This is a genomic window from Rhizobium sp. PvP014, assembly GCF_017876855.1.
In the GTDB taxonomy this organism is placed as follows: domain Bacteria; phylum Pseudomonadota; class Alphaproteobacteria; order Rhizobiales; family Rhizobiaceae; genus Neorhizobium; species Neorhizobium soli.
Window position 1 is genome coordinate 173,015 of sequence record NZ_JAGIOT010000003.1, and the last position, 57,671, is coordinate 230,685.

A 57,671-nucleotide genomic window follows, 5' to 3' on the forward strand; every position below is an offset into this window, starting at 1 on the left:
AAATTGACACAGCGAGCGGCGAGTTGCCGGCTTCCGCAAACACAGACGAAAGTTCCTACACAACCAAAACTACCTTGAATGGTTATCTTGGTTATAGCGGCTCATCCAGTCTCGATGTCTACCTGACGAAGACTGGGCCCTACACATGGGACGTTGCCGCCTATAACACCGCTGACTCCACAGCAGGCGGGTTTCCATACGGTCTCTCGGGTTCGGCACCGCTCGCCACCACAACATTCGAGTTTGATCCGTCAACTGGGGCGATGACGAGCGCGGGCTTGCTAGAAATCCCGCTGATGTCCGGAGATACTTATCCAATCGACTTCACTGGATCGGTTTCTTTGCCAGACGGGACGGCAGGTTGGGTAGACACTTCATCGGTCTCTTTCAATTTCAATCCGGCAGAGCCAGTCGTCGAGAAACAAATTGTCGGCGCGACCACGCCGGCTCAGAATCTCGCAACAAGCACTTTTACCAACAAGTCTTCTCTTACAACATACGACACACTTGGAAACCGCATTCAACTCGACATTTACTATACGAAGGGTAAGGACAGCACGTGGGAAATGGCGGTCTTCAACCACGCTGATGCTTCTAGCAGTGGCTTTCCTTATGGGGCTGACGGCTCATCCCCACTGGTCACCAAAATCTTGACCTTCAATTCTGACACTGGTGCCCTTGAGGGCGAGGAACAACTCGAAATCCCTTTCGGAAGCGGTGCGCCACTGACCTTGTCGCTGGATGGGACAACCCAGCTCGCCGCGAACTTCGTGGTAGCAGCAGCTAACGTCAACGGAAGTGGGGCCAGCCCCGCTATCGGTTACGAGATCTCAGACGACGGAATTCTTTCCATGCGCTACGCCGACGGCTCCCTCCTACCGACATATCGTATCCCGCTCGCGTCCGTGGAAAGCCCTGACAACCTTACAGTATCAGGAGGTAACGCATTCTCGGCTAACGGAAGCTCAGGGGTTACTACCCTCGGTTTCCCCGGATCATCCGGCTTTGGATCGATCACGTCGGGAGCGCTTGAGACCTCTAATGTCGATATGGCGTCAGAATTGACCGAAATGATCGAGAGTCAAAGAAGCTACTCGGCCAACTCCAAGGTGTTTCAGACAGGATCTGAGCTCCTCGATATGTTGGTTCAGCTACGATAGCGGTGCACGAACACTAATGGGCAATAAAGCTTGGACGGGGTCCGCCGCTTAGAAACTCACCTGCAGCAACGCAAAAGACAAGTGCTGACATCCACGTAAGCTTTTTGCTGCGTGGTTAAACCCGAGGCGGCTTCAATTGAGGCGGTCTCAGTCGTTTGCAGTTAAGGGCCTGCACGGGAAACCGGCAGAACTGCTGCTGTTCAAAAAGAAAAGGTGGAGAGAACCGAAATCAACCGGGTGGAGAAGATGCTGAAGTTTTGGGCTCAAAACGGAGTGAATTCTCCCTGCTGATACTGTGCTCCAAGCCGGGATCCAGGTTTCGCGCTGTTCGGAAAAGCGGCACCCCTCGCGTAGCGTGTCATTTCGCTTCCCCAACCGGAACCGACCCACGTAGCGATTGGACTTTGTGATATGCTGCCTTGTCGATCCTGGATGCCAGCCAGGCATTTAGCGCATCGATGGGGCGGCCGTTGAGATAAACGACCTCGTCATCTTTTGTACGGCCGAGACGGACCGACAGCTACGGGAGAGTAAAGCCGTCGGGAACCTGGATCAATGGTTCGACTATCGACTAATTGATGCGAAGGGCCGTGATCTCACCGCAGCGCCTGCGAGACAAGAGGCGCCTGATTGGGGACCTACTCAGCTAATTATGTGTCGTGGTCTTCGGAACATCGCTATCAATGTCGAATCAGAGAGGGTTAGCATGGATAGCAGCAAACGACGCGCGATGTTCGAAGCGGTCCGAGACAGGGCCATTAGTCTCGGCCTCAAGTTCGAAGACGACCCTGTTTTCCTAGCAGCTGTCGAAGATTGGATTATCGGAAGGGTTGATGCAGCAGACTTCCGCGAGGTTTACCTAACCCTGCTTGCTCAGCGCGAGCAGTCGCGGCGCGTTGAACACTTCGTTAAACACTGCCTCAGATGAATATTAGCATCTAGCCGAAACTAAGTGCGTATGAGTCGCGGCGAAACGACACCGCCGAGGCATTTGTCGTACACTCCGGCCTTAGACCCAGTATACGCCCCCGGCTTCAGGGGGGTTGTCGCGTTGCGCATTGGCGACAATCAGTTCTCACTGCCAGACAGCGCACCCTTTCCGCATGTCGCGTGTCCATAACGAGTACTCTCAAAGCATTCGTGCCGCTCGCCCGCTACGCCGTGTGGCATTGTTGTAATAGCTCGACGCTTGCTGCACCGAACGGTGGCGCGACTGCTCCATCGCTTCGGGCAGCGGAATGCCGCGATTGGCGGCTTCCGTCAGATATCCTGATCGCAGCCCGTGTGCGGAAAACTCCCCAGGCTCAAGCCCAGCCATTTCAGCCCGCTGCTTGACGATCGCATTGACCGCGCCGGGCTCGAGCGGCCGCTTGGAGAGATTGCCCCAGCGATCAACTTTTCGGAATATGCTGCCCTTGTCGATCCTGGCTACCGCAAGCCAGGCATTCAGCGCATTGACGGGTCGGCCGGTGAGATAAACGACCTCATCATGATCGGCGCCAGATGTCTTCGTGCGGCCAAGATGGATCGAAAGCGAGGGGAGGGGAGAGCCATCGGGAACGTCGATCGATGGCTCGACGGTCAACTGTTCGACGCGCATGGCGGCAATCTCGCTGCGGCGCCGACCGCCCGAGGCGAAAGCGACCATCAAGACTGCTCGATCCCGGATGTCGCGCAAGCTCTCGGTGCCGCAGGTTGCCAGCATCTTGCCAAGGATATCGCCGGTAACAGCCTTGTTGCTCTTTCGACGACGTTGTCGCGGCGCGGCCCGCACAGCGAGCCGTATCGCGGACTTGAGGGCAGGGGAGGCGAAGACTCCGGTTAGTCCGCGCCACTTCGTGAGCGTCGACCACGTGGCGAGGCGCCGGCGCACGGTATCGGGTGCATGCGGGCCTTCCGACCTTAGAAAGCCTTGGCTTCGGAGGTTCTGCGCCACCTCTGCCGGCATCCCGTGATCCGGATCGGTTTCGCGCTTCTGTGGGTCCCACAGATGATGAGCGACGAATTTGAGGAGCAGGGCTTCGGGCGCCGGCCAGGGCAGAGATTTGCCAATCGCTGCCAGGGACCAGGCCTGCAGATAGGCAAGATCAGACGTCAGGGCTCGAAGGGTATTTTCGCCCATGCCCTCGTTGACCAGATGGCGCAGCGTTGCGACGTCCTGATCGGTGAGCAACTCGGCCAGCTCGTCGCGACGTTCCAGAGGCAGAACTGCTGCAATCGTGTCCAACTCTTGGGCGCGGCGATCAACCGGGTCTGAGCCAGTGTATGTCATGCCATCGACGACGCGGGATGCAGTTTGAGATCAGTGTGGCCGAAGTCATGCCCTTTGAACAGGAGCGGCGCCTTGGCAACAGCGGCAACAGCGTACGAGAAACAGTCGCCCATATTGAGCGCAGCTGGATGACGACCCCGGCCAAAACGCTCGAAAGCCTCTTCTGCCGCTCGGTAGTGTCTCTCATCGAAAGCGACAGTCGTGACATTCGCAGTTTCGGCAAGCCGCCCGATCATTTTGGCGGCACTGACGAATCCTTTACCCGACAGGACCATCCGTGCCTCAAGCAAGGTCGGCCAACCGATGATGACCGGCTCGCGTCCCATCAGGGGTCTGAACACATCTGCTTCCGGCTCTTTCATCGATATCGCGATAATAACAGACGTATCGACGGCAATCATATAGGCAGACCGTTTTCATCGTAGAAGTCATCGTGATTGGACGTCGTGCCGGGTGCGACATTGCGTAGATCCTCGGCTGCCAGATCCCATACTGCGTCCATGGGATAGCGGATGTTGTCAGCGCGCAGCTCCTGGTCGTAACGCTCGAGTGCCAGTTCGACCAGCCGGTTGATCGGCTGGCCCGTGCGGCGGGAAAGAGAATGGGCCAGATCTCGGGCCTTGCTGCTGCGAATGGAGAGCTGCGGTTCGGACATGGTGTGCCTCGTGAATCGTGGCTTCAATATAGAGATTACACCTCAGATGGCAAGAAAATTACCATAGATGGCTAACCTTCGATAAGGGGTACTTATCGATGGTTAGGAGCGCAACTGCCAGTCATACGATGTGAGGAATACTATTTTACAGATAGAGTTCCTTTAAGAAATCATATACCATGATTTCAATGGCTTACGATCGAACGAAAATCAGCATGGCAGCCCTGATGCGGCCGGCTTTTGACGCTGGTATCGCTCTGACGCGTTTGGACGAGCGCATCGCCCGCTCACCGGTCGGCCAGGGATGGATCGAACGATCGCATTTCGCCGATGCCTGCGCCTCGCTGTGGATCGACGGCGAACTCGTCCATCTTGAGGACCTCGTCCTTCACGACGCCACGAAGGATATTCGCACACCGACCCATGAGCTGACAATCGCCCGCGACGTGCTGCGCACCCGCCGGCGCATTGCCGCGCAGCTGCCCGGTTGGGCACTTTCGGCCGACGGCATTCGATCACTGAGGAAGACGTCAGAAGTCATGGCGGCCACAGCAGACTCGGAGGAGGTGCTAGGCTCCACCAGACGTGTGAGTGCGACCGATCCAGAAGGGGATGGGGAAGATGTCGATGACATCGAGAACCTTCCTGGCGTCGACTATACCGCAATCGATGCGGTGCTCGCCCGATCGGAGGCTGCAATCGAAAACGCAACACGGCCCGGCCGTGGCGGCGCGGCAGACAGAGACGAACTGGTCTATGATCTCGACTGGGACGAGGATGCCCGGCTGGAGGAATGGCGCGGCGTGCTGCGCCAGGTCGAAAACTTGCCGGCGGTGCTGCAGGCCATTGTCGCCCTCGACGCCTGGAACGAGCTGGCCGTCCTGCAGCACGCGCCGTGGCTCGGCCGGCTGTTGTGCGCCTCCATCCTGCGTCAGGACGGCGCCACGTCAGGCGCGCATCTTGCGGCCATCAATCTTGGCCTGAAAACCATTCCCGTCGATCGGCGCCGTCATCGCGATCGCGAGACGCGATTGCTCGCCATTGTTCACGGCCTGATCGCGGCCGCCGAGCTCGGTCTGAAAGATCATGACCGGCTGACGTTGGCGCGCAGGATGTTCGAGCGAAGGCTGGAAGGACGCCGGACGTCTTCAAAGCTGCCGGAGCTGGTCGAGCTGGTCATGGCAAAGCCGTTGGTGTCGGCCGGGATGGTGGCGAAGACCCTTGAGATGACGCCGCAGGCGGCGCGGCGGATCGTTTTGGAGCTCGGCCTTAGAGAGATGACGGGGAGGGGGAGGTTTCGGGCATGGGGGGTGCTGTAGCAACGGTCTCAGGCATTGCTCACTCGAAACAAGGAGAAGCTTGTGCCGATGTGGCTATTTTGAGTTGTGCCAGTGACTGGGCCTTTGTAGGCTTTTCCGAAATCACACTATGGCTGCAGCCGTGTCCGCAAAGGAAATTTGATTGTGACGATAGACGGAGGAGAGAACACCGGAGGCAGCGAAAGTTCCTCGAATAGTTTGGAAGCGTTTTACAAGCAAAATGGCATCGATTTTGGTGCAGGAGATCTGTTTTGTATCGGCGGCGGTAATTTGCTTCCGAGGCTCAAAGAATACGTAGGAGTATTGGGTCGCTTCTTCAACGATGACGGCCATACTGCGTTCAGCCGAATTTTTGTCGTGGCGCCGCCTGGTTCCGCTTCCGCGCTTACGGACTATGAAGCAGTAGTAAATCATAAAGTGTCTGAGAGCTCTATACGATCCCAGGACGAGAAAGAAAAAAGCCCCTGGCTGCATGTCAGAGAGACGGTTGACTTGCGGGTTGGCTCGATATGGTCGGCTTTGGCCGATATCGACTCCAGGTGTGGCATCGTGATCCTTGACGCTGCTCGCTATCGTGAAAGCGGTTCTTTTCCGGAGGTTGCAGACTTTAATCTCAAAGAGGATGCTTGGGTACCCAGTACTCACGCGATATGCTGCGACCTGGTGAAGCTTGCAGACGATACGCAATCCTATTTCGTTGTCGATACAGGCGAATTGAAACCGGGCCGGGAGAGAAATCTAGACCTCTTAATGTCCCTGGAAAAGGTAGGCTTTGTATCCGCCGAAGGAGCCGACAATGGAGAGGCACTTCTGGCTGCAAGATTGCAGGCTTGGGATCAATATTTGGCTGCGGGCACACTGGGGCCTGTCTTGAATGAAATCGAGGCTCTTCCACTTAAACCGGAAGAGAAAGCATTCTTTCGTATCCAGATGCTCCACCGAGCAGGTCTTCACGGGCAGGCGCTGGGGGAGATCGATCAATTCGCCACTGATCCCGATCTCTCTCCTCTCGTCCATTGCAAATTGGCGAGAATAGCTACAGATGCCGGGGCCACATTTTTAGCTGCGCATTTATTGAGGGCAGCGTTAGAGGGGCAGCCTTCGGTGGAAGGGCTTGCCATGGCGATCGACATCGCCACCGAAATCTCGGAACGTTATCTCGAGGAAAGAGCTGCGTTACAGCTGGAGAGGCTGTTTCCGGAGCATCCGGCTCTGATAAACCGGCTTCTAAAGCAATTCGACGACGCTGATGACTACACAGGGCTATCGAACCTGTGGGAGCGACTTGGAAACGCTGAAGCGCGTGACCTCTGCTTAACTCTCGCGGGACTCATGCCAGCCGAAGGTCTCGCTGATTACAGGGGTATCAGAAAGACCTTAGTTCAGCGGTTCAATAGTTTTCACGTGGACTCTTTGCTAGTCCGTCATGCCAGGCGGAGAAAGCTCTACATGCATGCGCTCGACATAGCCACAACAGGTACAGTCGAACGTCCAACTGCCGCCCATGCCATTTTGAACATTGTTGAAGATTTGACGCTAAGCCGAGATGAGCAAGGGCGTCTCGTAATCTCTGGCGACCAGCTCAAAGACGCGATTGAAAAGGTCATTTCCTATCTCGCTGAGAATCCCACTGACACTTATATCCGTAGCCGTCTCGCTAAGATCCTATCTCTTGAAATAACAGGGACAATGGGGGTGGCTTTGATTGCCGTGCTCTCACTGGATTTCATGCGGCGACCTCTAACGCCGATTGCGATTGACCGTCCCAAGGGACTATCGGCGGATCAGCTTTCCACCAGGCTCGATCTTATTGGCAATGCGTGGAAGTGGCTGGATAGCCAGTCGCCGGTAATGCTCGGGAAAGTCGTTCTTCCCGAACACCTCCTGACCGTGCCCGCTGATGATCTCGCACCTGCCATCATCACCATGATGAAGTACCTTATCGGTAGGGTTCAGGACGACGATGACCTCAAACAGCTCAGGCTGTGGATGATGCTCGGGGTGTCTATAAACCCGCATACGACTGCGAAAGACTACGACCTAGATGTACTTAGACTCGGTGCCGCGGCGTTCGCCATGACTGGGCAGGTTCAGTTCGCCAGGGATATAGCAGAGCAGATTCTGAATCTTAGTGACAATTCGCCGCGAAGAAGACGTACCGGTTGGTTCTCGGTTGCGGACATCTATCAGCGGCTGGGCAATAAAATGGAAAGCCTAATTGCTTTTGCTTGCGCTGCGGCTGGCGATACGGAAGTTGAAGGCGATAAGATATGGGACGAAACTAATGGCCTCGTCCGGCTTCTGAGAGATACCGGCCTGTTTGACGCGGCACGCGAGATTCATGAGTCTGCTTGGAATATCCTTGGCCGACTTGGCCTCGCCGAAGCGAACGCCTATCGGCATCGATTCATGTTGCTGACGATCGATTTAGGACAGGCAAGGCTCAAGGATGACTTCACGTCTGATCTTCCTGCCTTCTTGCACCGCGCCACCGAATGTGCTGAGGAAGAGCTTCAGTCAGCCAGGAATGTCGAACCACAAGCTATCCTACTTGCTCAATTAATTCTCTGGGCACAGCTGGCGGAAGTAGAAGTCCCGGTCAGAACAATTGAAGCATTCGAGCTGCTGCTTGACCAAGCAAGTGGTATGGTCGCTCGGTTAGCTAGATCATTGTCGTCGGCAGAACCGGAACCTGAAGCGCTTTTAAACCTTCATCAGACTACAGAAGCGGCTCGGTACGCTGATGATGTAGCTCACGACGCACGCTTCGTAGCGTTGCTGTCGCAGCGTTTACTAGCATCCGACAGAGCACAATCCGACGCGGTAACCTCAACCTTCGCCATCGAAATGATTTCCGACAGGGCCGTCCCCGCCCCTGGTTGGAAGGTGACATCCAAGCCGCTCTGCATGGTTACAGGTATTGACGAGCCTGCCGCTATTGCAAAGTCTCTATCGCTCGAAGGGTTTTCGGTAATTCTGCTCGGCGCTGACGCCAAGAAACATCTCACGCACGTTCAATGGCGTGGGGGCGAGGGCAGTATAGAGCCAGTGGACGCCTTTTCCGTGACAGATTTCCGCGCCTGGAGCGAAAACCTCCCCTACGAATACGGTATAGACGACGAGACGCCGAACCTCTTTTACACAACTACCGAAAGTCTGCGCCTCACCTGTCTGCCGGCCGGGCCGATTGTCGTTGTTGCGGATACTGAGCTGCAGCAGCTACCTTGCAACATCCTGCGCGTCGGTGACGGATTTGCGGGTGAAAGCCATCCGATGGCTTCAGCTCCGTCTTTGTCTTGGCTCAAGGCCGCGCGAGAAAATCCCGCTGAGACCGACGGCCGTAAGATTGCGTGGATCTCACAGGAAGAGAAGCTTGGGCAGACATTTGTAGCCATCAAAACACGTCTTGCTGATACATTTGAAGAGTATGGGATCGAGCTAGATATCGGGCCGGAAATCCCCGACGGGCTAGCGGGATCTGAACTCGTAATCGTGACAGCTCATGGCGGTCTCGGCTCCGATCAGAAATACTTCCAGAGGGTTAGTGACGAGGGTAGTCTCGTGATGAGCGGCGGCGCTCTTGCCGCTCATCTGCGAAATGTTGGAGTGGTTGTATTGTTTGTTTGCAGCGGTGGACGCACCGACAAGGTACCCGATGCTGTGACCACTATCGGTCTAGCGAAGTCATTGCTCGACCAAGGGTGCACGGCAGTCCTGGCCTCGCCGTGGCCGCTGGACTCACGCGTCACGTATCATTGGCTACCAGCATTTCTAGATTCGTGGACGCAAGGAAGCTCGCTTGCGGAAGCAAACTTTCAGGCGAACCAAGCTGTTGCGAGAGGTTTGGGCGGAGAACCGGCAAAATGTCTCGCGATGACTCTGTATGGCGATCCCTTAAGGACGTGCTTGCAAGCCGATATCGTCTTGGATTGAGTTCCCCCACTACCGGCTCGACATCACTCCCGCTCTTGGCCGATGCGCTCTCCCGCTTTGTCTGCGACGGGGCGTCAAGCTACTCAAGTACCGCCAGGTGGCTGAATACGGCCTAGAAGAAGCGGCAGCTTACTATTTTTGAAGTCCCAAGTCGCTAAAGGCGCAAACCAGTCCGGGCGTCGGTTCGCCATCGAGCTGTATCACCTGGGTCACCATCAATTGTCTGGTTGGAGTAAAAGCTACTGAAAATTCTGCTAGCCGTTCCTATGCCCTCCCAACCCTGATCGGTCGGCTCGACCGGATTTGCGACGAGTTCCACGCCGACGATCTGATCGCCGTCCATGAGCGCAAAAGGTCCCTCCACCGCCCATTCGCCGTGGACGAGCAACACTTGTGCGAGTTTTCGGTCCTTCGGGTCGGTCAGCTCGACGTCGCGGCTGTAGAGCTTCGCCGATTCGATCATGAAGTCGGCGAGGCCGTCGTCGTTAAGAGACCGCGGCATATCCTTCGCCGCGCCGAGCACAAGGCGTAGGGGCGGCTTGGTCATGATCAGCACTTCGCCAAGGCGCTCGAATTCGCTGGCAAGCATGGCCTCCTGCATCGAAACGCGCAGCGCGCCATTGCGGGTTCGGAAGCGCTCCGGTGAGATCACCGACCAGAACCTCCATAGAGACCAATAGATCGCCAGCTTCAAAGGCGTGCCGACAGCGTCGGCATAGGATTGAAGCGACGAGAGATACGCCCGCGACATGCGCAGCTCCTGCGTAGAGGGCTCCTCGCTACGGACGTTCTTAACCTCAACTAGCCATTGCTCGCCGTCATCGAGCACAATGCGAAAGTCCGGCGCACGAAAGTTCTCTGCGGCATGGACGCGTCCGATATCTTGGGTCTTCAGGAGCCTGAAGCGCCCTAAGCTCAGTACCGTCGCCTCGAACAGGCGCTCGACCCGGGAACCGTGGATCAGCGCCAGATCGGCTAATGCTTCCCGCAAACGCGGCTCGGCATCAGCCATGAAGCGCTCGACCAGCGTTTTGTCGGTGAGCGCGATGCCGTTCTTGCACGCAAAAACTGCGACCGAAGCCAGCAAATCGAAGGCCTTCTGCCTCTTGGCCGGTTCGGGCCTCTTCTCTTCACTCACAATTAACCCCTCGCAGATGGATCGATGTCGGGCGGATTCATGTAAGCCCGGAAGCCGGCCAGCGCTTCATCGCTCGGGTTCTCAGTCTCCGGAATGAACCTGATCGTCTCGGCTATGTCGCGGCGCGTGACAGTCCGGATGATTGTGCCGCCATTGCTCATCTCATACTCCATGGAGCCACAATACTGGTTTCGGCGCGCCATGCCGGGAGCGAAAGCGGTCGGCGGCTTCTTGCTGCCCTTCTTGCTCACCTCATGCTTGGCGAGGGCGACCCGGATGAATTCCAGCGTGGTGAAGCCAATTTCCGTCCGCCGCAAATCAATGCGCATTTGTGCCACCAGCTCTGGCCGCTGCTGCGCATCGCGGAGCTGGTCGGCCCTGAGTTCGCGATCATAGTGCCGATAGCCGAGATCGCGCTCGAGATGACCGGCCTTGAAATCCAGCCCGCCGCTGTCGGCGAGTTTGATCACCTCTTCGCAGCGCTGGCGCCAAGTTCGTTGAAGCTCATAGGCGGCGTAGATCCACATCGGCGACAACGCGCCGAGCAAGGCCATCTTCTCGCGCGGGCGATCGTCATCAGCCTGATGACGCATGACCTCGTCTTCGAGAGCGTTCAAGAGATTGTCCACCATGCAGAGTTGACCGGCCTGCATCATTAGAAACGGGTTCTCGGAAAAGCCGGCGAGGCTCTTGAGTGCCTCGACGAGATCGCCCGGACCGATTTCGGCGACCGATCGATAGCGAGGCTGGTCATCGTAGTCTTCGTTGATATGGTCGTCGTCCAAGCTTTCGCCCTCTGCTCATTCAAGCCAGCCAGTACGGCGGATCGGGCACTGCCATCGGCAAAGGATCCGCCCGTCCCCAGAAGCACGTCGTCGCCCCGATGTAGCGAATGAGGTCGCTTTTTCTAATCCTCAGATGCTCACTCGCCAGGCGGGGTCCGGGCACCAGGTCGACGTAGTCGATAGCCGTGTCGGACCACAGCTGCGGTGCCATGACGCGAAGCCGTTCGCAGGAAGGTCCTTCGCCATGGCGCACGACATTGGCGACCGTGAACATCTCGGTTAGCTCTGCGCCGAGATCGTCGATCGCCAGATCGATGCTCGCCACGCCCGCGCAAAAAAGTAATTGTTCCTGGAACACCCGGAGTTTGGCAGCGTCGGTCAGCCCCTTTGCCTTAGCCCAGATGCTGAGCTGCCGCTCGAAAACGGCGGCTAGCGTCAAGACGAAGGATTTTGCAGCCTCGTTTGCCGTGTAGTTGTCGACCTGGGTCGCTGCGCGGTCCAGAAACTCGTCCATCGAGCCGGCGTCGCCATGTTCGAGGACGGGATGGAGCGCCAGCGCATCCATCGTGGGCTGGATGACGCGCACGAACAGTCGGTCGAGATTCGCCTGAAATATTCGAGGGAGCTGTTCGTTTTGCGCCGCCATGCTCACCATTACCGAGGACGTAGTCGTGTTGTCGTCCGAACATCATGCGCGCGGGCATTGCTAGCTTGCAGCGCTTGACGCATTTCTTGAAACACCGGCTTCTTGCCGTCCGGATCCTCCAACGTAAGCAGCACGGCGAAAGGTACTCCTTCCGCAGGAAATTGCGCCTCTGCCCGTACGAGACTGGTTACTTCCAGTCGCCACTGAGATGAGGCGCCATTTTCATTGAAAGTCGTTTCATACTGTTTCGCGGGCCACCATTTCAGACCGTGATCAATCAGCGCTTTCTCAGGAATGGCAAGATTGGTCGATTTCGGCATGTACCGGGCCGAGATCTGGTTTGTGTGGCGGATGCTACCATCCTTTGCCGGCTCAAGCTGCCGCTGCTTGAGTGATGCCTCCAGGTTGACTCGTACAAATTCTGCTCCAAACGCCGGATCGAGCGGCGGAGAGTAAACCAACGTGATACGCGCGCGTCCCGAACAACGTCCATTATCGACGAGGCTTTGCGGCCAGGCGAACGGGAATCGAAGGATAACCGGCTTGCGTTCGCCGATACTCAATCGGCTCTGAAAAAGTAGCGTGATCTGATGGTCGTCTGTTTCGAGCATCTCGCTTACTCGATCAGGCTTGCCAAATCCGGCAAACTGTCGGCCGAGATCCTTGAGGCCTCGTTTCGTTAGAGGTTCAGGCATCGCCGTATGGTGAAACATCATCGCACGCAGCGCTTCTGTAGAAAGACCGCCTTCGGTTGCCACGTCCAGTCCAGCCAGTGTTCGGGCCACAAGGGGTGCGGCGAAGCTTGTGCCAACTACGCTTTGTTGCTTGCCATCTGCCCCGACCGAAAAGAGACCGGTCGATTTTGTCGGATGGCTAACGCCAGCCCCACCATATGTCGCCACATCAGGCTTGACGCCAACCTGCAAGCCTGGGCCACGCGTCGTATAAACTGTTGGTGCGTCAACGATCTGGTCGGTCCCCGGTGGATTAAGAGCGCCGACAGATACCGAGCGGACGCTTTCTGCAGGTTTATTGATAGTGTCCGGGGAAGTTCTGGTTGCAAAATAGTTTACGACATCAATCGGCCGCTTCGGCCATGCCGAGCGGGATTGCGCTTTCGGCAAATTACCAGCCGAGTTCACAAAGATCACACCATAAGTATCGGCGATCTGATCGAGGCGTGAGGCATAAATGCTGTAGCGATGACGTTCGACGGCGGCCACTGCATTGATCGAGAGGTTGAAAATCCTAACTCCGTGCTGTTCCTTCGCTTCGGCAACCGCTTGCTCGATCTCCTCGAGAAAATCGGAGAAACCTTTCGGATATTTCGCCATAAACGGCCCATTCGGGTAGAGCGGGATGTCATAGAGATGACAGCCATTGGCTTCTGCCACGACCGCCGGACCGTTGACGAGCTGACCGACGGAAATCAGGCCAGCGACATTCGTCCCGTGCAGCAAATCGTATTCGCCCTGTGACAGATAGTCGAAACGGCCGATGATCCAATCATCCAACACGTTTGAAACGCCTGAATCAATCACACCCACCACCGGATATGTCGAACGCTCTTCCGGCTGCGGAATCACCAACGCCTGAGCTTCGGTGTCTTGGGAAAGGCCGACAAGGGTCTGGTCGTCCGTGAGTTCAAGCAGCACGGGCGGTAAGATGGCCCTGACAAGAGGGTGCTGTTGAAGAGCGTTCAGAACCGCTTCGTGGCGATCGGGGTCGCGATCGACAACAGGAACTGCGGTTTGCGGGATCTCTGTTCGCGCCAAACTCGCACGGCTGTCGATCAATGCCTCTGCGCCGCCCACAGTCAACTGAACCTCGAGAACCGGTGTGCGGCCAAGCTCGAATGCCAGATAGCTGCGAGCGCCGCGACCCAATGAGAGAAGAAGTTGCTCCAGCGAGCGCCGAAGTGCGATCCGCCCGGTCGGATCATCTGCGATCACTCGCGCGACAGGGGTTTCAAACAGCTCCACCTGGTAGCCGGAGACGACACGCGGATCATCGAGTGCTGCGATCGCAGCGGCAGTGGAGAACGACCGTTTCTGTTCAGGAGAGGCGACCTCAAGCGATTCTACCGCTCCGACCTCGGCCCGAGCAGCTGATGGTGACTTATAGGCTTCACCGTCTGACTGCCGGTACTTCGTCTCCACGGTCAGTTCCGCAGCTTGTATACGGTCACGCAGACCCCTCATGTAAATTAACGGCGCCCGGAAATAGAGCGTTCCTACCGCATCTGCTCCCACGCACGGAAACTGATCGTGTTTGAAGAGCCAGTGAACCGGGCGGTAGGATTTAGCCAGCGCCTCATTGCGCATTTGTACTTTCAAATACGCCGCCGGCCCGTTCGGGCTTTTTGTAAGATGCTCAATGATCCGATCTACCGACGCCAGCAATGTGGCTTTATGCGCAGCGAATTCCCGATCAGCCCCCTCGAAAAAATCTTTGTTGCGCGGCGGTTGTCCCGGATCAGGAGCTTGATGGAAGTCGCGGTCATTCAAAATGATCTGGACGGGATTATTAGGCATTGGCACCCTCCATCAAGCCAAGGTGGCGCTTTGTTTTCTTGAGGTCGCTAACCCGAGATTGTCCGTAGCCTGTCGCCTCGCCGATTTCTGTCTGCTTCATCGGAAATTCGCTGTCATTTGCGATCAAGCTCACGAAGGCTTCCTGGTCGGCGGCGAGAATCCGCGCGGGTAGATGATCATGATGTGGTGTACGACCTAAAACGGTGCTGAGCGCATGGAAAAGCGCAGGTCCGTCATGCTCGGCCCCACTCACTGCGATTGTGCGCTTTACTGCTGTACATACGCGCTCAATGTCGGAGCCAGATCTGCCGGCTAAACAGTAAGAGAACACTCGAAGAGTGCCAGTGGGAGCCTCGATAGGGCGAAGAAACCGGCTGATCAAAAATTCGCGCGCTTGCCCTGCGGGTTCCCCTATTTGGATCTGGGTCTCGAACCGACGCCACACGGCAGGATCCAAAAGCCTGTCATGGTTTGTGATCGCAATCGTGATACCGTGCCCGCGACGCAGATCGAGGTTTTGCAGCAGCGTATTGACCACGCGCTTTATCTCACCAATCTCCTGAGGGTCATCGCGGAGTTTTGCCAGCGCGTCGAATTCGTCAAGCAAAAGAACGCACGCATATCTGTTCGCGAAATCGAAAAGATTGGCAATATTGCGGGCAGTTGTTCCGAGAAACGAGGAAATCAGCCCGTCTATGCGCGCCGTTATCAGCGGCAGCCCCAGCCGCGCTGCGATGTGATGCGCGGTTAGGGTTTTTCCAGAACCCGGAGGGCCGTAGATCAACAACGACCGTGTAGGCTCAACGCCCACGGATTTCAGTGCCGCAATGCTGCTCCACTCCTTGAGAAGTTCTTCGATTGTCTCTCTAACCGCGTCGCCATAGACAGGAGACTCGTTTGAGCTGGCGGGGAAGTCGATCGAGCACAGTTTTGCGCCGGTTTCTTTGTCGATCGGTGGGTTTATGCCCTGCGCTAGAACCTCTCCGACAATCTGAGCGCGGGACACCTCGACCCGGCTGGGAGCCAGATCATGTGCCTCCTGGGCCGAAGCGCGCAACCGATCAATCGTGGCAGCCTCTTTCACCTGACCGGCCTTTTCGAGGCGGTCACGCAACCGGAGGATCTGTTTGTCCAGCGCATCTCGATCGCCGGTCAGTGCCGCTCGAATGACGCTTTGTATCGCTGGGAAGTGTTCCATACCACGTGCCTGACATAAAAATCTGTTCTTATAAGATTCATATGTAAGAGCGCCCGATTTGGCAACAGAAATGACGAGGCCGAATCATCCATTTGGGCGTTTGAACCGAAAAAGGCGCATTTCAATCGAGATTTCCGAACTTTGAATCGGCCCGAATGCGCTCCCTATTCCGAGCAACTTCAGGGCGGATAGGAATAGGAATCTCGCTTGAGCGACCCTTGGGTCCGACGTACGCTCCCAAAAGGTGATTCCTTCCCGACTTGTGCCAGGTCAAATTGGAAAAAAATCAATCATGGTGAAGCGTTCCTTGGGGTCGCCTTGTAATTGGCGGCAGGCGGTCCAGTGAGGAAACCACCATGACTCCCGTACTGCTTTCCGAAGACAATCTTGACGTTCTGAAGGTCATTGCCAAGCGGGCATGCTTGGCACAAGCGGTCCGGTCAGCGCATATTACTGAGGCACTCGCGTACGGTCTCGGCTTCGCAACGCAGGCTGCCTTGCTTGCGAAACCCGCAGTGTGCCAGAACTCAGGCCCTTCCTGGCCGATTTCAATCAGGATAGGTTTGTCATAAGACTTCGACAGCTTGGCTATCCGCTGACAGAAATGCGGTCCTTTTCGATGACGACGGTTTCAGAAATTTGCCCGACCGCACGTGGATCGACATTGAGGCGAATGACACGAAGATGCAGAATTTCTGGTTTGACCAGTGCAAGCTACGGGATATTCCCTACATTTATGTCGTGCGCAGGAGAAAATATGCTGAGCTACAGTGGGACTGCGTTTCGGTCGATCCTGCTCACGAAGCACACGTTCAGGGAGATCAGGGCGCTGATCTTGTCCGTGGCATGTTTGGTACCTTTCAAGCCGTAGCGCGGAAGCTGCCAAGCAAGGCGCTATTTGAAGGTAAGAGCATGGTCGGATCTGTTAAGGGACTTCCCATTGAGCTCGTGCCCGAGCTTGCTGATGCATTCTTCTCTGCTCTGTATAAGCCAATGCAAGATCATGGGGCTCCAGCGTAGATATGGACCGGACAGTTCAACCCGCGCAAAGGCCGATACCATTCAATACACCGATCGTCGGCAATCCTTGGCATAATCGTCTGATTGTTTGGAAGGATCCAACGACTTGGCATGAGCCGCTTTCCTCGTGGCTCATGCCAAGGGTTGCTCCGCGCCGAAAACTCAGGCTCAAGCAGCGCAAGTCGCTCGATCTATTCTGGGACGACCCCGAATGGATGGAGCGGCTGGACGGCGCATTGACGGATCCTATCGAGGAAGTCGTAGAGAAACTTGCAGAGGATCTCGGATCTGCGACGCTTGAAACGTATCACGGTTGCCGCGTTCACGACGCAGGCGTGTTTCATCGTGAAGGATTGCGGATCAACGATCCGGAAAAACTGGAAGCGGAAATTCGACGCATGGTTCGGGACGAACCTTCTTTGCACCGCTTTTCGGATACAGTCGAAAGTATGATTGCCGAGTTCGATGCGCGCGACCGCGACGTGGGGCGTATCTGGCTTTGCGCGGATGATCGTACCCAGCTTGATCGTATTGGGCACTATGCGCTTTATGGTTCTGAGTGGATTTTATGCGTGTTCGACACCAGAGCGCGTCCTGCGCTGCGAGAGATTGGCGTCTCAACGATTTTGAAAGTTCATATTCCATTTGAACAAATGAGGACTGTGTTCCGAAAGGCGATTGCAGAAAGGCTTCTTCAGGAATGGACCCGCACGACGATCAATCCGACAGGCTGGACACCAAAGATCGACTTCTCGATAAGCCTCTTGGAAAATGTTCCTGCATCTATGATTGTGGGTCATACGCATCCGGCTGCACTCAAGGATCCTTTTTCAGGTTACGCGCTTCGTCGATCCACCCGTGAAGATTGTCCGCATTGTAGCAGTGATCGTATTACAGCATCCTCCGCCCTTGGCGACGACGCGGCTATCGTTCAAAGCCCGATGCCAAAATCTTCAGAGGGTGGTCATGGCGGAATTTTGTGCGTGTAAATGCGCCCTGACCGATCAACTTTAACCTGAGCAATCTGCTCCCCGAGCTAATTCAATTCCAGGAGGAATCGCAACCGTGGCTCAAAAGAAAATCAGCGCTCGATTACGAGCAGAGTTTAAAGAGGTCGCTCGTCAGATTATCAGCGTTGACCGTATGGCTCTCAAGCACGGAACGTCGCAGAACACAATTGGCGCAATAGAACGGGCGATGGTGGATGCATTCCAGCTGGGTCAGGAATTGGGATTAAGCGAGGAGCCGTATTTTAAAACGACCGATGCGTTTGTCGATTGGATTGAAATCCCGCCTCGGGCTCGCGACACGCTATCTGAAATCAGTTTCCGTCTTGGCTACGGGGAAAACAGACCGGATACGATATCGGTTAGGCTGCTACGGTTGCTCACTCCCAAGGGTATTCGATGGGTTGAGGAGACCAAGGCGGACCGGGAAGACCCGCGTAGCTTTTCCGCTGGCGGGATAAATCCATTGATTAAATTGGCTTTGCTAGCATCCGTGGACGGGAATGAAGACGTCATCCAGCTTACCGAGAAAGGCGTCTTAACATGCAAGGAATATTGGAGGCGATCGAATGAGAGAGATCCAACCCTTCCTAAGATGAACGTGCGCGCTTGGTGAGCCGACTTAACCAGAAGGTCTGAATTATCAGAGATTTGGCGGCTTGTATCGAGATGGCCAAGCTAGGGGCAATGGTTCGAATCTTTTTAAACGCTAGAAGCGTAAAGCTGCGGCTTTGCGCTCCCGTTGCGGTCGTGCAGTCCGACATTGCGATCTTTTTCAAGAGGCGCTGGTCTCCTCACAGCGCTGGAAGTTCAGTCACAAACTAGGGCAATTAGGCGGGTTTCGGGGTTGCCACATCGTCGACGCCATACGGGTTTGGTGAAAGAACGTAGGGGAGAATGGTAGAAAGAAGCTCCGGCAGTTCCTTTGGATAAGAGGCGACGCGCTTCAAGTCGATAGTCGCCAATGTCATTCGCCGTGTCGCCAGCGCCATCAGGAATTCGAGAACTGCCTCACCTTGGTTTTCTGCGTGACGCTCCAGCATTTTCAGTACCAAATGGCCAATCTTGGCGCTGTGGCTGGCCATTTGGGGGTCGGCGTAACTTAACTCGTGCGGAAACGCTGCCCGTAATAGGCTGGCCTGGATTATGCCGTCGTTGAAGCGCGCGAAGTTTTCGCTCGATAAAACGGTTAGGTGGAACGGCGATTGCGAGAGAGGCGCTGCCTGCCCGGTCTTGGAGGGGGTCCGACGGTTTTCGAGGATTCCGGCAATAGTGGTGAACACGTCGCCTTGCCGTATCTTTTCAGTTTCATAACCAGGATCCCAGAAGGCGAAGCTCGGCCTCAACTCAAGCGATTGGCCACCGGTGTTGGGAAGGAAGAAATCGTCTTCGACAATGGTTTTGGACAGGGTGCCCCGTCGGCGCTCCGCAAACTCGAGTACGTCAGCGTCGGCCTTATTCTGTGACTGATCAAGCTGCACTTTCGTCCAGAATTCCAGCTCTCGCTTCCAAGCTAGGTAGCGGTTTTGGTGAGGCAGGGTCATCGCATCGACCGCGCAAAAGGTATGCTTGTACTCTTTGTTGTTGTGTTCGAGGTCCTTCAGCAAACTCACTTGATGTTCCGCCGCGCTGTGCTTGCTCAAGCCGGCTAGGTATGTTCGTGGCAAATTTCTGAAAGGGGTGCGAAGGTCTCGACTTGCGTCTTGAAACGATTGGCCGGAGCTCACGGTGGCTGCGACGATAACCACGCCCTTCTGGTCTCGCGTCGCATCATCGGGCTTTGAAGTATCCAAGACAACGGGCCTCTTAAGACCGAGGGCCTGGACTTCGTCCGCGACAATTGCGGCCAGTAGTTTGCTGTCCTCACCTGCCGTTGGCAGGATGTGTGATGTAGAGGCCGGAACGTTGCGCTGAACGAGTTTGCTGATGGCCGACCGGTTTCCTGGAGCCAGCAATGTGTGCCCCAGGTCTACAAAAAGACCATGACCCGTGTGTTCCCTGTCCAGTCGCAGGCTGAACGCGTTCTGCCCGCGATACTTCTTCATTACTGCCTTGAAAGCTGACGTCGCTGCCGCCTCCACGAGCGTGTAAGGGGTGATGGTAGCGGCGTCCCTCAGGAACTGGTCGCCGACAAAAGTGATCAGCCTGGAGCCGTCTTGGCACCAGGGGCATGTGGTATCGTCGAAGGTCTCCAGCATCAGCGGCTCAAGTCTTGTTGTCGTTTCACGCGCGTCGAAAACGACCGTTCCCGAGAAACTCCTTGCCGTCGAGAAAAGCGTGATAATGCGTTGAGCTGGAAGCTTGGTCCGTCCCGCAACGAGCTCGGGAAGAGATCCGCTAGCGGTTGCAGATATTAGTATCAACTCCTTCGTATGGTCCTGAATCCAGAGCTGGTCGAGGCCCTCGTATGACAGAAAGCTCTGAATCTGGATGCTGGAGGTCGCGTCTTGCGATAGGCGGCTTTTCAACGCGTAGGCCGCGTACACGAGAGATGCGATGGAGGATGAGTCGATCCAAACCTTCTCGGTGTGTACAGTAAGGTAAGGTAGCAAAGCCAAGGCAAGAAAACCGATTTCTTCGCCCTGTATCAGTGCATTCGCGGCCCTGAAGAACGCGCGCGAGTGTTTGCGACGTGGATGAATGAAATGATGGGCATGAGGTGCGACCAACACGGCCCCACGCGACGAAACAAGGTGATGCGTACCGGAATGAATGATCTCTTTGAAGTCGCTAGCGGTAAGCTTCATAATCCCTTGCAAAACCGAGGACGCGGGTGCGGTCACTTTCCCTTGGTCATCGAATGAAGCCACGACAATAGCGGTATCGGCCGGCAATCGTATGAGATCTCGGGCTTGGATCATCGCCTTCAGGGCCTTCGCCATGCTTTTCGCTAGATCTGCCGGAGCGATTATGATCAGGGCTTCAGGATAGGGATTTCCACTCAGAATGTCCTTGTCAACGACCTCGATCACGTCCTGCTCTCGAAAGCTTGCGAGAGTTGTCACCAGCACGAGGCAGTCAGCGTGTTCCTCACGAGACCAATGAAAATGGTAGAAGGAGCTCATTAGTTACCCAGCCCAATTGGAATGAGGATAGTAAAGACCGCGCCGACGACGTGGGCGTGCTGTTTTGGCGTTCCTCCATCGACATCGAGGAACGCCAGGTCCTCGTCGAGCACCCGCGGCTGCGTTATTTTGGGCGGAAACCATTTGCAGAGGGACAATCTGCCGGTCCTCAATCTCATGAAACCGCCGGCCGATTTTAAACCCAACATTACGCGGGGAAGCCCCCATCCATGGGCTGAGTTTGGAACTGACGTGATACTCTTTAAAAAGCATTGATGAACGAGGCCGTATTCCTGAGCAATCGACATCTGCTCGGGTACTGGACTGCCGTAGGCCCGTGCGGCAAGCCCGGGACCACTGTCGAAGACCGACACCTCCAAAAACTCCACCCGGGGCCTTGCGGCATGCCGCTCCATACTTTCGATGTATTCGCGGAGTGTCGGGAGCCCTCCGGAGAACGCTTCAATAGGAATATCAACGGGTCTTAGGGCAAATACGATGCCGCGCGCCGAGCGTCGGTAGAGCGCTCCGTCAAGGTCAGTTCGAGCGTGGAGATGCGTGTTCGAAAAGAGTTCCCGAAACAAGGTGGCCAGAAGCTCGGTATCGATACCGTCCTTGTTCAGTCGCTTCCGAGCGATCAGCCTCGCCAACGCTTGCTGTACAAGACCGGTGAAGTCGCTCCGCACCTCGCCTGTCCTTGGATGATAAAGAAACGGATTTGGGCCGTCTCGCTCCAAGTGATCCACCGAGATTAACGGGAGCGATTGCCCATGGATTATTTGACCAAAGCTGCCGCCATAGAGTTCGTCCAACCGCTGACTGACCAATCGCAGCATTCCGCCCGTGACGTCACGCTCGCCGTCGCGTCCGATGATGCGGTCGGCGAAAGCCGCGGCGATGAGCCCGTAGGTACGGTCAAGCAAGGTTTCCGCGGCGTGTTCGGGAGGGACATCACTACTGAGTTGGAGCGTGGCCGAGGGCTCATTGCGGCGGGACCATGTCATCGCGAGCTGCGCGCTGCTGACGGAGCCGCCCGGCCTTGCCTCGAACCCCCACTTATTTGGCACCGTTAGCCTGCTTCCGCGTTCATTGACGAGATCAAGCACCGCCTCAAGTTTCTCGTATCCCGCGCTTAGGCCGAGACGATCGCGTGTATCAGCTCCGTTTGCCATATCGACGGACTTACTGATTAGCCAAGACGGCTTGGAACTCGTCCCACTCGCGCTTCGACATTGCGGTGTCGGACTGTTCGAGCGTCTCGCCAGCCAACATTCTGCGCAGTGCCTTGACAGCTTCGCCTGAGAAACTCGCCGCTTCGAGGCGGTGCTCGCGGAAAGCGTCGAAGGTCAGTGGAACCCATTTTTGCAGGATTTCGAGAATGACATCCGCATAGACCCTGATCTCATACTGAGCATGTTTGTCGGCCCGCAATCGTAGGAAATTCATCAGATTATGGAGGTCGATCTTCCAGTACCATTGCGTATAGAAGTTCAGCGATAGGTTCATTCGCGCTAGTTCGCGCGCCAATCCCTGTCTACCCTCATCAATAGGTTTTCCGGTCTCGTCGTGGTTCAACATGTCGAGATAATGATCGTAAGACCGTTGCGAGTCCTCGGTCAGGAGATCGAGAATACGCTTGGCCTCGTCGGTGCCGACAACTTCACCACGGCCCTGACGGTTCTGGACCGATTGAGCGGCGAGCTGGGCCGGTTCCGGTATGTAGAACTCACGGTCGAGGATGGAGTAGCGGGCAGAATACTCATTGACGTTGGCCATGCGGTGCCGGATCCATTGACGAGCAACGAAGATCGGCATCTTCACATGTAATTTTATCTCGGCCATTTCAAAGGGTGTCGTATGCCAATGGCGCAGCAGATAGTTGATTAAGCCGCGATCTTCGCTCACTTGGCGTGTTCCGCGCCCATAGGATACGCGCGCCGCCTGGACCACGGCACTATCGTCGCCCATATAGTCGACAACGCGGACGAAGCCGTGGTCGAGGACGGGAAACGCTTCGTAAAGGATTTCTTCGAGGCCGGGGGATACTGCTCTCCGGGTAGACGCGGAGGTGCCTCGCGACTGTTGGATCTGGAGCTTTTGTTCGTCAGAGAGAGTGCTCATCGTGATCCTCATATTCCTATTTACTGCTTGACTCGGCAGGCTACCAAGTAAGGCCCAACCGTTCTACATATGTGTCGCAAACAAATGGTTGACGAGCAAGGATTACAACGAGTCTGCTGATGCAATGGAACCGCGAAATGGTTCGATTTTTGGGAAGGGCGCGCACTACTCACTGGGTTCGTGCCGCTCAGCGCACCTTGCTGCTGTTGCTTGCGCCTGGAGACCACTTACGGCGCAGCGCCAGAACCATTTGGCGCAGCCCCTCGCGAGTCACCCCTTATCGGCGTTCCAGAGAGCAAGTAGTTGGCCGGATTAGAGGATTTGATGCAAATATAACCTGCTGAACGACGGGGTCGGCAGTTCGAGTCCCTTCAAGGCGAAGGCGCGGCTAGCATTTTTGCTCGAAACCATGCCGCCCACTTGCAGTGACAGCATTGCGCCTCAACGCCGCCGTTCGGACATCTGGTGCATCTACGAAAGCAGTCCGAACGCGGTCCTAGACATACCGGCCGCGTCGTCATTTTGCTTACTGGCTGCTCAAGATCATCCTTGATGTTTCGGACACACCGGCGTTCAGAATGGCAACGAAGTTCCTGAGCATCTGAACCCGGCGCGGACGAAAGCTCTCCTCCGTCATCTGGATGCCGGCGATGCGGTCGACGCGGAACTTGCGGAAATCCTGGCGCAGGCAACACCAGGCAAGCAACACCAGCGTCCTCTCCAGATAGACGATCGCCAGCGGCAGCACTTGCCGGTCGGTCCGTTGCTGCTCCGCGTCCACATAACTTATCACCACCCCGCGTTCTTGCCAGCAAGCCTCGCGCAGAACGCCGACATCGACGACCGGCGGATCGCGGCGCTCGAAGTGATAGACCTGGGAGGCGGCATGCAGTGCCTGGCGTTGTAGTCGGTCGGGCAGCGTTGCTGTGACCTTCGAAAGCACGGCACGTGCGGCGGCCGCGAGAGCAGGTTCACCCATATGGCGCACCTCAGCGAGGCCGAGCACCAGGGCTTCGATTTCAAGCCGTGTGAACGTCTGTGGCGGCAAGGCGATGTCTTCCGTCAGCCTGTAGCCGAAGCCGCGCTCGCCATCGATGACGGCGCCCGCGGCGCGCAGGCTCTCGATGTCCCTGTAGAGCGAACGCAACGACACGCCAGTCTCCTGTGCAAGGCGCGCGGCCGTGACCGGGGAGGGGAGATTGCGAAGCGCCTGGAGCAGGCGAAACAGACGATCACTACGAGCCATGACTTTGGACGATAAATGAAGCCTACTGCCGGAAATTGGCAGTTGGCGGAGTGTATAAGATCTGCATTGCCAAAACGCAACCAAGGATCCAGACTATGCTGACGCTCTTTCACGCCCCCCGCTCGCGCTCGACGCGTATCATCACCCTCCTTCGCGAACTAGACGCCATCGACAAGGTCGCGATCGAGATCGTCGATATCACCCGCAGTGATGGCAGCGGCCGCAGAGATTCGAAGAACCCGCATCCGGAAGGCAAGGTGCCGCTGCTCGAGCATGACGGCGTCTTCATCTGGGAGAGCATCGCGATCATTCAGTACCTGACGGATCTTTTCCCGCAAAAGAAGATGGCGCCTGCTCCCGGCGATCCGCAGCGTGGTCGGTATCTCAGCTGGCTCGCGTGGTATGCCGGCGTGGTCGAACCTGTGTTGATCTTGCAGGCAGCCGGGGTCTCCCATCCTTTTGTGGATGCTACCTTCCGCAGCCCTGCGGAACTTGCGGCACGCCTCGAAACCGCACTCAAGAATAGGCCCTATCTGATGGGAGAGCGATACACAGCCGTCGATCTGCTGCTGCATTCGCCCTTTGCCTGGTACCCTGCAGCGACGCCGGACAGCGACGTGGTCAAGGCATGGATTGAGCGTTGCCGCGAGCGGCCATCGCTGCAATGGACCGCCGACTATGACGGCCGCACCGTTGTTGCGGTTTGATCACCTGCACCGGCCGCTCCAGGGCGGCCACTCGACCCGGATCCATCCCGCTCGTTACTCCGTTAGGCCAAGTGGCCACGGAAGGATCTCGAGCACCATGATTCCGGTTTAGATAGCAAGCGCCTAGTCTATCCGGACAGGGCGTCGCTGGTTCATCTCCGGTTCAAGGGCACTGACGCCGCAAAGTCTTCAAACGGCATACGAACTTTCAGACGGTCACTCGCGAAGGGTGTCTGCGACAAGGGCATTGGCGTGACCGTGGCCCAAGCCGTGCTCTTGCTTGAGCCAAGCAACCAGCTCCATGTGCTTCTTCCCGCTCTGACTACGAATGAGGCTTTTCCACTCAGAAATCGGGCGCCCATATTTGGCTTCGATAGACGGAAAGTAGGAAGCAGGACCCTTCGCTGAGTCTGTTGTCATAGTGCCTCTCAAATCGCAGCCAGCTCGCGTCAAAGGTGCAGTATGACATCATTCGGTGCTACGATCTAGGACCGCTATTAGTGCTGTGGCAAACCAGGCGGTCGGGGCCTTGGATCGGTTGCCCTTCTCTCGCATTCGCCTTCCGAACCGCTCCCGATAGAGCGCTTTTCAGCCAGCTTCATCTTCACTATTTTAGGTGTTCAACCCCGTCCACGTTGAGGATGTCGATTTTAGAACCCGCTACGACACCTCTTCCAACCGCAGACCTGGCTCGCGGAGAACGACGATCGATTGGTGAAGATCTAACGCAACTCCCTTGCCGTCTACAAACTGTCTTCGTGGATCAGATCGATGAATGCCCGCAGACCGGCAGGCACATGACGATGACCGGAATAGTAGAGGCAGAGACCGTCGATTTTCGGGCACCAGTCGTCTAAAACCAACAGAAGTCGCCCGCTCTCTAGGAAGTCGTCCGCCGCCAGCCGTGGCACATAGGCGATACCGAGCCCAGCAGCCGCAACCTCTACCATCAAGTCGATGTTGTCTAGGATCAGGGAGCCCGGCACCTCGACAGCCATTTCTTCCCCGTTCTTCTCGAACTCCCATCGATAAAGCTTGCCGCTCGGCAGTCGCAACCTGATGCATCTATGTTTCGCAAGGTCGTCCGGCACCTGCGGGCGACCTTCCTTATTCACATAGGCAGGAGATACCACCGCCACGAACTGCGCGGCTCCTCCGAACGGAACGGCGATCATGTCCTGTGGCACCGCTTCTCGCAGTCGCACGCCCGCGTCGAAACCCTCCGCGACGATGTCGATCAACCGTCCTTCGCTCACCAGATCAACAGTCATCTCTGGATAGCGGGCGAGGTAGGTCGGAACGATTGACTTCAGGAGCAGGCGCGACGCGGAGATGTTGGAGTTGATGCGCAAGCTTCCTCTGGGACCGCTGCGAAACGTATCCACTGCTTCTAGTGCGGCATCCACGTCCTTAAGCGCAGGGCCAAGTCGAGCCGCCAATCGTTCGCCCGCCTCCGTCGGCGCGACGCTGCGGGTCGTTCGGTGAAGAAGCCGGACGCCCATCTTTTTCTCCATTGTCCGCATCAGGTGGCTCAGGGTCGAAGGGGCAAGTCCAAGCTCATCCGCCGCTTTGCGGAAGCTGCGATGCGCAACAATTGCCATGAAGGCATCGAGATCTCCGAGAGCAGGTCTATTCATGGGAAATTTTCACCAGCCTATGCGGGATTAGTCGGATTATCATCTCTCTTAGTCCGGCTTATGTTTCCCTGCAACAACCGGGGCACCCGCTCCGTTTCTCGAGAGGACAGATCATGACTAGCACCTGGTTCATCACCGGCACATCCTCCGGCTTCGGTCGGCTGCTTACCGAAAAACTACTGGCTCGCGGCGATCGCGTCGCTGCCACGCTACGGCGCATGGATGCGCTGGACGATCTCAAGACACGCTACGGCGACAGCCTATGGATGGATTCGCTCGATCTGACCGACGGAGACGCCATCCGTCAGACAGTGGATCGCGCCTTTGATGAGCTCGGCCGCATCGACGTCGTCGTCAACAATGCGGGATACGGGCTGTTCGGCGCCGCGGAGGAGTTGAACGACGAGCAGATCCGCCATCAAATCGATACCAATCTTCTCGGGTCCATCCAGGTCATCCGCGCAGCACTTCCTCATCTCCGCGCGCAGGGCGGCGGGCGTGTGCTGCAAGTCTCGTCCGAAGGCGGGCAGGTCACCTACCCGAACTTCTCGCTCTACCACGCAACGAAGTGGGGTATCGAAGGCTTCGTGGAGACGGTCGCCAAGGAAGTCACGAACTTCGGCATCACCTTCACCATCTTCGAGCCTGGCCCAACAGGAACCAATTTCGGCGCGGGTCTAGTGCGAGCGCCCGAGCTTGGCGTCTACGATGCAACAGCGGTCGGGGATGTTCGCCGCGCCCTCGCCAGCGGTGATTTCGCTCTTACCGGCGATGCGGCAAAGATGGCCGACGCTATGCTGGCTTGCGCAAATGACGAGCTCCCGCCGCTGAGGCTAGCCATGGGATCCACCGCCTATAGCGGCATTCGATCAGCACTGGAAGCACGGCTTGTCGAACTCGAAGCTCGAAAAGACCTCACGCTGTCCATGGACGTGGACGGCTAGAGCAGATGGCAGCGCATTACGCGCGAAGCAAGACCTGCAGTCATCGAATAGAAATGAGACGAACGCGGTAAGCGCACAGCGAGAGACGCTTTCGGCGGTGGGCATGGGGAGAACGCAACACACTATTCTTTTGGCAAAGAGGAGTGTGATATGAAGCGCAGACCACGCATGCATATTTCTGCTGCACAGCGATCGGAGATTTGGGACCGATGGCAGGCTGGCGAGTCAATGAAATCGATCGGACGCCTTCTTGATCGAGGCTCTTCGTCCGTATTTTCCGTGACTCCGCCCACCGGTGGCATACGTCCAGCCGAGCGGCGATGAGCGCGGAAGGCACTCAGCCTGCATGAGCGTTAGGAAATCTTCCGGGGGCTGATTACCGGATGCTCCTTACGATCTGTCGCCTGCGCATTAGTCGATCGCCTTCTACGATCAGCCGTGAAGTCTGTCGCAACGGCGGGCTTGATTGCTATCGGGCAGCACTTCCCGATCAAGCAGCCTGGGATCGGTCCTTGCGTCCTAAGCCGTGCAAGCTGGCTTGCTATGCGTCGCCGGCCCGCACAGTATCCGCCAAGCTGCAGCGGAAGTGGTCGCCGGAGCAGATAGCTGGCTGGCTCAAACGCACTTGCCCAGGAGAGCCACTCAGACAGGTGTCGCACGAAACGATCTATCGCAGCCTGTACATTCAGACGCGCGGGGTGCTGGAAAAGAAGCTGCTAGAACACCTTAGGGCAAGCCGTACCATCCGCCGTTCCTGTCACGCCACCATGAAGCGAAGTGGGTTGGGCCAGATAACTGATGCGGTTTCCATAAGCGAAAGACCTGCGTCTGTCGAAGACCGCGCAGTTCCCGGTCATTGGGAGGGCGATCTTATCGGTGGGTCCAAGAACAGCTACATAGCGACGCTATGCCCAAGACCCACAAAATGTGATTTCCTGCCAATCGTATGTCTGCCATTTTTCACCTCTCACTTACGTTTGAACGAAACGAATATCTGATCAATAGTCCCATTTTCTAGAGAGAGGACACTGAACGTCACCGAGTGAACGGGCATAAGCACATCCCAAGCGGGGCTGATTTCTGGCCACGGTAGCGGGCAGTTGGGATCTCGGCGGATACACACAAATCCGGTATGGCGAGATCGTGGTTCGAATTGACGGCGAGTACTGGCAGTCAGCTCCAGGCCAAACTGGGCACCCCATAGACGAAGCTCATCTTCAGTTTTAAGGGCCGCCGCTAAATGATAGAAGCACACCCAAAGGTCAGGCTGGCGATATAGGTCTCGCCACCGAAGATCATTCTTCCAAGGTGAACTTGGGTCTCGACATGCTGCGAAGTCTGGATAACGAGCAAGACTACGATCTACGCTTGTATGATCGCTTCTTTTAGCCACTTCATGAATGTCGGACGTTTGGGCGTTGGAGAATGCAGGAGTTGCAAGCAGCAAAACCGCCAATAGTAGAGATCTCACTTATGAAGCCTCCACGCTAGTGCTGACACTTTATCAATTACATGGTGCTGACACTTTATCAATTACATGAGGTTTGACCAATCACAAAATTGAGAATGACAACCAGCTGTTCGAGGGTTGAGGCGGGGTTATGTTGAAGGCGACTGGGTATGACAAGGCATCTGGGGACCGCTGCGGATGTCGTCGAGGAATTGATCTTGCCAAGTCGTTGCAATATCGGGAGGTTCCGCGAAGCGATGACTATTCGGCCCCGACAACCGTGGCGACAGCTTTTCTCGTCATCCGCGCTGTCGCCCTTGCAACCAGCTGAGTAGCCGAGGTCGCTCGGATTGAGCTTCGAGCCGCGGCTGGCAAGACCACGAACAAGTTTTCACCTGAAGTCCGTAGCCGTGCCATACGTATGGTGCTGGACCCCGAGGCCGAGCATCCATCACGCTGGGCTGCCGTTTCATCTATCGCTGCCAAGATTGGCTGCTCACTAGCCACCCTGCAGGGATGGGACAAGAGGACCGAGGTCGACAGTGGTAAACGAGCATGCCTGCCGAGCGATCTCGCCGAGAAGAAGAAGGATCTTGAAGAGGAGAGTTACGCTAAGCTGGACGCACCAGCCATGGCTGCATAACATAAACAAAAATGGCCTGCAGCAAACCCGGTGCGGATCACCCAGACGCGCAGCTCTTGCATGTCAACTCATAGTTAAGAGGCATCTAATATTTTAGCGCAGGAAGGTAGAGAAAAGATCCTCTACCTCGAATACCGGTAGCCAAAAGGAGGGAGGCCACGGCTTTGGCCTCCCTCCGCGAGGCAGCAAGCGTTGGTTGAAACCAAACGAAGGGACTGCTGCCTCGGTACAGGAAGGCGCTCACCACGCTCCCTATTGTCACCGAAAAGAGGGGGTGTCTGCCGGCAACGCGCAAATATTAGCACAATCTACTATACAAGCAAGCAAGTGGTACCACCGCTTTCATGGTGCTATTGAGGCAGAATGGTTTTCACATGGAGCAAGTAATGGCCCGGCGCGTGGTCCCGCCGAAACTCGCTGCCGAATTCACGTAATCCTGCTAAATGGGCAAATTGCGAACAACTAGCAAGTTACGACGATAAGGCCCCTTTAGACTGTTGCTTCGCTTAGATACCTTCTGAGACATAGCGTAGACGTCATACGTATAATAGCACCGTCCCAAATACGATGATTATGGCTGGCACTAACGCAATCAGGTTAGCCTTGACCGCATAGCCGGGATCGGCAGTGATAGCCTTGGCAACGAACAACTGACCAACACCACAGCCGACAATCAACCCAGCCATTATCGGAAGTTTTTCAAGCCCGAAAGCAGCAAGACCAAAACCGGCAAAGAGAAGGCCAAGCCATATCCACGCTGTTACCTTCAGAAAACGCATTCTCACACTCCAAGAGATCTGAAGTGATTATGCCGCCTTCGCCTTTCAGTTGCGTGAATGGGTCGATCGCGTCTACAGGAACCAGTCGCAGCCGTCCGCGTTCCGTCCTTGGACGGCGGCGCTACCGGCGACATCGGTCGCAAGGCCAAAGCCGTCCGACTCCACCAGGGCAACGCACCACGGCCCTACCCCATTGGGTATCCAGTCTACTGATTAGTACCTTCAAGCAATTTTACATTTCTACGAAAACTTGGTCAACGAGACCTTCGAGACGCGCAACGCTGTCCTGTCGCTCCAGCACAAGAACAAGCTTATCGAATTTTCGTGAAGCTTTTCCCAATACTCGCGACGACGCAACCGCCAGGTCTATGACGCGCTCAAGCGATTGGAGAACATCGTTCGCAGCAGCTTTAAGCTCAGGTGACGACCTATCACTACCTTCGATTTCAGTTGCTAAGGTGTACATGCTTCGATGGCTGGAAACCCCCAAAGACGCTACCAGCCATATGAGTCGTTTATCTGTCATTCCGCACGTAGCGCCTCAATAAGCGATAAGTCACACACAGATTAGTCGGACTTCGTTAATTCGGTCACAAAAGCTTTTGGGGCGCTCTATAATACCACTGTTCCTCAACATTGTAGGGTTAGGTTGTGCATTCAGGGCTTCGTCTCTTAGTGTACTGGCGGTCCCCGGCACTTGGTGCCGATCCATCCCGGTTTGCGATACTGCCGAAATTCCCGATCGTTCTAGTCACAAGCGGCAGCTTGTAGGCCTTCTAAATATCCCGATGGCTTATCTTTACCGGCGAGATCCGCACGAAAACCGTTAACAATGAAACGAAGATCGCCCGCAACTTTGACGGTAAAGTTTTTAGCCTCGCCTACGACACTATTGTCGCAAACGGTGTTCTCTTCAGGTGCGCCCCCATTAATGAGGAAGCTGCTTTCCATGTAGAAGTGCGTCAGTGGCTGATCTCCTACGCGGTTCGGACACGATCGAACCGTTTGTCGATATCCTTATGAAGCGTTAACTAAAGGCACCATGCGAGGCTCTTCGGATCGCAAGCTGGTCATTGCCGAATAGAAGCCATTACATTCGATCGGGTAACGGGAGTTGTCGAAAGCATGGCAATGCTGGACATCGCTGACGATGAAGTCGATGCTCTGTAAAGTTGCGCAAGGTTCCAGCTGCGATTAACTACATTAGGAATATGTAATATATTCGAGCTCAATTTCGTGTAAACAGCCGATGTTGGTTAGGAGATTTCCATGTGGGCCATGTACGTCGCGTTGTTGTTGATCATTGTCGTACACGTTGTAGGGTTTGTCGGGTTGTTGATCTGAAACAAAACTCTACTGAACGTCAGGTACGATTGTTTCATAAAGATTGGCTTTCACAGCTACGAATCCGACCGCAAGCAGTGTCGGGCGAAGTACCTTATGCGGCGTTCCATTTTTCGCTTATCGAGCCGACGCTCCCTAAGGTCCGCCGCGCTGAATTTTCCATCGACCCATCGTTCGACAGCGCTGAGATACGATTGGTCGTCTTCGAATTTGAGACCCAGGGCTTCCGCCTTGCGCGCACTGAATGAAAGACCTCCTTCCGTCGATGCTTATCGCTCATCATCGCCCTCCGCGTTGCTTTCGAAAGGACGACAAAGGGACAGGTAAAAATGTGTTGGGTCTCGAGTCCTCTTTGTGCGGAAACGTACAGTTCCATCACTTACGACCTCGGACTCTCATATCATTTTCGCTGAATGTTAGAATAAGATTCCGCTGGGGAAGGCGAAAGGCTGAGAATGAGTGATAACGATTACGAATTCCGCTCGGAATTTTCGTGGCATCTCGACAAACAGGTGATCCTGAGTGCTGATCAGCTCCTCCCCGGAAGCGTTGGCATAGCGTTTGACCAAGGCCGCGCTGCCGCAATCCAGGGCCTGAACGAAGCTGAGTGCCCCTATACGTTAAAGTATGAACCCAAGCGTTTCAGGGCTTGGAACAAGGGTTTTCGGAGCTACTGTCGAACTACCGAAACGACCCAATAGCGCTTCGCTTCAAGGCCGGGTATAATACTGGTTTGCCGTCCGAAATGGTGTGATACGCTCTGCATGGATGAGAAAGTCACCGAGGCGATCACGAACGACGATAACACGGTAAGCTTCAGGTGTGTAAGTTAGGCCAAATACGCGGCGCGAGCCGGGCGCTGTATTTACCCCATCTGTTTCAACAAATAGGCTGAGGCTGAAAAAAACGCTGCCATTGAGAGTAGCACTGCGGGCAACAAGATGTGCTCGAAAAATGCAAACTTGCCTAGACGACCCCGCGCGAGACGCCTGTGGATCTTTACCGCAGCAACAGATGTAAAGATGCCTGCAATCAACGAGAGAACTAGGTATGTCGCCAATCCACTGTTCACCTCTTTGACAAGCGAAACGCTAGTCCGTTTCGAATGCCTACGACAACTCACTAAGCGTACTCGAAGCACGTCCACTGACTACGTTCGCTTGTGGCGTATAATTGGCGCTGCGCATCTGAAACATGTCGAGCGTTACGCCTTGGTGCCGCCGCTGTCGTCCCCGTCTTGTCCAGGTTGAAGTACGAGTAGGAGCGATAGGATCTTCGACCTCGTTGAACGCGGAAGCTTACTCATTGCATCGATGACGTCGTATCCCTCTTTGCTCGATCTGTAAGACTGTTGACGTTCGAGGTTCGCTATGGATTCTCCAGCCAACTCGTCGCTGAGATCCAGATCCTCGAAGAAGTAAGTTATTGGCGTCCCTAGAGCGATCGCTATCTCGTAGAGCTTCGACGTGCTTATGCGGTTCGTCCCTCGCTCATATTTCTGTACTTGCTGGAATGTAATTGCTAACCCCTCTGCGAGGTTTGACTGTGACATTCCTACCTCGTTTCGTCGCATCCTGACGCGCCGGCCCACGTGAATATCGACAGGGTGCGGCCCCCCAGTGTTCATTTTGCCTCGGCTCATCAGTCCCTCGTGTTTCGATCGCGGCTCAACGATAGCAAGCAGCCCATAGCACAGGCGGCCATCGATTACATTCAGCAGAGACAGCGATGATAGCGGTCTGATTGGTCTCCGATGTCGCTAAGGGACCCGGCGCTGAGTTCAGTTTGCCGCATCTGGAGGAGCCTTTCATTGAGTTCCGCTGAAAAAATAACGCGGCCTAACGCAGTGCAGCAATGACATCAAAACGAGCTTCGAACCGAGGAGCTTCGTTTGTTTTATTAAATGTAACCCCTTGCTAATCTAACTGAAATAACGATATCTGCAGACTTTATAGAATTAACAATTACCGTGGTGCAGCATCTTTGCTTTTGTGGTAGTTTGTGCGGCGCACACAGGTTGAACGGAAAGCCATTGACTAAATTACCCGCACTTGAATTCGAACAAGCAGCTGATCTCCTTTCGGTTATGGCAAACGGCGCTCGGCTCCGGGTCTTCAATTTGATTGTTGCACGGGAATGGGACGTTTCATCCCTGGCTAAAGAAGTCGGGCTGAGTCAATCAGCCTTGTCGCAACATCTCAAGAAAATGCGGGATCTAAAAATCGTAACTGCACGCAGGGACGCTCAGACGATTTATTACTCTTGTCAATCTGACGCTGTCGCTCAGGTTCTCACAACCTTGCACACGATTTTCATGCCATCGAAAGAACACTCCAAAGCTGCATAGGCTGGAGCGAACTTTATGCTCCTTGAAGTGGCTCATAACCTCTGAGCCATTTCCTCTTACTCGTCCATCCAGCGAGCACCGCAACTGTATCGTGTGATTGACGTATAGCCGTCCAAGTCAAGTTGCGTCAATAATGCAACGGTCACGACGGAGGTTATTCCTATTGGCCCGCGAATCCAAACGCCTACGATCAGTGCCTTTCCTAATTCGCACGGCCCGACTATCGCCTTAAACTCTGTCTCAGCCTCCGTCGTTTGAAGAGGCGTTCTGTTGCGCTAGGGCGGTTTATTCCAGTGCTGATGCCTGCACCTCTGCTTTCTCTGTTGGCGGACGGCGCGTTGCTAGCATGATTTCTCGCATGCGCGTGCGCTATGAGTTGGAGGCATACCTCACCTGCTTGCTTACCCATGGAGCAACGATAAGTGGTATGGTAAACGGCTGCGCCTGTTAAAATTTAGTTAGAGAGTGCTAACAGCTATCATCCCCCACACAGGATTTATTGCCTTGCTACCAGGACTGACGCAGGAAGAGAGCATTACGCTGTTTGAAAGAATCGGCGCGACGGCTATCGCTAACCAAGCCATACTGAAATGCTCGATAGCTGGTGCCCCGTTGACAGTTGATAACGTGATCATGTTCGTTGGAGACTTTGTTAATCCAGAAAGACCGGCTACGCTCGGCCTGATTGAGCGAATTAACTCAGCCATCGAAGAAGTCATAGACTGTAGAGGTTTGTTTCACGCTATAGTGGAAGAGCAGGGCTGCGCTTAAAAAGGCATCCGCCGTAAATGGCTCGCTGAACCGCACCGGGTTTGCCGGAGGCTCCAACTTCTGAGAAAGTGGAGTCATCATGAGCAAGACAACGAACAAGTTTTCACCTGAAGTCCGTCAACGTGCCATTCGTATGGTGCTGGATCACGAAGCCGAGCATCCATCCCGCTGGGCTGCCGTTTCATCTATTGCGGCCAAGATCGGCTGCTCGCCAGCCACGCTGCATGAATGGGTGAAGAAGTCCGAGGTCGACAGCGGTAAACGAGCAGGCCTGCCGAGCGATGTGGCCGAGAAGATGAAGGCTCTTGAGCGGGAGAACCGGGAGCTTCGTCAGGCCAACGAGATTTTGCGCAAAGCTTCTGCATATTTCGCCATGGCGGAGCTCGACCGCCCCTTCAAGCGATGATCTCGTTCATCGACGAACACCGTAGCGTGTTCGGGGTCGAGCCGATCTGCAAGCTGCTGCCGATTGCCCCATCAACCTACCATGAGAATGTCGCCAAACGACTGGACGTGGATCGCCTGTCGGTCCGCGCCCGCAGCGATATCAGCCTGAAGATCGAGATCCGTCGCGTCTTCGAGCAGAACTTTCGGGTCTATGGCGTTCGTAAAGTCTGGCGGCAGTTGAAGCGTGAAGGCTTCGACGCCGCCCGCTGCACCGTTGCTCGGCTTATGAGGTCGATGAGCCTGCAAGGTGTTATTCGGGGAAAGCCGATCCGCACGACGTTCTCGGACAAGACGGCTCCAAGCCCGCTTGACCGGGTGAACCGCCAGTTTAAAGCCCCTGCGCCAAACAGGCTGTGGGTTTCGGATTTCACCTATGTCGCTACTTGGCAGGGTTTCGTCTACGTGGCCTTTGTCATCGACGTCTTTGCTCGTCGCATCGTCGGCTGGCGGGCGAGCCGGACAGCACATGCAAGCTTCGTCCTCGATGCGCTGGAGCAGGCACTTCATGATCGGCGTCCTGCGCATGGCGGCGGCCTTGTGCATCATTCGGATCGCGGTGTTCAATACGTTTCGATCAGGTATTCCGAACGCCTGGCAGAGGCAGGCATCGAGCCGTCCGTCGGGAGTGTCGGTGACAGCTACGATAACGCCCTCGCAGAAACGATCAACGGTCTCTACAAGGCCGAGGTCATCCATCGGCGTGGACCATGGAGGAGCTTCGAGACGGTAGAATTCGCCACCTTGGAATGGGTCGACTGGTTCAACCATCGACGGCTTTTGGAGCCCATCGGGAACATACCGCCAGCCGAAGCTGAAGAGCGGTATTACGCCATGCTGGACGAACCAGCTATGGCTGCATAACTTAAACGAAATGGCCTCCGGCAAACCCGGTGCGGTTCACGCCCTCAGTCGGCGAGCCTCTTAGCCGGAGCACTATAGCTTTGGAAATCGGTCCAGGAAGTTCGACCGCGGGGTATGTTCTCGAACTCGTTTGCCACGATGGCAGACCTTCCGGCGAAGGAACAGACGGCACGGCGGCAAAATTCTTCGAGAAGCATAGTGATTGGCGGCTGCGTTAGTCAAAATTCCGACTGCAGTAGGCCACGGAGGCCAAAGCCGCATAGCCGAGGCCGACGATGCGTGCACGTCGTATCCGATAAACGAATACCCACGCGATCTGTCATGCTATCTCGTACCGCGGAATAATATTCGAAGGTTCAGTGCGTCGCAGAAAGCAAGTAAGCGTTCCAAACGACATCCCGTAGATGTCCGTCTGGATCACGGAAGTAGCCAGCGTATCTTCCGTAAACTTAGAGGCCTGCGCTTTCACAATCTCGGCTCCCGCTCGCTCTGTGGCATTTACAACCACATTGACCTTTCCTTGGTCGAGCCAATAAGCCCGATCGTGAACACCGTCGAGCTAGGAGGCTTAAGCGGCAGGCCAGTGTACGAGCGACGTCTATCTGCGGCCAAAGCTCAAGCTTCAAACCACCAGGAAAACCAAAGAAAGCTAATCCGCTAGGCTTGAACTCGCATCCATGATGGCTGCCGCTGGCACGGCGATGCCGGGAGATAGAGGGTTTGAGACAATCTCGGATGCGGGTCTAACTCCAGTTCTGCTCTAAGCCCGGAAATGCCGTTAACTTTTGATTAAGATCATATATGAGAGTATTCAAATATACAAATCACTGATTGTAAGCGAGCTGGTGTGCTCGTCTTCATCGTCAGCGAGAAACAGCTCAAAGAGCAGCAGGAAGGATCAGAAATGCCGCCACTCAAAAAGCCGCTGTCGGCGCTGGCTGTCGCCGTAACTATGATGCCGACGCCTGGCCTTTCACAGACCTCCACCGCCAACTTCAACGTCCAGATCACTATCCAGGCCGAATGCCAAATCAACTCGGCTACTAACATGAACTTTGGCACAAATGGCGTCATCGACGCAGCAATTGATGCCACCAGTGCCATCGCGGTCCAATGCACCGACGGCGTACCGTATGACATCAGCCTTAATGCCGGTGCGACGACCGGTGGCACAACGGCGGTGCGGCTGATGGAAGGCCCTGGCGGCACCATCTCTTATTCTTTGTACTCCGATGCCCAGCGAACGATCCTCTGGGGCGATACGCCGGACGCAAATACGGTCCCCGGCACAGGTACCGGCGGTCAGCAGACATTTACCGTTTACGGCAGGGTACCCCCACAAGATACACCAGGCGCTGGCCTATACGACGACACTGTCACCGCAACCTTGACCTATTGAGAGGGGGACCAAGCATGCGTGCCTTTCTTCTCGTAGCAGCACTTCTGGCCGGACTGCCGATCGCCGGCGCCAATGGCGCATCGCTGCGTGTCTCTCCGGTCCTTGTCGACCTAAGCGCGCCAGCCTCCGCTAGCACCTTAAGGATCTGGAACGATGCGCAACGCGTCATCAACGTGCAGGTTCGCATTTTCCGCTGGAGCCAGATTAACGGCCAGGACGTCTATACGCCCACGCGGGACGTGGTCGTCAGCCCGCCCATGACGCAGTTGCGCGGGGGCGCCGAGAACATGATTCGTGTCGTTAGGACGTCTAAAGTGGCAATCCTCGCAGAGGAACGCTATCGGGTGATCGTCGACGAGTTGCCGCAGGGTGTCCAACGACAGACCGGCACAGTGAGCCTGGTGGTTCGCCACTCGATTCCAGTGTTTTTCTCTCCCGGGGCCATTTCTCCCCCTAAGCCGGCCTGGTCGATCCGCCGTATGCGGGGAGGCTACGAAGTCAACGTCACCAATACGGGCGGCAAGCGGATTCGCATCGCCAACCTTCAGCTGCTCAGCGGCGGCACGGCGATCGCCAAGCACAACGGGCTAGTCGGCTATGTTCTTGGCGGATCGAAAGCCACATGGTTTATTCCCGCTTCCGGTGGCAAGGCTGGTGGCAGTTCCCTGACGATTGCCGCCGACAGCGATACCGGCCGGGTCCATGCGACGTCGAGCGTCCAGGGCGGCTAGCCGCCTCGAACTGACGATACTGGTCTTTGCGGTCATGGCAACATTCAGCTTCGACAGCACGGCGCAGGGCTTGCCCCCTGCGTCGGACGGGGAGGCCTTGCCCTCCGCCGGAGCCGAACTGCAGCTCGAGGTCTATGTCAACGACGTGTCGTCGGAACTGATCGCGACCCTTCGTCAGGATCCCGCTGGCAACCTGTCAATCGAGCCAGCCCAGCTGCGCAATGTCGGCATCCTCCCAGCCGAACAGGCAAAGCGCCCAGACGGCTGGATCGACATTGCCCGACTGCCCAATATCGGGTGGGAATACGATCGCGGCAACCAGGTTCTGCGGCTTTCGGCCGCTGCGGACGCGCTTGCACCGAAGGTTATAGATGCCACAGCGGACGGCGCGTCACCATTCCTCGCTGTGGAGGTGAAGGAGGAAGAGCAGCAAAACAGTGCCGGAACCGGGGCCCTTATCAACTATACCTTTTATGGTTCGGCCGGCGGCGATACCTGGTCGCAGATCCACGACTTCCAAGGTGCCTCCGCCTTGCTCGAGGCCCGCACCTTCAGCCCGTACGGCGTACTATCCTCATCGCAGATCGTCGGCAGTACGGTGACCGACACGTTTGACATGACACGGCTTGATACCACCTGGTCCTATTCCGACGAGGCGCGCATGATCACGTACCGAGCTGGCGACTTCATCACCGGAGGGCTCGCCTGGTCGCGACCGACCCGGCTCGGCGGCCTGCAGATCCAGCGCAACTTCGCGCTGCGGCCGGATCTCGTTACCATGCCGCTGCCGGTGTTTTCGGGATCCGCGGCGGTTCCATCGACCGTGGACATCTACGTCGACAATGCTCGCCGGCTTTCCCAGCAGGTACCGGCCGGCCCCTTCGCCGTCACTAACATCCCGATCGTCACCGGCAACGGCAACGCGCGGGTCGTAGTGCGCGATAGTCTCGGCCGCGAAACGGTAACCGAACAGCCGTTCTTTGCTTCCGCCGACCTGCTAGCTGCAGGCCTTTTCGATTTCTCCGCCGAGATCGGCTATGCGCGCCGCTCGTTCGGGATAAACTCGTTCGACTACGACGAGGCGCTGCTCGGATCGCTGACCGCCCGCTACGGGCTGACCCCCAGCCTCACCGTCGAAAGCCACATGGAAGCTGGCGACGATTTCTACAATGTCGGGATTGGCGGCATCTTTACGCTTGCCAACCATGCGCTCGGCACGCTTTCGGCTTCCACCAGCCGGTTCGGCGCCGAGAGCGGCTTCCAAGTGTCCGCGAGTATCGAGGCGGACCTGTTAGGAGCGCAGGTTTATGCGCGGACCCAGCGCACCTTCGGCGACTATGACGACCTTGCTTCGGTTGGCGCGGAAGACCGTCGGGCGCGCCTACCAGGCGACGGCATCAGCGGCCAACCGCCGCGGGCGCTGGACCAGGTGTCAATCTCATCGCCGCTCTCTTTCGACGAGACGACGCTGAACCTGTCCCTCACACAGATCGAGAATTTTGATGACAGCCGTACGCGGATCGTTGGGATGACCGCTAATCGGCCCATCGGCGAGCGTGCCAACGTGTTTCTTACCGCTTACAAGGATCTCGGAAGCGATCAATCCTACGGTATCTTCGCCGGGCTTTCCTGGTCTTTCGGGGAAAACCTGTCGGCGTCGGTCGGCGGTTCGTACGGCAATGAGGGCTATGCCGTCACCGCCGATGTTTCGAAAGCGGAAAAGCCGGAAATAGGCAGCTACGGCTGGCGCCTACGTGGCGCGATGGGCAAGACCAAGATAGCCGCCGCCAGCGGAAGCTACCGCACGCCAGTCGCGCGTCTGGAAGCGGGCGTCGAACAGATCGACCGCAGTACCCGCGCCTATGGCCAAGCTGAGGGATCGATCGTGGTGGCAGACGGCGACATGTTTTTCGCGGGTCGCGTGGACGATGCATTCGGTGTCGTTGACGCTGGCGCGCCGGATGTCGCGGTGCTCAGTGAGAACCGGCCGATCGGCAGAACCAACCGCCGCGGCAAGATCCTGCTGCCCAACCTCCGCTCCTACGACGACAACCGGATTTCCATTGATCCGACGAACCTGCCGCTCGATGCTAGGATCGATACGACGCACCAGGTGGTCAGGCCGACCGATCGCGCCGGCGCAGTCGTCGATTTCAACGTCGAGACCGGCTTGCAGTCGGCGCTGATCATCGTGAGGGACGAGACCGGCGCCCATCTCGCCGCAGGTGCCGCCGGCACGACCGCCGGCGGCGCCGACCTTTTGGTCGGCTATGACGGGCAGCTTTTCCTAAACGACGTTAGTGGCGTACAAACCATCGACCTTGCCTTGCCGACAGGTGGGACGTGCCGTGTGGTCATCCCCGCCGTCACCGTGGCCGCCGATAGCATGGGAGAAGGAGAGGTCGTATGCATACCTGTACCCTAAGGGGGCTCATTCGCTGGTGCCTGGTGGCCGGCTTTCTGATGCTGTCTGCGCCGATCAGCCAGGCCGCCTGCAGTTTCTCGGTGACCAACCTTGATTTCGGAGCCGTCAACCTGCTTGGCGCTGGCAACCGCGACAGTGCTGCAACCGTTAACATCTCCTGCACCAACACTGACATCTTATCGCTGACCTACCGGATCTGCCTCAACCTTAATGCCGGCGGCGGCGGTCCGGCCGTGAGCTCGGCAAGAACATTGTCGAACGGAACCAGCACCATCACCTACGGGCTGTTTCAGGATGCCGCCCGCACGACGCCTTGGGGCTCCGCGACTGCAACGGCGCTTGGGACCCCGCCGCAGGTGAACTTGCTGGTGCTGCCCGGTGCCACGCTGACGGCAACCCGGACGATCTATGGGCGGATCAGCGGGCCGCAACCGTCGTCACTTGGCGGTTTACATACCTCGTTGTTCTCAGGTGTACTCGGTGCCAACTTTACCTACGCGCCGCTAGCGCTCGCGACCGCCTGTAGCGCAATAACGCAGAACCCCACACGGCCTCAATTCACCGTGCAGGCAACCGTAGACCGCACCTGCAACGTGCTGGCGCAGGCTCTGAACTTTGGCAGCCACGGGGTCCTGAAATCGGTCGTTGATGCTTCAAGTTCAATTTCGGTCATCTGCTCAACGGGCCTTCCCTATTCTGTCGCGCTGAACAATGGCCAGACCGGCACGTCACCCGAGCAACGGCGAATGACGCGGCTGGACCGTTTCATTACGTATGGCCTCTATCGCAACGCGGAGAGGACACTGCCATGGGGGACGTCCGCTGCACAGACGATCGGTTCCATCGGGACCGGTACGGCGCAGCCGTACCCGGTATTCGGCCGCATCCAAGCGCAGAACACGCCACCTGCCGGAATCTACAACGATACGGTCGTTGTGACGGTCACCTACTGAATGGTGTTTCGAACGGCAACGACCAAACGCAGGCCTTCTACAAACCTCGGGATATCCAACCCGGAATGAGGAGGGATTCCCTTCTCCAGAAGTCACGAACCAGTAGCTTCAGGACGATGACAGTCTCAAGAAGGAGGGGCAGGCTCAGCGAAGCGTTCCGAGAAATTTCGTAGCGAGAATGCACACTGACCCGAAGATTAGTTAAGGATTTCAATGTAGCGTCACCGATAGAGTTGTGAGGCTCGACATGTCTTCCGTCCGAATTGGTTCAAGGCGAGCGCGTGTGAGCGGGACCGTTTAAGCGGAAACAATTTCCGCTTAAACGAGATGCCGCAGGTTCGATTCCATTCAAGGCGTTGGAGCGGTCTTCGAGAGTTTGTCAGGCCCTTGATCCACCCGGCCTCCGCCTAGAGGCAGTTTCCCAAGTTCTCTTACTTGTCCAATCGTCTGCTCGACTACGAGCCCCACCCACTTGAGTAAGTCGCGTCTCTTGCATGTCTTGCTGAACACTGCATACCTTCCACGCCTAAATTGAACTCATGCGGAGCCAGGATCTTGGCTGAAGTTGCTTGTATCTGACTGATCATGTTCAAGACGGCGGGAGAAGTTTCATTCGATCGAAAAACTGCAGCGACCTCCGAGACGATGGGTTCTCCGCCAATCGCTTGAAACGACACGCCCGGCAGGTGCACAACATTGCGAACGGCGCTTGGAACGACCGCAATGCCGGCACCGATAGACACCTGCGCTAGCACTGCCAACAAGCTCCCAGGGGTGGATACGATATTCGGTGTGAAGCTACCGCGTCTGGCAAGTTCGAACGTCCCAGCCTCCTGCTCAGGCGCGATGAACGAAGCCTGGGCAAGCTCGATGCCCGTCACGGGAGATTGAATATTCGAAGGAACCGCGAGACAGAAGACGTCTCTCAACAGGACATGGATTCGAAGCTCACTTGGGATTGTCAGTGGCAGTCGCACAAATCCTATATCGACAGACCCCTCGGCAACATTTTGAGGAAGGGCATCCATCGCAAGCTCGCGCGCGACGAGATCCACTTCTTCCCAAGTCGAGGTAAACTTTGTCACCTGTTCCTGAAGAACGCCGGCATAGGCAGCCGAGGCAACATAGCCAAGCTCGACCCTCCCGACCTCGCCCCGCCCCGCCCGGCGACCGATACTCTCAGCGTGTTGATATTGCGCCAGGACCTTTTGCGCCTCAGCCAGAAAGATAGTCCCTGCAGATGTCAGTGCCACAGAGCGTTTTGTCCGAACGAACAGGCGCGCTGACAGACTGCGCTCGATCTCCTGGATCTGGACTGTCAAAGTGGGTGGCGCGATGTTGAGCCGCTCAGCGGCTCTAGCAAAATGGAGTTCTTCGGCCAGAGTTACGAAGTAGCGCAGATGTCGCAGTTCCAAAACTTGCTCCTCAATAATTAGGCAGAGCCTAATAAATATAACAAACGGCATGAATGAAACAAATTATGTTTCCGGCGATAACCAATTTGGAAACAAAGGAGAGAAATCGATGCCGAATAGTAATTTCAACAGAGCTATCTTCGCTGCTGTCGCCCTGACCCTGATCTCAAGCGCAGGACTTGCTGCCGAGCTTCCGACACGACCCTATCTCAATCTGGACGCTGCACGCTTGGTCCTGACCGCGGCGCAAAAGAAAGCGACGGCCGAGGGTTGGCCTTGCGTGATCGCCGTTGTCGACTCTGAAGGCCTGCCCCTGATACTTGAACGCATGGATAAGGCTTCGGTGCTTGCAGGTGTGGACTTAGCGCCGGGCAAGGCACGGACAGCGGCCATGTTCCGCAAGGAGACCGGAGTTCTCGAAGATGCGATCAATGGTACGCGCCCGGCGGCTATCACAGCGGATGGCTACGTCATGATGAGGGGCGGCGTCCCGATTATGGTCGATGGAACCATTGTCGGTGCGATCGGAGTCTCTGCAGACACTCCGGATCATGACGAACAGATCGCCAGGACAGGGGCAGCCGCGCTCCTTAAATGACAAATCGCATATTAGGCACTCGGGGCGCTGGCACGACAGCGTCTTCGACGAGATGCATGATATACGCAAAGTAGACGGAATATAGACTTGCCTGGGATCTTCGGCGCTTCGCAATCCAGCAGACGATCGCCATAGGAGGGGATACGACGCAGTGTCCCTTCCTGTGCAGCGTCCAATAGGGGCGCCCTGATACCAGCTGCATTCGTTCGATCATGAGCCCAGCAGCGACTTTTGAAACGGTATAATATCTCTTTCCTCAGTCAGCCCCCATCTTTGTCTGACAGCATTTCCATGAACAGCCGGGCTATTGTCCGACCGTCAGGCCGATCCTGCAAGCCATGGTTGCTTTCGCAGGATCGACAGTCGCTAACTCGATTCGCAGCTGTCATCCCTTGCGACATTTTCCGAAAGGAAACGTCGCGCGCGTGTAGGTATGCGGCTCATTGGCAAACCAGCTTTTAACAGAGTGGCAAAGTAGAGCACACCCGCCCCGTTGAAGTCCTGGGACGTGCTTGCGGGAAGCGGAAAATTGCGCGGCGACCGTGTTCTGTCGACTGGCATTTTCCGGTAGCTGCTTATTCCGTCTGCAAATTACCGATGAATATTGAAGCTTTGTGAATGAAATGCGTGCGCTCAATATGCATTCATTGTAGCGTCCGTCGGACACCGCGCGAAATTCTGCACGAGGCAATGGCCCTATCAAATCAATGCTGCGTGACAAACCTATAGCGCAACAATATACGATCATTGATCAAACCTTGGATGCGACATGAAGACTTGGCTCCCCGACCTCACACCCAGCAACAGCCCGAGATACATGGCAATTGCCGATGTCATCGAGAGCGACATCCGCAGCGGAAGACTGGTGCCTGGCGACCGGCTTCCACCGCAGCGTGACCTGGCCAAGAGATTGGATATCGACTTTACGACCGTCGCTCGCGGATATGCGGAAGCCTCCAAACGCGGCCTTGTCGGATCGCATGTCGGCCGGGGAACCTTCATTCTACCGTCCACCAATGACCGAGAATGGATGAGCGCGGATACGCCCGATCCGCGTCGGGCAGCCGCCATTGACCTGTCCATGAACATGCCGCCGGAGCCGGACGATCTCGAGCTGATTGGACGCATGCGCGACGGTCTGAAGGTCGTCGCCGCCAGTATGGTCCCTTTGCTGCGCTACCAGGGTTTTGGCGGGTCTGCGATGGACAAGGAGGCGGCGTCCGCGTGGCTCAGTCGCCGCGGGCTTGTGCCGTCGCAGGAACGGATTTTTGTAACGCCGGGGGCGCATCCGGCACTTCTGGCCATCTTCGGCATCCTGGCTAAACCCGGGGAAATCATACTTTCGGAAAGTATCACCTATCCGGGTATCCGCTCCATCGCAGCGCAACTTCGCCTCAATCTGGTCGGTTTGCCGATGGATGAATCCGGCGTTCTGCCGGATGCGTTTGCCGATGCGTGTGAGCGACTGAAGCCGAAAGCGCTGTACCTGAACCCGACGATTCAGAATCCGACGACGCTGACGATCCCGCAGGCCCGGCGAGAAGAGATCTGCGCCGTTGCCCGGAAATATCACGTTCCGATCGTTGAAGACGATGCCTACGGTTTTATTCCCGCGCATTCCCCTGCGCCCCTGGCAGCCATGGCGCCGGACCTTGCCTGGCATATCGGAGGGCTGGCCAAATGCATCGGGGCAGGGCTCAGGCTTGCATATGTCGTTGCCCCCGACACCAAAGCAATCTGGCCGTTCATCAGCGCGATGAAAACCAACAATGTCATGGCATCGCCGCTGATGTTGGCGCTGGCGACCCGCTGGATCGAGGATGGCACAGCCGATACGATCCTCCGGTTCATCCGCAAGGAGGCTGCAGCCCGGCAGGACATGGTTGCGGCGATTCTGCCGAAAGGCAGTTTTCAAGCGGATCCGCTCGCGTTCAATATCTGGTTGCCGTTGCCGAACGGGTGGACGCGGTCAACCTTTGGCAGTCACATGCGTTCAGCGGGGATCGGTGTCGTCGCCAGTGACGCGTTCACCGTCGAAGGGCCTGCACCGGAAGCCGTGCGGGTTTGCCTTGGCGGCCCGATTGCCCGTCGCAACCTGCAAAATGCGCTGGAGTTCATGGGGCATGCCCTGGAAGGCAGCCCCGAACTCTCGGCGTCATTTTTCTAGGACCTGTAAATATCCGTTCTGATTAGCAGCTGGTCTCGATTCGCGTGATTGATGAGCGACGTGCCGCACGTGCATGGTCACATCAAAAAAGTACGGATCACGAGACCGACCAGAGCGACGGCCGCAACTCCGGCAACCCACAGGCCGATGAACCATGCGGTCTTTTGAACGAGGTCCTTGTTCAATGGTAATGCTCCTCCGGATCGATCTTGCCGCGGAAAACCCAGTAGGCGTAGCCCGTATAGGCTAAGATGGTCGGAACGAGTACGACGGTGCCCACAAGAAGGAACTTCAGCGAACTTTCAGGCGCTGCGGCAGCCTTGATCGTCAACACGCCGGGAAGGATATACGGATAGAAGCTGATACCAAGTCCGGTAAAACTGATCACAAACAGGCCCAGCGTTGCCAGGAACGGCCGCAGGTGTTTGTCGTGGGTCAACCCCTGCCAAAGCAAGACCGCGCAGATCGCCAGTAGCAATGGAACTAGGGATGAGAAAAATGCGGTCGGCCAGCCAAACCAGCGATGAAAATAGATCTCATTGATGAAGGGTGTCCACAGCGAGACGATCCCTATCAGCACAAGCAGCGCGATCGTCAAAGGACGCGCCAACCCGGCAGCCTGTCTTTGGATCTGCCCGCCGGTTTTCATGTTGATCCAAGTGGCACCCAGAAGCGCATAGCCGACCAGCACGGCAATGCCGGTCAGTATCGAGAACAGCGTCAGCCAATCCCACCAGCCTCCGGCATACTGCCTGTCCGATACCGTGATGCCCTGAACTATGGCCCCCAGGGCGATGCCCTGCATGACCGCAGCAACAGATGATCCAATCCAGAAACCAAAATCCCACAGGTGCGATTCCGGTCGCGTCCGCCAGCGAAACTCGAACGCAACGCCGCGAAAAATCAGGCTGATGAGCATCAGGGTGATCGGCATATACAGCGCAGGCAGAATGATAGCGTAGGCAAGCGGAAAGACCGCCATCAATCCTCCGCCGCCCAGAACGAGCCAGGTCTCGTTACCATCCCAGACCGGTGCGATCGTGTTTGTCATCACGTCCCGATCCCGGCGGCTGCGAAAGAACGGAAAGAGAATCCCTATGCCGAGGTCAAAACCATCCAGCACGACGTAGGCAAGAACCGCAAAGGCGATGATGCCCGCCCATACGAGGGAGAGGTCAATGGTCATGATGTCCTCCAAGAGGTGTGTCCTGAGCAAGTCCTGGCGCAATGCCGGCCGTCCTGGTCGGCGCATGGTCGAGCTCGTTGTCCTCGATCGGCGTAGGCGGCCTGCGCATCAGCTTTAAAAGATAATAGACGCCAGCACCGAAGACGATGAAGTAGACGATGACGAAAGCGATCAACGAGGCGCCAACGGCGGGGGCAGAAACAGGCGACAGGCTATGGGATGTGCGAAGATGGCCGTAGACCGTCCAGGGCTGACGACCCACCTCTGTCGTGTACCATCCGGCCAGCACCGCCACGAAGCCAGACGGCCCCATCCAAAGAGCAGCGCGATGAAGAAGAGTGCTCGTGTAGAACGTGCCCTTCCACCTTGTCCACAGCGACACCAGTCCAATCCCGAGCATGAGAAAGCCTAGCCCGACCATGATGCGGAAGGTGATAAATGGCATCAGAGCCGGTGGCCGCTGATCTTTTGGCCATTCCTTCAGGCCCTTGATCTTTCCATCTAACTGATGCGTCAGGATCAAGGAGCCCAATTTCGGAATTTCAATCGCGTAACGGGTCGTTTCGGCGTTATCGTCGGGTATGCCAAACAGGATCAGTGGCGCCCCATCGCTGTGCGTTTCAAAGTGGCCTTCCATGGCCGCGATTTTTGCAGGCTGGTGCTCAAGCGTGTTAAGGCCGTGAAGGTCACCGACAAAAATTTGGATCGGCGTTATTATCGCGGCCATCCACATTGCCATCGAAAACATGATGCGCGATTGCCGGTTTTGCCGGTCACGCAGCAGGTGCCAGGCGCCCACGGCGCCGACTGCGAAAGCGGTTGTGAGAAAGGCGGCCAGAACAGTGTGCGTCATGCGATACGGGAAAGAGGGGTTGAAGATTATCTTCCACCAGTCCTCGGGAATAAACACCCCATTGGCATCGATGGTAAAACCATCGGGCGTGTGCATCCAGCTGTTGGCCGATGTAATCCATGTCGCGGAGATCAGGGTACCGACCGCGACCATAGCCACGGCTGCCATGTGGGCCCTGTCGCCGACCCGCTTGCGGCCGAACAGGGCGATGCCCAAAAATCCAGCCTCAAGGAAAAAGGCGGTCAACACCTCGTAGCCCATCAGGGGGCCAACAATCGGTCCTGCCTTTTCGGAAAACGCCGACCAGTTGGTGCCGAACTGATAGCTCATGACAATGCCTGAAACGACACCCATCCCGAAGGTGACGGCGAAAATCGTCTTCCAGTATTCAAACAGCTTGAGATAGGCCGGATCGCGCTTCCACAGCCAAAGCGCATTGAGCACCGCCAGATAGCTGGCGGTTCCGATCGAGAAGGCGGGAAAGATGAAATGAAACGAGATCGTGAAGCCGAACTGTATGCGGGCGAGCATCTCGGCGCTGAGGCCTAGGAATGACATGGTACATCTCCGAGCATACTTGTGGCTGATCTCTTCATTGCCCAGCCCTCGAAACTTTCCCTTCTTGTGCCTGATAGAAGAATTGACTGACAACCAGCCATCCCTTGAGGGGACGAAGTGGTAGGATGCAAGTCAACAGCATGAAGGGGATCGTCACGATCAGATGCGTCCACCAGGATGGCTGGAACGCGACTTCCAGCCACACACCGAGCAGCATACTGGGGATACAGGCAAAGCAAATGACGAAGAACGCTGGGCCGTCGGCCGGGTCGGCAAATGCGTAGTCGAGATCACAAATCTCGCATTTTGCCTTAAGCGCCAAGAATCCATCGAACATATGTCCGCGCCCGCATTGGGGGCAGCACCCGCGAAGGCCTGTCTGTAACGGTGGCAAAGGATTCCGATCGTGAACCATTGATTCCTCATTCTCGATTTTTTTCAATACAATCATCCATACATTTATGCGATCATTCGGTCCAGCGCGCAAATTGTCACACGCGATTTCCTTGCCGGGAGCAATGCCGCCACCTGACCATGAACCTGAGTATCGGGCTATAGGCTATGTTTTACAGCGTTACTGACTTATCATCACGGGATGACCCAGGCGCCATATTGACAATATTGTCGCAGGCGAGTGAAAGGCGCTTGCTCAACAATGACTGTGGGAATAGAACGTATGCATCCATACAATATATTTTATTGAATGCATTTAAGGAAGTGGGCATGCCGTATACTCAAAAACTTGAGGCGATACTCAGTGATATGAAACTAGATGGCCGTTACCGCAGCTTTGTCGAGATCGAGCGGTTGTCTGGAGCCTTCCCCGAGGCACTTTGGTATGGGCCGCAAGGGGCAAAGCGCGTCACAGTGTGGTGCAGCAACGACTACTTGGGAATGGGGCAGCATCCTGACGTCATCGCAGCCATGCACATTGCCCTTGACCGGTTCGGTGCGGGGGCTGGCGGAACACGCAACATCTCCGGAAACCAGACACAGCACGTCGCGCTGGAGACATCTCTGGCGGATCTGCACGGCAAGGAAGCAGCTCTTCTGTTCACCTCAGGTTGGATATCTAACCTGGCAGCGCTTGGCACCGTGGGAAAGGTCCTTCCCGGAGCCGTCATTTTTTCCGACGAACTGAACCACAACTCGATGATCGAAGGCATACGTCGCTCCGGGGCGGAAAAGCACATATTCCGACATAACGACGTTGCGCATTTGCATGAGTTGATGTCAGCGGTCGAACCGTCCCGGCCAAAGATCGTTGCCTTCGAAAGTTTGTACAGCATGGACGGCGACGTCGCGCCCATCGGTGCTATTTGCGACGTTGCAGACCTCTATGGAGCGATGACCTATCTCGACGAAGTACATGCGGTCGGGATGTACGGCCCTCGCGGCGGCGGTATCGCGGACCGGGAGGGCCTTTCGCATCGTTTAACCCTGATCGAAGGAACACTCGCCAAGGCATTCGGCGTCATCGGCGGTTATGTCGCGGGGTCGGCGGTCTTGATCGACGTGATCCGCAGCATGGCAGACAGCTTTATTTTCACGACGTCCCTCTGCCCCCATCTTGCTGCCGGTGCGCTCGCTGCGGTCGAGCATTTGAAGACGCATCCGGGTGCACGAGCCCGCCAAGGAGCGGTGACCGCGAGACTGAAAACTATGCTTCAGACGAGGGGTATTCCGGTACTCGATACGCAGAGCCATATTCTTCCGGTCATCATAGGGGATGCACATCTGTGTCGCCGGACCAGTGAACGCCTCCTTTACAACCATGGCATCTACCTGCAGCCGATCAACTTCCCGACAGTCGCACGCGGTCAGGAACGGCTTCGCATCACGCCTAGCCCCTTCCACACCCATGCGCACATAGGTGCACTGGCGGATTCGCTTGAGCATGTCGGGACGGAACTTGGGTGGTTACAGCGACGGCCGGTCGCCTGAAACCATAATCCTCGCCGTTCTCAACCGGGAGCGGGAGCCTATCGACCTTAAAGGAAATATCTCATGATCAGATCTAAAGATGCTGAACTCACCCGGTTTAAAGATGCGTTGAATACCTGCCCGCTGGTCGCAATCCTGCGCTGGATTACTCCGGGGGAAGTTGACGATATCGCGACCACCGTCATCGAGGAAGGTTTCGGTATCCTTGAAATCCCTCTGAACTCTCCTGACGCTTTCGTGAGTATCGAGCGTGTCGCCCGCAAGTTCGGGACGACTTCAATCATCGGGGCTGGGACGGTCACGACAGCCGCGGATGTCCACAGGGTCAAGGATTGCGGCGGGACCTTGATTGTCATGCCGCATGCCGATACGGCTGTGATTGAAGCCGCGAGGGAACTTGGGATGCCTTGCATTCCAGGTGTGGCGACGCCTACAGAAGGATTCGCCGCGCTAAGAGCGGGGGCAAATGCACTCAAAGTTTTTCCGGCCGAAGCTATATCACCTGCAGTTTTGAAGGCTTGGCGGTCGGTATTTTCACACGACATCCCGTTATTGCCGACTGGCGGCGTCAGTGAGCAGTCAATGGCAGCATGGGCGGAAGCTGGAGCGTCTGGTTTCGGTGTCGGGGGAAATCTCTATCGGCCTGGCCGGTCGGTCGAGGAAGTTCGTGTAAGCGCTCGGTCATTTGTTGGAGCCTGGAAGGTTTTGGCAAAACGTATGATGACCTGAATTTTCTGCATCTGTGTCCGTCGCAGATCAGTGCGGCCTCTGATACAAGCTCGCGAAAAACAGCCGACTGTCTTGCATCCCTTTGATGCGACGAGTGCAACGTTTACGTTCATAGTAGGGGCGCATTGATGAAAACAATTGCCATGCTGATCTTTGATGGCGTCCAGTCGTTGGATATTTCGGGACCGCTGGATGTCTTTGCCGAAGCCAACGCCTTGATCGGGACGGATCAACAATATCAGATGCTGACAATCGGCCCACACGATCGCAATGTTACGGCATCTAATGGTATGATTTTAGCCTCCAACCTTGGTTACACGCAAGCAAAGGGTCCCTTCGATCTGTTTCTAATCCCCGGTGGGCCGTCGTTGCCGACTACGGATGCACCGGAAGAAATTCTCGAGTGCATAGGGCGGCTTGCACCCCAAAGCGGGATGTATGGCTCGGTTTGTACGGGTGCGTTTTTACTCGGTGCGGCCGGTCTTCTGGATGGTCGGAAAGTCACGACGCACTGGCAGAATGCCAAACAGCTGGCTATGAAATATCCATACGCTGAGGTCGACTATGATCGGATCTATCTGCGTGATGGCGCCTTTGTAACGTCCGCGGGTGTGACTGCGGGGATCGATTTGGCGTTGGCACTGGTTCGTGAGGACCATGGACCGGCCGTCTCTTTAGCCGTGGCCAAGCGTCTCGTCGTCGTTGCTCAGAGATTGGGAGGCCAGTCCCAGTTCAGCCCCTATCTCGAGATCGACTCTCACGCCAGTTCGCCAATATCCAACGTATGCGCCTACGTGATGCAACATCTCGGACGACATCTGTCCGTTTCTGAACTTTCAATCGCCAGCGCGATGAGCCAGCGCAACTTTGCAAGGGCGTTCGTATCAGAAACCGGCATTACACCGGCTCGCTTTGTTGAAAAGGCGCGCGTAGATTTGGCGCGCGCCATGCTGGAAGGAACCAATAAGCCCTTGAAGGGAATCTCCCACGAATGCGGATTTGGCAACCCCAAGCGCATGCGCGAGGCATTTATGAAGCGGCTCGGAGTTTCACCCGCACAATACCGGCATCAGTTTCTTGTCAACTGACTTTGCCTATCAGCTTTCCCACTGCGAACTTAAAATCATATCGACGAAGTTGTCGCGTTTATAGGTTGGATCCATATAGCCGAGCACGTCGGCCTTAACATTGCCGAAAGTCGTTTCCGGCTTTCTCATTGTGCCGAGGCAGAAAGAGGAAAGGATGCCGTGCTTGAACTTCAGTCCCCGCGGATGGCATGTGCAGATCTCCTGTCGCTGCGTTTCGGTGAAACTGTCGTAGGCAATTCCCAGTACGTCCATTTCGACACCGGCGGTCACGAGCGCGACCGTTGGGCGCTTGTGCTGCGGAATTCCCGGTGTCGTATGCAAGGCGATCGAATCCCAGACGTCATCGACGTCGCGTTCGGAAATATCGTAAGCCGAAAGGAAGTCACGCGCTGTATTCGCGCCGTCGACCTCGAAGCGCTCTGTGTCGCTTGCATATTGGTCCATGATACCCATGTCATGAAACATTGCACCGATGTAGAGAAGCTCGGGATCATACTTCAATTGCTTGCGTTCGCCGGTTAGGGCCCCAAACAGGAAGACGCGGCTGGAGTGATGAAAGAGAAGATCCGTCTCCGTGTCGCGGACGAGTTCAGTGGCAGCTTTTGCCATCGTGCTGTCTGGGATTTTGACACCAGCGACAATTTTTGGTTCGGCAATCATTGTAAATCCTCTCGTTAAATGCACGGGTGAGATTTACGCCAAAGCGGGCAGTCACTCACCGGACCTACAATTCTCCCATCAGCGGTTGCCAATCAATTCACTTGCGGAGCCCTACTCTGCCAATAAGGGGCGGAAACCTGCCATGGGTCCCCGCAATGGGTGTCGCGGAGCATGGTGGCCAAGTTTGGCATGATGAAGGAGTGTCGAGGGCGAGGATGCGGCGCTAAAAGTCGTTGCTCACGGCCGAGCCAGCCTGTGACCAGTCGTCAGAACACCATAGATCGTCTAGGCTCGATCAACTGACCGGCGGTATGCCCGAACATAGTCGACAAATGCCCTGAAAGCCGCCGATGGCAGGCGAGAGGGTGGGTAGTAAAGCGCCTCGCTGCCCAGTGTTGGGGTCCACTCCTCCATCACTTGCTTCAATTGGCCATTTTCGAGGAAAGGCGCTGCTTCACGGGCGTCGGCATAAGCGATGCCGAACCCGCTGGCCGCAGCCTCTGCTGCAAGCACTGTTGATCCGGCCGTAAGCCGGCCCGTCACTTTTGGTTTTGCGGACTCGCCGCGACGGTCCATTTCCCATTCCATAATGATACCACTCGGAAGCCGGGCTTGGATACATTCATGTGAGAGGAGGTCGCCGGGTGTCCTCGGTGTCCCGCGCGCCGTAAGGTATGAGGGCGCTGCAACGAGGATGAGCCGCTCTGGTACGCCCAGCGATACAGAGACCATGTCCTGAGGCACGATAGATTCCAATCGGAGCCCTGCATCGAACCCTTCCGCGATAATGTCGACGATCCTGCCTTCGCAGGTAAGATCCACTTTTACCTCAGGATATGCCTGCATGAAACTCACGACGATCGGTAACAGTCTGCCAGCGCCCCAACTCGACGCGTTAATTCGTATGAGCCCGGTCGGATGATCTCGCAGTTCGTGGATACCCTCCAGCGCGCCGTTGATTTCCGCCAATGCAGGTCTAATCCGCGCAAGAAATGCTTCACCTGCTTCGGTCAACGACACGCTTCGAGTATTGCGAAGGAAAAGCCTGATGCCAATTCGCTTCTCGATATTTGCCACTATGTGGCTTACCGAGGATGGTGCGATAGCCAGTTCGATCGCCGCCCCACGAAAACTTCTATGTTTCGCGACAAGGCTCACGACCGTCAGCGACCTGAGCCCAAGCTCCTCCATTGTACGGTTTCCATCATGAAGCTGTTCGGGATTGAACGGCTTATCCGTTCTGTATTTCTCGCTTATAGAAGCTGGCAAGTCAAGAAAGCGGAGAAATCACATGACGCAAACCGTCCTCATCACTGGTACGTCTTCCGGATTTGGTGAAGCCACCACCAAGCTTTTCAGCGAGCGCGGCTGGAATGTCGTTGCAACAATGCGCAATCCCGAGGCCAACAGCACCCTGCAGTCCGGCAATAAACTGCTCGTAACGCGTCTCGATGTTGAAGACCCTGGCAGCATTGAGACTGCGATTGTGGCGGGTATCGAGCGGTTCGGTCGCATTGACACGGTCGTCAACAATGCCGGCTACGGCCTCTTTGCGATCTTCGAAGGCGCTTCTCCTGAAGCAGTGAAACAGCAATTTGACGTCAACCTCTTCGGGGTGTTGGATGTGACCCGTGCAATTCTTCCGCATTTCAGAGCAAACCGGCAGGGCACAATCATCAACGTTACGTCCGGCGCAGGTGTCATAGGTTTCCCGATGGCATCGCTATACTCAGCATCGAAATTTGCCATCGAGGGTTTTACCGAGGCTCTCGGATATGAGCTGTACGGTCTTGGCATCAAGGTAAAGCTCGTAGAGCCAGGCGGTGCTCCAGGAACAGGCTTCATGAAACGTAGCGGCATGGAAGGCGCTGAGCTTTCCGTCCCCACAGATTACTTTCCATTCCTTAATCACATTAGCAAACTCTATGATGGCATGACCCAAGGGGCAGACCCGGACGCCGTTGAAAAGGTTGCGTCTACGATCTTTGAAGCAGCGACCGATGGCTCGGACCGGCTGCGGTATCTGCCGACAAATGACATCATGCCGCTTGTGGACGCTCGGCGTGGAGCCACAGAGGCGCAGTACCAGGCTCTTGTGCGCCGCATCTTTCTCTCAAAGCTTGAGGATACGTCACCTTAGAATTAGCGCCTGGTTGCATGATTGTGACGAAGGCCATGCTGGTCTCCGGATCTCGCCAACGGTTAAATATGCCTCCTGGAGGGGAAACGTAAACAGGCTGGGCAAATTGGGGCATGAATGCGTCTGTTACACTTACCACTTTGGCCCGAACGCTTTCCGAAGGCAGCGCTTCCTGGTCAACCCAGCCTCCGGCCTACCGGCATCTGCCTTCCAGCGGCTCATTCAGGTTGATGGCTTCACTGCGTGGCCCGACGCACTTCTATTTGGTCGGATTGACGCCGCTGGCGATGGCCATCAACCGGTTGGTCTCCGCGACCTACTTGGTCGCGGGGCAGACCTGAGCTGTTCTAAGCAGCTTAGCTTCCCCAGCCCCCGGCAATACATCACTTGAAAACAGACACAGCGTACCAACTGAAGCATCTATTATTGCTTTCATTTAACGACGCAATATCCATTCAATCGGTGCTGCCATGTTAGCTCAACGGCTCCAATTGTCGAATAGCAAGAGATTCATCTTGCGTTTGCATAGTCTGACGCCGCTTGCCCGCCGAGAGCTGAAAACAGTGCATTACGGGTCACCGGCGTTTTCCCTGTGATACAGCGTCAAAATAAGTCGTAGCCAGATTGATCGGATTCAGGTATGCATATAATCGCCGGAATGATGCATTCAATTGTTTTGTGCGTGGATCGTCAGTTGACACGCGCCGCCTTTAACACCGCACGAACAGCTCGGGCCATTGTGCTCTGGTAACTGGAGATTCTAGTGGCATACAAGGGCAACGTTGATGATCTCGACCTGTCGCGGCCGGGGCGAACTAAACAGGGTCTGGGACTGATCGTTGGCAAAAACTTTGGGCTCGCGCCTGTCCCAACCAAGCAGACATTCACACTTAAATCCTCCGCGATCACGATGACCCATCTCTATGTCGCGAAAGGCAGTCGCGAAATTTCCGTGCCGCTACCGCGGGAAAAAGCCTTCGTTCTTTCCTTGTGGCTAACGCCAGTGCACAACCACGAGCTCTGGAAGGGTGGCAAGCTCCATAACGCAGACGTCTATCCAGCGGGTTCAATCAGCATGGTGCACCTGGAAGAAGACCCGCAGGGCGTGCTCGCAAATCCATTCGAATCTGTTCATTTTCAATTTCCAGAGCTGGCTTTGAAGGAACTGGCCGCAGATAATCAGATTCCGGAATTTGCGCCCCTGTGGCGCAACAGCTACCAAGTAGATCCGTACGTCGAAACGCTTGGCAGGCTGCTAGTCCGGGCTCTCCGCAGCGATAATCCGTGGGACGGCCTGTTCTTCGATCACATTGTCCTGGCCATCCACGCCCATCTCGTCAACCGACATTCCACAGTTCGACAGACCCAGTGGGCGTCGCGCCGGCTTACGATTACTCAGGAGAAACAGGCCAAGGATCTTTTGACCGAAGACCTGTCCAGTGAGCCATCACTTGGACGCATCGCCGAGGCGCTCGGTCTCCCTCCGTCCACCTTCCGTGCGGCGTTCCGAGCAAGCACCGGTCAACCGCCCTTCAGGTGGCTACGCCAGCATCGCGTCGAGACCGCCAAATATCTTTTGCAAGGCAAGAGCCTGCGGCTTTCCGAAATCGCCTATGCGTGCGGTTTCGCCGATCAAAGCCATTTCACGCGGGTGTTTACCAGCCACACCGGCCTGACGCCGGGCGACTGGCGGGCCCTTTGCTGACATTCTCAGCGTTACAGTCAAAATCCCACGCGCCGTTCAAGATATTCCCAGGCTTTGTCGTAAATGTCCTGCCTTGCCCCGAGTGATGGGAATGACTGCAACCAAAGCATGGAGCTTATATGACGTCTCTGAGGCATTCTGAATTTGCCATCGAACCGGTGAGCGCCCCGCTGAAATTCAGGGAGATCCAAGCCTTCGGAACCCTGGCGGCAATGCCGATCGGGATTAAGGACAACGTCCGCACACAGAGCGTCTCCCTGCTGAACCAGCTGCTGGCAGACACGATGACGCTTCGGGACCTTTACAAGAAGCACCACTGGCAGATGTCGGGGCCGTCTTTCTATCAGATGCATCTCCTTCTGGACAAACACCATGAAGAACAGGCTGCCCTGGTGGACGGTATCGCCGAACGCATCATGACCCTCGGCGGGATTAGTATCGCGATGGCCGCCGATGCCGCCGAGATGACAAAGATTGCACGCCCGCCGAAGGGACGCGAGGACGTCCCGACACAGCTTGCCCGCCTGCTCGAGGCGCACGAGATCATTCTGCAGCAGAGCCACGACACCGCGGCCGCGGCGGCCGCGGCGGGCGACGATGGCACTAATGATCTCGTCGTCAGCAGCATCATCAGAACCAACGAGACCCAGGTCTGGTTCATTGCTGCACATCTACCCCAAAAACCCTGAATGGAGACCACCCATGGCTAGAGTCCTTGTGTTGTATTATTCCGCATATGGCCACATCGAAACGATGGCAGCCGCCGTCGCCGAGGGCGCCCGTACCGCCGGAGCGACGGTCGATATCAAGCGGGTTCCAGAAACGATCCCCGCGGAGGTTGCCCGGCAAAACGGCTACAAGCTGGACCAAAGTGCGCCCATCGCCTCGATTGAAGATCTCGAACACTATGACGCGATTATCGTTGGGACCGGCACACGCTTCGGGCGCCTATCATCGCAGATGGCGTCATTCCTTGATCAAGCCGGCGGCCTGTGGGCAAGAGGCACACTGAACGGAAAGGTCGGCGCGGCATTCTCTTCCAGTGGCACACAGCACGGCGGGCAAGAAGCGACGCTGTTTTCCATCATCAC

Annotated in this window: 47 protein-coding genes, 1 pseudogene and 1 other annotated feature (2 of these 49 running past the window's edge); of the genes and pseudogenes, 25 read left to right on the forward strand and 23 right to left on the reverse strand. The window is 56.2% G+C overall.

Features of this window, described 5'->3' with window-relative positions; genetic code table 11:
- Positions 1–1,160 carry the 3' portion of a flagellar hook-basal body complex protein gene (locus J3A65_RS22400; protein WP_245341743.1) on the forward strand. The gene continues 910 nt to the left of window position 1, outside the view, so only the last 1,160 of its 2,070 coding nucleotides appear in the window; its start codon lies beyond the left edge, outside the window; its stop codon occupies positions 1,158–1,160.
- Between the two features lie 706 nt (positions 1,161–1,866).
- Entirely contained in the window at positions 1,867–2,088 is a 222-nt protein-coding gene (locus J3A65_RS22405) for a hypothetical protein (RefSeq protein WP_209903945.1), read from the forward strand.
- A gap of 201 nt (positions 2,089–2,289) precedes the next feature.
- Here the strand turns inward: J3A65_RS22405 and J3A65_RS22410 are convergent, their stop codons facing one another.
- The 3 genes from J3A65_RS22410 to J3A65_RS22420 are packed head-to-tail and all read right to left on the reverse strand — an operon-like array spanning position 2,290 to position 4,087.
- A complete protein-coding gene (locus J3A65_RS22410; RefSeq protein WP_209903947.1) occupies positions 2,290–3,432 on the reverse strand; it encodes a site-specific integrase in 1,143 nt (380 codons plus the stop codon).
- On the reverse strand, positions 3,429–3,833 hold the full coding sequence (locus J3A65_RS22415) for a type II toxin-antitoxin system VapC family toxin (RefSeq protein ID WP_209903949.1): 405 nt from the start codon (positions 3,831–3,833) through the stop codon (positions 3,429–3,431). Before J3A65_RS22415 ends, J3A65_RS22410 begins: the two co-directional genes overlap by 4 nt.
- Positions 3,830–4,087, reverse strand: a complete 258-nt coding sequence (locus J3A65_RS22420) for a type II toxin-antitoxin system VapB family antitoxin (protein WP_209903951.1) — start codon at positions 4,085–4,087, stop codon at positions 3,830–3,832. The genes J3A65_RS22415 and J3A65_RS22420 overlap by 4 nt, the downstream gene beginning before the upstream one ends.
- 179 nt (positions 4,088–4,266) lie before the next feature.
- On the opposite strand from J3A65_RS22420, the gene J3A65_RS22425 reads away from it, so the two are divergent.
- Both J3A65_RS22425 and J3A65_RS22430 read left to right on the forward strand, forming a co-directional pair.
- Complete coding sequence (locus J3A65_RS22425; RefSeq protein ID WP_209903954.1) at positions 4,267–5,406, forward strand: RHE_PE00001 family protein; 1,140 nt, start codon at positions 4,267–4,269, stop codon at positions 5,404–5,406.
- A gap of 144 nt (positions 5,407–5,550) precedes the next feature.
- Complete coding sequence (locus J3A65_RS22430) at positions 5,551–9,339, forward strand: CHAT domain-containing protein (protein WP_348635254.1); 3,789 nt, start codon at positions 5,551–5,553, stop codon at positions 9,337–9,339.
- A 154-nt stretch (positions 9,340–9,493) separates the two neighbouring features.
- Here the strand turns inward: J3A65_RS22430 and J3A65_RS22435 are convergent, their stop codons facing one another.
- From J3A65_RS22435 to J3A65_RS22455, 5 genes are read right to left on the reverse strand one after another with little or no spacing between them, the layout of a single operon-like run.
- Positions 9,494–10,477 (reverse strand): hypothetical protein, encoded by a 984-nt coding sequence (locus tag J3A65_RS22435; RefSeq protein WP_209903959.1) that lies wholly within the window; start codon positions 10,475–10,477, stop codon positions 9,494–9,496.
- Between the two features lie 2 nt (positions 10,478–10,479).
- Positions 10,480–11,262 (reverse strand): hypothetical protein, encoded by a 783-nt coding sequence (locus J3A65_RS22440; RefSeq protein WP_209903961.1) that lies wholly within the window; start codon positions 11,260–11,262, stop codon positions 10,480–10,482.
- A 19-nt stretch (positions 11,263–11,281) separates the two neighbouring features.
- Positions 11,282–11,908 carry a hypothetical protein gene (locus J3A65_RS22445; RefSeq protein ID WP_209903963.1) on the reverse strand — a complete coding sequence of 209 codons (627 nt, stop codon included), beginning with the start codon at positions 11,906–11,908 and terminating at the stop codon, positions 11,282–11,284.
- 8 nt (positions 11,909–11,916) lie between these two features.
- On the reverse strand, positions 11,917–14,442 hold the full coding sequence (locus J3A65_RS22450; protein WP_209903965.1) for a S8 family peptidase: 2,526 nt from the start codon (positions 14,440–14,442) through the stop codon (positions 11,917–11,919).
- Positions 14,435–15,640, reverse strand: coding sequence for an AAA family ATPase (locus J3A65_RS22455; RefSeq protein WP_209903968.1), 1,206 nt, complete (start codon positions 15,638–15,640; stop codon positions 14,435–14,437). Before J3A65_RS22455 ends, J3A65_RS22450 begins: the two co-directional genes overlap by 8 nt.
- 684 nt (positions 15,641–16,324) lie before the next feature.
- Here J3A65_RS22455 and J3A65_RS22460 point away from each other — a divergent pair.
- From J3A65_RS22460 to J3A65_RS22470, 3 genes are all read left to right on the forward strand, one after another.
- On the forward strand, positions 16,325–16,660 hold the full coding sequence (locus J3A65_RS22460; RefSeq protein WP_209903970.1) for a hypothetical protein: 336 nt from the start codon (positions 16,325–16,327) through the stop codon (positions 16,658–16,660).
- 2 nt (positions 16,661–16,662) lie between these two features.
- On the forward strand, positions 16,663–17,649 hold the full coding sequence (locus tag J3A65_RS22465; RefSeq protein WP_209903972.1) for a hypothetical protein: 987 nt from the start codon (positions 16,663–16,665) through the stop codon (positions 17,647–17,649).
- Between the two features lie 76 nt (positions 17,650–17,725).
- Complete coding sequence (locus J3A65_RS22470) at positions 17,726–18,283, forward strand: hypothetical protein (RefSeq protein WP_209903975.1); 558 nt, start codon at positions 17,726–17,728, stop codon at positions 18,281–18,283.
- Positions 18,284–18,497: 214 nt separating this feature from the next.
- On the opposite strand, the gene J3A65_RS22475 is transcribed toward J3A65_RS22470, so the two are convergent.
- The 4 genes from J3A65_RS22475 to J3A65_RS22490 form a co-directional block, all read right to left on the reverse strand.
- Positions 18,498–20,732 (reverse strand): hypothetical protein, encoded by a 2,235-nt coding sequence (locus J3A65_RS22475; RefSeq protein WP_209903977.1) that lies wholly within the window; start codon positions 20,730–20,732, stop codon positions 18,498–18,500.
- Positions 20,732–21,838: a hypothetical protein gene (locus tag J3A65_RS22480; protein ID WP_348635246.1), complete on the reverse strand. Its 1,107-nt coding sequence runs from the start codon at positions 21,836–21,838 to the stop codon at positions 20,732–20,734. Before J3A65_RS22480 ends, J3A65_RS22475 begins: the two co-directional genes overlap by 1 nt.
- 76 nt (positions 21,839–21,914) lie before the next feature.
- Positions 21,915–22,853, reverse strand: a complete 939-nt coding sequence (gene thyX, locus J3A65_RS22485) for an FAD-dependent thymidylate synthase (RefSeq protein WP_209903982.1) — start codon at positions 22,851–22,853, stop codon at positions 21,915–21,917.
- 526 nt (positions 22,854–23,379) lie between these two features.
- Complete coding sequence (locus J3A65_RS22490) at positions 23,380–24,099, reverse strand: YafY family protein (RefSeq protein ID WP_209903984.1); 720 nt, start codon at positions 24,097–24,099, stop codon at positions 23,380–23,382.
- A gap of 95 nt (positions 24,100–24,194) precedes the next feature.
- Here J3A65_RS22490 and J3A65_RS22495 point away from each other — a divergent pair, with 95 nt between their 5' ends.
- Positions 24,195–24,806: a glutathione S-transferase family protein gene (locus tag J3A65_RS22495; protein WP_209903987.1), complete on the forward strand. Its 612-nt coding sequence runs from the start codon at positions 24,195–24,197 to the stop codon at positions 24,804–24,806.
- A gap of 216 nt (positions 24,807–25,022) precedes the next feature.
- Here J3A65_RS22495 and J3A65_RS22500 read toward each other — a convergent pair whose 3' ends face one another.
- Both J3A65_RS22500 and J3A65_RS22505 read right to left on the reverse strand, forming a co-directional pair.
- The gene (locus J3A65_RS22500; protein WP_209903989.1) at positions 25,023–25,226 is read right to left on the reverse strand and encodes a DUF4287 domain-containing protein; all 204 of its coding nucleotides are present in this window, start codon (positions 25,224–25,226) and stop codon (positions 25,023–25,025) included.
- Between the two features lie 323 nt (positions 25,227–25,549).
- A complete protein-coding gene (locus J3A65_RS22505; protein ID WP_209903991.1) occupies positions 25,550–26,443 on the reverse strand; it encodes a LysR family transcriptional regulator in 894 nt (297 codons plus the stop codon).
- 113 nt (positions 26,444–26,556) lie between these two features.
- Here J3A65_RS22505 and J3A65_RS22510 point away from each other — a divergent pair, with 113 nt between their 5' ends.
- Both J3A65_RS22510 and J3A65_RS22520 read left to right on the forward strand, forming a co-directional pair.
- The gene (locus J3A65_RS22510; RefSeq protein WP_209903994.1) at positions 26,557–27,387 is read left to right on the forward strand and encodes an SDR family oxidoreductase; all 831 of its coding nucleotides are present in this window, start codon (positions 26,557–26,559) and stop codon (positions 27,385–27,387) included.
- A gap of 1,871 nt (positions 27,388–29,258) precedes the next feature.
- Positions 29,259–29,444 (forward strand): annotated as a pseudogene (locus J3A65_RS22520) (IS3 family transposase); the annotation flags it as partial.
- Between the two features lie 572 nt (positions 29,445–30,016).
- On the opposite strand, the gene J3A65_RS22525 reads toward J3A65_RS22520, so the two are convergent.
- The 3 genes from J3A65_RS22525 to J3A65_RS22535 form a co-directional block, all read right to left on the reverse strand.
- Positions 30,017–30,259 carry a hypothetical protein gene (locus tag J3A65_RS22525; protein WP_209903998.1) on the reverse strand — a complete coding sequence of 81 codons (243 nt, stop codon included), beginning with the start codon at positions 30,257–30,259 and terminating at the stop codon, positions 30,017–30,019.
- Between the two features lie 747 nt (positions 30,260–31,006).
- Positions 31,007–31,210, reverse strand: a complete 204-nt coding sequence (locus J3A65_RS22530) for a hypothetical protein (protein ID WP_209904001.1) — start codon at positions 31,208–31,210, stop codon at positions 31,007–31,009.
- A 1,597-nt stretch (positions 31,211–32,807) separates the two neighbouring features.
- Positions 32,808–33,245, reverse strand: a complete 438-nt coding sequence (locus tag J3A65_RS22535) for a helix-turn-helix transcriptional regulator (RefSeq protein ID WP_348635247.1) — start codon at positions 33,243–33,245, stop codon at positions 32,808–32,810.
- Positions 33,246–33,575: 330 nt separating this feature from the next.
- On the opposite strand from J3A65_RS22535, the gene J3A65_RS22540 reads away from it, so the two are divergent.
- The 6 genes from J3A65_RS22540 (at position 33,576) to J3A65_RS22565 (ending at position 41,537) form a co-directional block, all read left to right on the forward strand.
- Complete coding sequence (locus tag J3A65_RS22540) at positions 33,576–33,950, forward strand: metalloregulator ArsR/SmtB family transcription factor (protein ID WP_113166011.1); 375 nt, start codon at positions 33,576–33,578, stop codon at positions 33,948–33,950.
- An 850-nt stretch (positions 33,951–34,800) separates the two neighbouring features.
- Positions 34,801–36,029, forward strand: a protein-coding gene (locus J3A65_RS22545) for an IS3 family transposase (protein ID WP_209901184.1) whose coding sequence is annotated in 2 segments (ribosomal slippage) — positions 34,801–35,095 and positions 35,095–36,029 — 1,230 coding nt in all. Because the reading frame shifts where the segments join, the coding sequence is not laid out codon by codon here.
- Positions 35,082–35,198: a sequence feature (AL1L pseudoknot), on the forward strand. It overlaps the preceding gene by 117 nt.
- An 847-nt stretch (positions 36,030–36,876) precedes the next feature.
- Positions 36,877–37,428: a spore coat U domain-containing protein gene (locus J3A65_RS22550; protein ID WP_348635248.1), complete on the forward strand. Its 552-nt coding sequence runs from the start codon at positions 36,877–36,879 to the stop codon at positions 37,426–37,428.
- Positions 37,429–37,442: 14 nt separating this feature from the next.
- On the forward strand, positions 37,443–38,159 hold the full coding sequence (locus J3A65_RS22555) for a molecular chaperone (RefSeq protein ID WP_209904003.1): 717 nt from the start codon (positions 37,443–37,445) through the stop codon (positions 38,157–38,159).
- A gap of 34 nt (positions 38,160–38,193) precedes the next feature.
- Positions 38,194–40,584: a fimbria/pilus outer membrane usher protein gene (locus tag J3A65_RS22560; RefSeq protein ID WP_245341745.1), complete on the forward strand. Its 2,391-nt coding sequence runs from the start codon at positions 38,194–38,196 to the stop codon at positions 40,582–40,584.
- On the forward strand, positions 40,566–41,537 hold the full coding sequence (locus tag J3A65_RS22565; protein ID WP_113166016.1) for a spore coat U domain-containing protein: 972 nt from the start codon (positions 40,566–40,568) through the stop codon (positions 41,535–41,537). The genes J3A65_RS22560 and J3A65_RS22565 overlap by 19 nt, the downstream gene beginning before the upstream one ends.
- Before the next feature lie 455 nt (positions 41,538–41,992).
- Here J3A65_RS22565 and J3A65_RS22570 read toward each other — a convergent pair whose 3' ends face one another.
- Entirely contained in the window at positions 41,993–42,952 is a 960-nt protein-coding gene (locus tag J3A65_RS22570) for a LysR substrate-binding domain-containing protein (protein WP_209904007.1), read from the reverse strand.
- 49 nt (positions 42,953–43,001) lie between these two features.
- Between J3A65_RS22570 and J3A65_RS22575 the strand changes: the two genes are divergently transcribed.
- Both J3A65_RS22575 and J3A65_RS22580 read left to right on the forward strand, forming a co-directional pair.
- The gene (locus J3A65_RS22575; protein WP_245341746.1) at positions 43,002–43,550 is read left to right on the forward strand and encodes a heme-binding protein; all 549 of its coding nucleotides are present in this window, start codon (positions 43,002–43,004) and stop codon (positions 43,548–43,550) included.
- 769 nt (positions 43,551–44,319) lie between these two features.
- Positions 44,320–45,717: a PLP-dependent aminotransferase family protein gene (locus tag J3A65_RS22580; RefSeq protein WP_209904010.1), complete on the forward strand. Its 1,398-nt coding sequence runs from the start codon at positions 44,320–44,322 to the stop codon at positions 45,715–45,717.
- A gap of 181 nt (positions 45,718–45,898) precedes the next feature.
- On the opposite strand, the gene cydB is transcribed toward J3A65_RS22580, so the two are convergent.
- The 3 genes from cydB to J3A65_RS22595 are packed head-to-tail and all read right to left on the reverse strand — an operon-like array spanning position 45,899 to position 48,729.
- Positions 45,899–46,903: a cytochrome d ubiquinol oxidase subunit II gene (cydB, locus tag J3A65_RS22585; RefSeq protein ID WP_209904012.1), complete on the reverse strand. Its 1,005-nt coding sequence runs from the start codon at positions 46,901–46,903 to the stop codon at positions 45,899–45,901.
- The gene (locus J3A65_RS22590) at positions 46,893–48,314 is read right to left on the reverse strand and encodes a cytochrome ubiquinol oxidase subunit I (protein ID WP_209904182.1); all 1,422 of its coding nucleotides are present in this window, start codon (positions 48,312–48,314) and stop codon (positions 46,893–46,895) included. Before J3A65_RS22590 ends, cydB begins: the two co-directional genes overlap by 11 nt.
- A gap of 34 nt (positions 48,315–48,348) precedes the next feature.
- On the reverse strand, positions 48,349–48,729 hold the full coding sequence (locus J3A65_RS22595) for a DUF983 domain-containing protein (RefSeq protein WP_209904184.1): 381 nt from the start codon (positions 48,727–48,729) through the stop codon (positions 48,349–48,351).
- Positions 48,730–49,037: 308 nt separating this feature from the next.
- On the opposite strand from J3A65_RS22595, the gene hemA reads away from it, so the two are divergent.
- The 3 genes from hemA to J3A65_RS22610 all read left to right on the forward strand — a co-directional run bounded on the left by hemA (position 49,038) and on the right by J3A65_RS22610 (position 52,075).
- A complete protein-coding gene (gene hemA / locus J3A65_RS22600; protein WP_209904014.1) occupies positions 49,038–50,258 on the forward strand; it encodes a 5-aminolevulinate synthase in 1,221 nt (406 codons plus the stop codon).
- Between the two features lie 63 nt (positions 50,259–50,321).
- On the forward strand, positions 50,322–50,987 hold the full coding sequence (locus J3A65_RS22605; RefSeq protein ID WP_209904016.1) for a 2-dehydro-3-deoxy-6-phosphogalactonate aldolase: 666 nt from the start codon (positions 50,322–50,324) through the stop codon (positions 50,985–50,987).
- 128 nt (positions 50,988–51,115) lie between these two features.
- On the forward strand, positions 51,116–52,075 hold the full coding sequence (locus J3A65_RS22610; protein WP_209904018.1) for a DJ-1/PfpI family protein: 960 nt from the start codon (positions 51,116–51,118) through the stop codon (positions 52,073–52,075).
- Between the two features lie 9 nt (positions 52,076–52,084).
- Here the strand turns inward: J3A65_RS22610 and J3A65_RS22615 are convergent, their stop codons facing one another.
- A complete protein-coding gene (locus J3A65_RS22615; protein WP_209904020.1) occupies positions 52,085–52,735 on the reverse strand; it encodes an HD domain-containing protein in 651 nt (216 codons plus the stop codon).
- Between the two features lie 285 nt (positions 52,736–53,020).
- Positions 53,021–53,926 carry a LysR substrate-binding domain-containing protein gene (locus tag J3A65_RS22620; RefSeq protein ID WP_209904022.1) on the reverse strand — a complete coding sequence of 302 codons (906 nt, stop codon included), beginning with the start codon at positions 53,924–53,926 and terminating at the stop codon, positions 53,021–53,023.
- Between the two features lie 100 nt (positions 53,927–54,026).
- Here J3A65_RS22620 and J3A65_RS22625 point away from each other — a divergent pair, with 100 nt between their 5' ends.
- From J3A65_RS22625 to wrbA, 4 genes are all read left to right on the forward strand, one after another.
- The gene (locus tag J3A65_RS22625) at positions 54,027–54,875 is read left to right on the forward strand and encodes an SDR family oxidoreductase (RefSeq protein ID WP_209904024.1); all 849 of its coding nucleotides are present in this window, start codon (positions 54,027–54,029) and stop codon (positions 54,873–54,875) included.
- A gap of 763 nt (positions 54,876–55,638) precedes the next feature.
- Positions 55,639–56,580: an AraC family transcriptional regulator gene (locus tag J3A65_RS22630; RefSeq protein WP_209904026.1), complete on the forward strand. Its 942-nt coding sequence runs from the start codon at positions 55,639–55,641 to the stop codon at positions 56,578–56,580.
- 158 nt (positions 56,581–56,738) lie between these two features.
- A complete protein-coding gene (locus J3A65_RS22635; RefSeq protein WP_348635249.1) occupies positions 56,739–57,269 on the forward strand; it encodes a DNA starvation/stationary phase protection protein in 531 nt (176 codons plus the stop codon).
- Positions 57,270–57,282: 13 nt separating this feature from the next.
- Positions 57,283–57,671, forward strand: the 5' portion of a protein-coding gene (gene wrbA / locus J3A65_RS22640; RefSeq protein ID WP_209904030.1) for an NAD(P)H:quinone oxidoreductase. It continues 211 nt past the right edge of the window; 389 of the gene's 600 nt are visible here — the first part of the coding sequence; its start codon is at positions 57,283–57,285; the stop codon falls past the right edge of the window.

What these genes read in the sequence shown, in the direction of transcription:
- J3A65_RS22405 (WP_209903945.1), top strand. Translation starts at nt 1,867, where the DNA reads ATGGATAGCAGCAAACGACGCGCGATGTTCGAAGCGGTCCGAGACAGG.
- J3A65_RS22410 (WP_209903947.1), bottom strand. Translation starts at nt 3,432, where the DNA reads ATGACATACACTGGCTCAGACCCGGTTGATCGCCGCGCCCAAGAGTTG.
- J3A65_RS22415 (WP_209903949.1), bottom strand. Translation starts at nt 3,833, where the DNA reads ATGATTGCCGTCGATACGTCTGTTATTATCGCGATATCGATGAAAGAG.
- J3A65_RS22420 (WP_209903951.1), bottom strand. Translation starts at nt 4,087, where the DNA reads ATGTCCGAACCGCAGCTCTCCATTCGCAGCAGCAAGGCCCGAGATCTG.
- J3A65_RS22425 (WP_209903954.1), top strand. Translation starts at nt 4,267, where the DNA reads ATGATTTCAATGGCTTACGATCGAACGAAAATCAGCATGGCAGCCCTG.
- J3A65_RS22445 (WP_209903963.1), bottom strand. Translation starts at nt 11,908, where the DNA reads ATGGCGGCGCAAAACGAACAGCTCCCTCGAATATTTCAGGCGAATCTC.
- J3A65_RS22450 (WP_209903965.1), bottom strand. Translation starts at nt 14,442, where the DNA reads ATGCCTAATAATCCCGTCCAGATCATTTTGAATGACCGCGACTTCCAT.
- J3A65_RS22455 (WP_209903968.1), bottom strand. Translation starts at nt 15,640, where the DNA reads ATGGAACACTTCCCAGCGATACAAAGCGTCATTCGAGCGGCACTGACC.
- J3A65_RS22460 (WP_209903970.1), top strand. Translation starts at nt 16,325, where the DNA reads ATGCAGAATTTCTGGTTTGACCAGTGCAAGCTACGGGATATTCCCTAC.
- J3A65_RS22465 (WP_209903972.1), top strand. Translation starts at nt 16,663, where the DNA reads ATGGACCGGACAGTTCAACCCGCGCAAAGGCCGATACCATTCAATACA.
- J3A65_RS22475 (WP_209903977.1), bottom strand. Translation starts at nt 20,732, where the DNA reads ATGAGCTCCTTCTACCATTTTCATTGGTCTCGTGAGGAACACGCTGAC.
- thyX (WP_209903982.1), bottom strand. Translation starts at nt 22,853, where the DNA reads ATGAGCACTCTCTCTGACGAACAAAAGCTCCAGATCCAACAGTCGCGA.
- J3A65_RS22490 (WP_209903984.1), bottom strand. Translation starts at nt 24,099, where the DNA reads ATGGCTCGTAGTGATCGTCTGTTTCGCCTGCTCCAGGCGCTTCGCAAT.
- J3A65_RS22495 (WP_209903987.1), top strand. Translation starts at nt 24,195, where the DNA reads ATGCTGACGCTCTTTCACGCCCCCCGCTCGCGCTCGACGCGTATCATC.
- J3A65_RS22500 (WP_209903989.1), bottom strand. Translation starts at nt 25,226, where the DNA reads ATGACAACAGACTCAGCGAAGGGTCCTGCTTCCTACTTTCCGTCTATC.
- J3A65_RS22505 (WP_209903991.1), bottom strand. Translation starts at nt 26,443, where the DNA reads ATGAATAGACCTGCTCTCGGAGATCTCGATGCCTTCATGGCAATTGTT.
- J3A65_RS22510 (WP_209903994.1), top strand. Translation starts at nt 26,557, where the DNA reads ATGACTAGCACCTGGTTCATCACCGGCACATCCTCCGGCTTCGGTCGG.
- J3A65_RS22525 (WP_209903998.1), bottom strand. Translation starts at nt 30,259, where the DNA reads ATGCGTTTTCTGAAGGTAACAGCGTGGATATGGCTTGGCCTTCTCTTT.
- J3A65_RS22530 (WP_209904001.1), bottom strand. Translation starts at nt 31,210, where the DNA reads ATGGAAAGCAGCTTCCTCATTAATGGGGGCGCACCTGAAGAGAACACC.
- J3A65_RS22535 (WP_348635247.1), bottom strand. Translation starts at nt 33,245, where the DNA reads ATGAGCCGAGGCAAAATGAACACTGGGGGGCCGCACCCTGTCGATATT.
- J3A65_RS22555 (WP_209904003.1), top strand. Translation starts at nt 37,443, where the DNA reads ATGCGTGCCTTTCTTCTCGTAGCAGCACTTCTGGCCGGACTGCCGATC.
- J3A65_RS22560 (WP_245341745.1), top strand. Translation starts at nt 38,194, where the DNA reads ATGGCAACATTCAGCTTCGACAGCACGGCGCAGGGCTTGCCCCCTGCG.
- J3A65_RS22565 (WP_113166016.1), top strand. Translation starts at nt 40,566, where the DNA reads ATGCATACCTGTACCCTAAGGGGGCTCATTCGCTGGTGCCTGGTGGCC.
- J3A65_RS22575 (WP_245341746.1), top strand. Translation starts at nt 43,002, where the DNA reads ATGAATGAAACAAATTATGTTTCCGGCGATAACCAATTTGGAAACAAA.
- J3A65_RS22580 (WP_209904010.1), top strand. Translation starts at nt 44,320, where the DNA reads ATGAAGACTTGGCTCCCCGACCTCACACCCAGCAACAGCCCGAGATAC.
- cydB (WP_209904012.1), bottom strand. Translation starts at nt 46,903, where the DNA reads ATGACCATTGACCTCTCCCTCGTATGGGCGGGCATCATCGCCTTTGCG.
- J3A65_RS22590 (WP_209904182.1), bottom strand. Translation starts at nt 48,314, where the DNA reads ATGTCATTCCTAGGCCTCAGCGCCGAGATGCTCGCCCGCATACAGTTC.
- J3A65_RS22595 (WP_209904184.1), bottom strand. Translation starts at nt 48,729, where the DNA reads ATGGTTCACGATCGGAATCCTTTGCCACCGTTACAGACAGGCCTTCGC.
- hemA (WP_209904014.1), top strand. Translation starts at nt 49,038, where the DNA reads ATGCCGTATACTCAAAAACTTGAGGCGATACTCAGTGATATGAAACTA.
- J3A65_RS22605 (WP_209904016.1), top strand. Translation starts at nt 50,322, where the DNA reads ATGATCAGATCTAAAGATGCTGAACTCACCCGGTTTAAAGATGCGTTG.
- J3A65_RS22610 (WP_209904018.1), top strand. Translation starts at nt 51,116, where the DNA reads ATGAAAACAATTGCCATGCTGATCTTTGATGGCGTCCAGTCGTTGGAT.
- J3A65_RS22615 (WP_209904020.1), bottom strand. Translation starts at nt 52,735, where the DNA reads ATGATTGCCGAACCAAAAATTGTCGCTGGTGTCAAAATCCCAGACAGC.
- J3A65_RS22620 (WP_209904022.1), bottom strand. Translation starts at nt 53,926, where the DNA reads ATGGAGGAGCTTGGGCTCAGGTCGCTGACGGTCGTGAGCCTTGTCGCG.
- J3A65_RS22625 (WP_209904024.1), top strand. Translation starts at nt 54,027, where the DNA reads ATGACGCAAACCGTCCTCATCACTGGTACGTCTTCCGGATTTGGTGAA.